Here is a 56,526-nt window from a genome sequence, read left to right as displayed (position 1 = left end):
GATGCACGTGTCGCGACGATTCCGCTGTCGGCGTTTTATACCGACGGCACGGATTCCGGTTTGATCCGCCTGAGTTTCTCGAAGGACGACGCGACCTTGGTTGAAGGCGCGCGGCGTTTGTGCGAAATCTGATTCGCGCGCTGCATGCTGCGTGATAACAATATCGAAGGAAAAGGGACCCGTTATGAAGTTGCTCAAACCACTATTGGTGCTGACTTGCGCGTTGGCGTCGATTGCTGCTTCGTCAGCCGCGATTGCCGCGGACACCTCGCCGCTGCGTTTCGGGCTTGAGGCACAGTACCCGCCGTTCGAATCGAAAGGGCCGAACGGTGAGTTGCAAGGTCTCGACATCGACGTCGGCAATGCCGTGTGCGTTGCTGCGCATATGACGTGCAAATGGGTCGAAACCTCGTTCGACGGTTTGATTCCCGCGCTGCAAGGCCGCAAGTTCGACGCGATCAATTCTGCGATGAACGCCACCGAGCAGCGCCGTCAGGCGATCGATTTCACCACCGTGGTGTATCGCGTGCCGACTCAGTTGATCGCGAAGCGCGACAGCGGTTTGCTGCCGACGCCGGCGTCGTTGAAGGGCAAACGCGTCGGCGTGTTACAGGCGTCGATTCAGGAGACCTTTGCGAAGGCGCATTGGGAACCGGTGGGTGTCACTGTCGTGGCGTATCAGGATCAGAACCAGGCTTATACGGATCTCGTGGCGGGGCGCCTCGATGCGACGCTGGTTCTTGCGCCGGCCGGCCAGACAGGATTTCTGTCGAAGCCTACCGGCAAGGACTACGCGTTCGTCGGGCAACCGGTACGTGATGACAAGATTCTCGGCAGCGGCATCGCGTACGGGATTCGTAAAGGCGACACCGCGTTGCGTGACCAGCTGAATGCGGCGATCGCCAAAGTGCAGGCCGACGGGACTGTCAAGACGCTGGCGGCCAAGTACCTCGGCAATATCGACGTCTCGTCGAAGTAACTGACTGACCGTGCGCGGCGGATGCCGTGTTGTGATCGACGCCGCGAAATTCGTTTTCGGCGTCGATCATGCGACGCTCAACGGTATCGGGCGGTGGGGCGGGGTGTATTGGGGGAAATTGCTTTCAGTGGAGCGTGTCCGCAGCGCCGCAGCACTTCTTGAACTTCTTGCCGCTACCGCAAGGACACGGGTCGTTGCGGCCCACCTTGGGTTCGGTGCGCTGGATCGCGGCGAGCTTCTGCTCATGGACGGCCTGGCGGTGGGGAAGCCAGTAACGATAGATCGCGGCGATGCTGGCGGGAATCTGTTTGGTGAGGGCATCTCGCTGGCTTGCCGTGGCGACCAACTGCAGCTCTTCCGGCGTCAGCCCCTCGGAGCCCATCAGATGTAGCGGATTTAGCCAGGCCCGGTCCTGCTCGCTATCGAACAACGCTTGCCAATCTGCCCGAACCAGCGCGAGGCTCTGCATAAAACCGAAAGCCCACGCTTCGCCATCGATGTATTCGTGTTCACTGTCGTCGACCCGGCTGAAGCCAAACACCGGTTCGAACGCATCGGGATCATCTTCCAGGCAGGTAATGATGCCGTTCATGTTCCGCAAGATGAGCCCGAGAATGTGTTGGGCCTGATCCATCGTCTCGAACGCGGGCGCGTCATTCTCGCTGGGACCCCATACGCCGGGCAGCCAGTAACTGGGCGGCACGGTAGTCGGCCCGATGGCCAGCGCGGTCAGATAGCCGTCGAGTCCCTCGATCGTCAGTGTCTCTTCCGAGGTCATGTCGGAAACCAGAAACTCGTCGAGTTCGTCGAACTCCTGTTCGGAGAGCGGCGTAGCCAGATCGGCGGGGTTGAGTTTTGATTTGGACATGGCGAGGCTCCGGCGCTTCGAATCTTGGGTTCCGATGGGATGTCGGGGGACATACGGAGTCGGCTTGCTCACACGACGGCACCGGCGCCGCAAAGCAAAAAGCCCAGTCGCAAGGACCGGGCTTTTTGTTGAATCTTTGGTGGGGCGTGACAGATTCGAACTGTCGACCTACGGATTAAGAGTCCGCTGCTCTACCAGCTGAGCTAACGCCCCAAACAGAAGCGAAATTATGCAGTAACTTTCCGAGATTGCCAACCCCCTTTAGCAGATTTCTTAAAAAAATCTGGGAAGGGCGGCGATCCGGTACCCGCGCGGCCGGCCGTCAGGCGCCGGAAAGGCGCGCACTTCATCGTCCCGGTATCATGTCGCGGAAACCTTGCCGCACGAAGCGTCGCGCGGCTTTCGACCGGGGACCACCATGGATGACAAAGAGATTATCGAGTTGCTCGACCGCATCCTCGCGCCCTGGGTACGCGCGCTCACGCTGACCCCTGTCAAGGTCGACGAAGAGAGTGCGACGTTGCGCCTGCCGTTTTCTGGCGGCCTGCGTCATTCAGGCGGCGTGATCTGCGGGCAGGTCTTCATGGCGGCCGCCGACACGGCGATGATCGTCGCGATTTCGGCCGCGCTCGGCGGCTTCAAGCCGATGAGCACCGTCTCGCTCAACATCAGTTTCATGCGCGCGGTTCGCAATGGCGACGTGCTGATCACTGCGCGCGTGCTGCGCATGGGCCGTAATCTCGTGTTCGGCGAGGTCGAATTATTCGACGAAGCCGGCAACATGGCGGTCCACGCCACCACCACCTACGCGCTGCTCGACTGAAAACTGAATCGGGCCCGCAAGCGGCAATAGAGGGAAAAGCCAAGATGTTCGATCAGGTCGTATTCGCCGGTGGCGGCAATCGCTGCTGGTGGCAGGCGGGATTCTGGGACGTGGCGCAGCCGGAGCTGGATATCCGTCCGCGCGTCATCGCTGGCATTTCAGCCGGCGCCGCCACCGCGTGCATGCTCTATACGCGCGATTCCGACTGGGTCATGCGCTATTACGAAGACGCGCTGCGCCACAACACCCGCAACGCCTACTGGGGCAATCTGCTGCGTGGCGAATCGGTGTTTCCGCATTACCGGATCTACCGGCAGGCGTTGCTCGACATCTACCGCGACAAGTTCGCGACGCTTGCCGACGCACCCGAAATCCGCATCGGCGTGTCGCATCTGCCGCGTTGGCTCGGCGCGCGCAGCGCCGTTGCCGCGGGTCTGATCGCGTACAACATCGAGAAATACGTGCGCAAGACGCTGCATCCCACGCTCGGTCAGACGCTCGGCTTTCATCCGGAATTCGTGCGGGCGCAGGATTGCGCGACGGTCGAGGATCTCGCCGATCTGATCCTGCAATCGTCGAGTACGCCGCCGTTCACGCCGGTTTTGCGGCGCAATGGCCGCCCGGTGCTCGACGGCGGCATGGTCGACAACGTGCCGGTCGGCGCGCTCGACGCCGACGCGCCCGGCAACGTGCTGGTAATGGTCACGCGTCTTTATCCACGGCCGCAGATGTTCGTCGTGCCGCATGGTGTGCAGCAACGGCTCTACGTGCAGCCGTCGCGCAAGGTGCCGATTTCGAGTTGGGATTACACGAGCCCGTCGCAGATGGTGCATGCGTACAACCTCGGCCGCGCCGACGGCGAGGCCTTTCTCGAACGCATGCCCGATCTGCTGGAAGCCGGCGCGCGCGAAGCGCGTTGAGGCGAGCGACGGCGGCGCGGTTTCGAGGCAGCCGCCCCTCAGGCCACGCGCCAATGAGACTGGCGTGCAGATTAAAGCCTGAAACCGCTGTGAGGGTTGGCTCAGGCGTTTAACGCAGAAAATTGCGCCAGCAAATCATGCTGGAGATAAATTAACGCCGGCGCCCGCCCTGCAACGCTTCCGGATTCGTCACGCTGGCCGTATCGCCGGCGTCGAAAGCCAGAATGTTCTGGAATGCCGCGGCGAAATACAACTCGTAGCTCTCGCGTTCTACGTAGCCGATGTGCGGCGTGCAGATCACATTTTCCATGCGCAGCAGGCTGTAGCCCTGCAGAATCGGCTCGCTTTCATAGACGTCGATTGCGACCATCCCCGGACGGTTGTGCGACAACGCGTTCACCAGCGCGTTTTCGTCGAGCAGTTCGGCCCGGCTCGTATTCACGAGCAAGGCCGTGGGTTTCATCCGCATCAGGTCTTCCTGCTTGACGATGCCGCGCGTGTCGTCATGCAGGCGCAGGTGCAACGACAACACATCGCTCTGCTCGAACAGCGCTTCGCGGCTTTCGGCCACGCCATATCCGTCCGCTCGGGCCGCTTCGCGCGAATGCTCGCGACCCCAGATCAGCACGTTCATGCCGAACGCCTTGCCGTATCCGGCAAGCAAGCGGCCGATCTTGCCGTAACCCCAAATGCCCAGCGTCTGACCGCGCAACACCTGCCCCAAACCGAAGTTCGGCGGCAGCGCCGACGTCTTCAAACCGGACTGCTGCCAGGCCCCTTGCTTAAGGTTTGCTACGTATTGCGGAATCCGCCGTTGAGCCGCCATGATGAGAGCCCACGTCAGTTCGGCCGGTGCGATCGGCGAGCCGCTGCCCTCCAGCACGGCAATGCCGCGCTCGGTACAGGCTGCCAGATCGATATGGCTGGAGACTTTGCCAGTTTGACTGATCATGCGCAAACGCGGCAACTTGTCGAGTAGTTGCGAGCTGATGCGGGTGCGTTCGCGAATCAGGACAAGTGCGTCGACTTCGGAAAGACGGCTCGCCAGTTGGCCGAGGCCGCGGACCGTGTTGTTGAAAACCTTGACCTCATGGTCGGCCAGCAATTGAAAGCAGTCGAGCTTGCGGACGGCGTCCTGGTAATCGTCGAGGATGGCAATCTTCATGGTATGTGTCTTGCGGCGCACCATAGCGGTGCGGAACGGAGTGTTATGCTGACTGTCCCACCATGTGACCCAGGTCACATGCCGGTCTGGCTGAATGCCTTACTGTAGAAGCTGCCGCATAGAACGGCAGCGCCACGGCAAGGCCGATTGACATCGTTTTTAACAGTTTGTTGCACGTTGAGGCAAGTCGCTTTACAGACGGTTGCAGAAGGCCGTCGGCGGAAACCTCCGCGCAACACGCTGTGTGGCCCATGATGACCTGCACAATTGCGCGTCGGCTGGCAGGAATGTCGTCGCGATGAATTGAACGCCTCTCGCATGCAGCGTCGCTGGGCTTGTACCGTTTTTCTATTGCTTTCAAAACGGAGACAGGTCGATGAATCATCCCTCATTCGAAGGACAGCCCACTATCGAGGCGTCCGCAGGGGCGCCCGAGTGGGTCAAGCACCGAAAACTGATCGACTGGGTCCAGCGCGTTGCCGCCCTGACCAAGCCCGCTCGAATCGTCTGGTGCGACGGTTCACAGGAAGAGTACGACCGCCTGTGCGCCCAGATGGTCGAAGCCGGCACCCTCAAGAAACTCAATCCCGCCAAACGTCCCAATTCCTATCTGGCATGGTCCGATCCGTCGGACGTGGCGCGCGTCGAAGACCGTACGTTTATCTGCTCGCAGCGCCGGGAAGATGCGGGACCCACCAACAACTGGATCGAACCGGCTGAGATGCGCTCGACGCTCGACGGTCTGTTCGACGGCGCGATGCGCGGCCGCACCCTGTACGTGGTGCCGTTCTCGATGGGGCCGCTTGGTTCGCCGATCGCGCATATCGGTGTCGAATTGAGCGACAGCCCGTACGTGGTGACCAATATGCGCATCATGACGCGCATGGGCCGCAAGGTGTACGAGGTGCTGGGCGAAGACGGCGAGTTCGTGCCGTGCGTGCATTCGGTCGGCGCGCCGCTCGCGGCGGGCGCGAAAGACGTGCCGTGGCCGTGCAACGACACCAAATACATCGTCCATTTCCCCGAATCGCGCGAAATCTGGAGCTTTGGCTCGGGCTATGGCGGCAATGCGCTGCTCGGCAAGAAGTGCTTTGCGCTGCGCATCGCCTCCACGATGGGCCGTGCCGAAGGCTGGCTCGCCGAACACATGCTGATTCTCGGCGTGACATCGCCGGAAGGGCGCAAGCATCACGTCGCAGCGGCGTTTCCGTCGGCCTGTGGCAAGACCAACTTCGCGATGCTGATTCCGCCGCAAGGTCTGAACGGCTGGAAAATCTCCACCATCGGCGATGATATTGCATGGATCAAGCCGGGTAAGGACGGCCGTCTGTACGCGATCAATCCAGAGGCCGGTTATTTCGGCGTCGCGCCGGGCACGAGCGAAAAGACCAACTTCAACGCCATGGCGACGCTGAAGGAAAATGTCATCTTCACGAACGTCGCCCTGACTGACGACGGCGACGTCTGGTGGGAAGGCATGACCGACGTGCCGCCCGCGCACCTGATCGACTGGCAGGGCAAGGACTGGACGCCGGAGAGTGCGAAGGAGAGCGGACGCAAGGCCGCGCACCCGAACGCGCGCTTCACGGCGCCGGCTTCGCAATGTCCGTCGATCGACGCGGATTGGGAGAATCCGGCCGGCGTCGCAATCGACGCCTTCATTTTCGGAGGCCGCCGTTCGACCACCGTGCCGCTCGTCACGGAAGCGCGCAACTGGGTCGAAGGCGTCTACATGGCGGCCACCATGGGCTCGGAAACAACCGCAGCGGCGGCGGGGCAGCAGGGCGTGGTGCGCCGCGACCCGTTCGCAATGCTGCCGTTCTGCGGATACAACATGAGTGATTACTTCGGGCACTGGCTGAAAACCGGTGAGCGTCTCGAGAAACTGAACGCGAAGTTGCCGAAGATCTTCTGCGTCAACTGGTTCCGCAAGGGCGCGGACGGCAAGTTCGTCTGGCCGGGCTTCGGCGAGAACATGCGTGTGTTGAGCTGGATGGTCGGGCGCGTCGAAGGCAAGGCGCAAGGTGAAGAGCACGCGTTCGGCGTGTCGCCGCACTATGAAGACATCGACTGGAGCGGTCTGGATTTCAGCCGCGAGCAATTCCAGCAGGTGATTTCGGTCGACGACGCAGCATGGCGTTCCGAACTCGCACTCCATGCCGAGCTGTTTGACACATTGCAGCAAGGTCTGCCGCCGGCTTTGACCGAGGCAAAACGCGCGCTTGAAGGGAAACTCGCAGCCTGATCAGGTGAGTATTCACTTCGCATGGAAGCCGCCTTCGGGCGGCTTTTCTTTGCCGGTCGGACCCCGTATCGTGATTTTTTCTGATTTCACAATGCCGGGATGACCTTTGCGTCTGTTCGAACAAAAAAGACAGTGCAAGCTGCGATGCAGCAAATTGTTGCTCTTGTCGGAACAATCGAGGTTCGTACCCCACACAAGGGAACACAGTCGCACAAATATCGACAATATTTCGTCTTTCGCGGGCAACTTCTGCACGATTTCGCGAGTCGTAGGAGAATTCCAAGTTCGCTTCACTGGTTTTCACTAATTGTCAGGAAGCTGTAACACGGCAGGAGTTGTCCTATGGATCATTTGCAGTCGATGCGAGTTTTCGTCAAAGTGGCGGATCTCGGCAGTTTTGCCCGCGCTGCGAGCGCGATGGATATTTCCAACGCAGTTGCCACCCGTCACGTTGCCGATCTCGAAGGCCGTCTTGGTACGCGGCTGCTCAATCGCACAACCCGCAGCTTGTCTTTGACCGAATCCGGTCAGGTTTATCTCGAGCGCGCGCGCCAGATTCTCGACGAACTGGAAGACGTCGAGCAGATGGTGGTCGCGCGGAATCACGAACCCGTCGGCACGCTGCGAATCGTCGCACCGGTCGTGTTCGGGTTGCATAACCTTGCGCCCGTGCTGCAGACGTACGCGGAGCGCTATCCGAAAGTCATTCCCGATGTCACGCTGGTCGACCGTCAGGTCGATCTGGTCGAAGAAGGTTTCGACGTGGGCGTGGTGGTCACACGGCAGATGCGCAGCGCGAGCATTGTTACGCGGCGTTTGACCACGGGTTGCATGACCGTGTGTGCGACCCCGGCGTATCTGGAAAAACATGGCACGCCCACGCGCCCCGAGCATCTGCTCGAGCACCCGTGCCTGAGCTTGCCGTCCGAGTATTGGGGCGATGAGCGGGTGTTCACGGGTTCGGAAGGTGAAGTGCGGGTGCGGCCGGTCAACGTCATCGTGGCGAACAACACGGAAATGCTGCGGCAGTTCGCGTTGCTCGGCATGGGCATCGCGATTCTGCCGAGCTATCTGATCGGCCGTGACATGACGCGCGGCAGGCTCGTGCGTTTGCTTGGCGATTTCCGTTTGCCGCAGGTCGAGATCAACATCGCGTATCCGAGCCGCCGCCACTTGCCGGCAAAGGTGCGTACGTTCATCGATCATCTGGTCGAGCATTTCAGCCAGACGCCGAACAGTCTGCTCGGCGAGCAATGGATCAAGGACGGCCTTGGCAGGTCCGCCACGTCTGCCGCGCTCGATTCCGCGGATCAGCTGCCGCCGGAAGCATTCGACGGCGCCGAGCCGCTGTCACGGCTTCTGGATAGCGAGTTATCTCCGCTGCCGAAGACTTTAGCGAAGACGGCGAATCGGCCGCGGTCCACCGTGCTGTCGCCGCTGTAACGATTCGGGCGATGGCGCCGGCTGTGCGTTTGATGTGAGCGCAGTAGTCGGGCCGGCAAATAAAAAGGCGCAGTCACGAAAGTGACTGCGCCTTTTTTATAGGCAAGTTCAAAGCCGGCCGGAAGCTGAATGCGCTTCCGGTCACCTACTGAGATTACGAACCAGTCTTGCGCGCGGCCGTTTTCTTGGCAGGTGCTTTCTTGGCCGCGGCGGTCTTTGCTGCAGCCGTCTTGGTCGCGGGTGCTTTCTTCGCCGCTGTCTTCTTGGCGGCGGCCGCAGCCTTCACTGCGACCGGTGCGTCTTCTTCGTCCGACTCCGGCGCTCCCTTGGCAGCCGCTTTGGCCGCCGCGGTCTTCGCTGCTGTCTTGGCCGACGGCTCTTTCTTCTCGAATTCGAAGCCGATCTTGCCGTCGTTCTGCTTGACGAGGAACGCCTTGAAGTTGCGGCCGGTGCGCGACGATTTGAAGTTCGTCAGCAGGTCGGTGCGTCCTTCTTCGAGCAACTTCGCCATCTGCTCACGCGCGATTTCCTGCTGCAGAATCACCTTGCCCGAGCGGAAGTCGCAAGTCTTCGGATTCGCAACCGAGTTCTCGCAGACGTAGCTCATGCCGTGCTCGAACACGCGACCCTTGCACTTCGGGCACGCGCCGACCGCTTGCTGATCGGAGAAGTCAGGCGGTTCGCCATCTTCGCCGCCCGAATCCTGACCGAAGTCGAATTCGAGCTTGTAATTCTTGATCTCGTCGTCGAGCGAAAGCTTCAGGATCGCGGAGAACGGACGCCCCATCTTGCTGCGGAAACCCGACAGCGGCCCGATCGTCTTGTTCTGCAACAACTCTTCAACTTCCGGGATTTCGAACTGACGGCCGCCCGGAATCTTCGAGATCGAGAACTCGCACTTCGAACAGGCAAAGCGCCGGTAGTTTTCCTTCACCTGACCGCCGCAATTCGGACACGGTGTCTGCAACGTCGCGTAATCACCCGGGATCGTGTCGGAATCGTACTCTTTCGCGCGCTTGACGATGGTTTGCGTCATGCGGGCGATTTCCTGCATGAACGCGTCGCGCGGCAGGTTGCCACGCTCCATCTGCGAGAGCTTGTATTCCCACTCGCCGGTCAATTCCGGTGCGGTCAGTTCCTTCACGCCGAGACCGCGCAACAGCGTCATCAGCTGGAATGCTTTGGCGGTTGGAATCAGATCGCGGCCTTCGCGGATCAGATACTTTTCGCCGAGCAGCCCTTCGATGATGGCGGCGCGTGTAGCCGGCGTGCCCAGCCCCTTGGCCGCCATGGCTTCGCGCAATTCGTCGTCTTCGACCAGCTTGCCCGCGCCTTCCATGGCCGACAGCAAGGTTGCTTCGTTGTAGCGTGCGGGCGGCTTCGTCACCAGTTGCTGGGCGGCGATCTTGTCTGTCTTGACCTTCTCGTCCTTCTGGACCGGCACGAGGTTCGCATCTTCGCCGCTGATTTCGCGGCCATAGACCTGCAGCCAACCCGGTTCGACCAGCACCTTGCCTTCAGTCTTGAAGTGATGACCGACTACTTCCGTGATCCGCGTCGTCACTCTGTATTCGGCGGCAGGGAAGAACACCGACAGGAAGCGCTTCACGACCAGGTCGTAGAGCTTCTGTTCCGGCTCGGACAGATTCTTCGGCGCTTGCGCCGTCGGGATGATTGCGAAGTGGTCGCTGATCTTCGAGTTGTCGAAGATGCGTTTGTTCGGTTTCACCCAGCCCTTGTCGAGCACCTGCTTGGCATACGGGAGATAGTTGTTGCTCTCCTTGAGCATGCCGAGCGTTTCCTTGACCGTATCCATATAGTCTTCCGGCAACGCGCGCGCGTCGGTCCGGGGATAGGTCAGCACCTTGTGCTTTTCGTACAGCGCCTGGGCGAGGCCGAGCGTGTTCTTGGCCGAGAAGCCGAAGCGGCCGTTAGCCTCGCGCTGCAAGCTGGTCAGGTCGAACAGCGCCGGCGACAGTTGCGTGGACGGCTTCGATTCTTCCGTTACCGTACCGAGCTGGCCACGGCAGGCCGCAACGATCGTCTCAGCGGCGGGCAGTGCCCACAGGCGCGAATCGCGCTTTTCGGGATCGAATTCGTCGCGCTTGAATTTCGGATCGAACCAGCGGCCTTCGTAGAAACCGGCCGCGCAGACGAAATCCGCCTTCACTTCCCAATAATCGCGCGGCACAAAGCGGCGAATCTTCTCCTCGCGCTCGACGACGATCGACAGCGTCGGCGTCTGCACCCGCCCGACCGTGGTCAGGAAGAAGCCGCCGCCCTTGCTGTTGAATGCGGTCATGGCGCGCGTGCCGTTGATGCCGACCAGCCAGTCCGCTTCCGAGCGGCAGCGCGCCGCATCGGCGAGCGGCTGCATTTCTTCGTCGCTGCGCAGACGGGCAAAGCCGTCGCGGATCGAGCCGGCTGTCATCGACTGAAGCCACAGGCGCTGTACCGGTTGCTTGGCTTTCGCGTGCTGCGCGATCAGGCGGAAAATCAGCTCGCCCTCGCGCCCCGCGTCACATGCGTTGATCAGGCGATCGATGTCTTTACGCTTGAGCAGCTTGGTCAGCACCTTTAGGCGCGATTCGCTCTTGGCGATCGGATTCAGATCGAAATGCGGCGGAATGACGGGCAAGTTGGCGAAACTCCACTTGCCGCGTTTGACTTCATAGTCTTCGGGCGCGGCGATTTCCAGCAAGTGGCCGACTGCCGAGGAAAGGACGTAGTCGTCGCTTTCGTAGTATTCGTCATGCTTGGTAAAACCGCCCAAAGCGCGCGCGATGTCGTTCGCGACGGAAGGCTTTTCGGCGATGATCAGTGCTTTGGACATGACTCGATGTGAGGTTGGTAGATCCGGGTTGATGGCCTTGAGTGCGCTTAAATAGCGCGACCCTCGTTTGCGACCTTTGCGACCCAATAACGACCGCTTTATAGCACACGGCGCAAGCGCGGCGTGTCAAGTGCCATAAAAAGCGCGCCATGATAATTGCGCGCTCAGTGACTGAGCAAGCTGTGGAAACCGCGTTGTGTGCCGCTCGCAACGCCCGTCCCACAAGCCTCAGAGGCTTGCGGCCAGATTCACGCGACGGCCAGCGCACGCCGCAGTTTAGGCGCGCCGCTGATACCGGGCACCGCCGTCAAGTCAGACAACATCCGCTCCACAATCGCCGCCTGTGGCAAAACCGTGCCAAAAAAACGTGTCGTTACTGAGTCTTCGATCAGGATGGTCGGGAAATTCTCGACATCCAGATCGTCGATGCGGTCCGCATGGGTTTCGATGTCGATCCACGCGAAACAGATCTCCGGATGCTTATCCGCCAGCCGGTCGAACGCCTCCCGGTACTCACGACAGGTTCCGCACCACTCCGCGCACAGGCAGGCCACGAACAGCGTGTCGGGTTCGTTGACGCGCTCGGCGATCCGGTCTTGGTCGGTGTCGAGATTCAGCGCGGGCATGGTGGTTCCTTGCGTACTTTTGTCAGGTGCTTTGGCGCGAATGTAGCATGGCCGATCCCGAATGGTGGTCAACCCTGGTCAAGACGGGGTCAGCCGTGGGTGGCTCGCGTGAAGCGGCCGCCGGGCAGCGCGGTCACCTGGCCGGCGAGTTCGAGCTGCAGCAGCGTGTTTTGTAATGCCGCGTCCCCCATCTCGGTACGGGTGGCAAGAATTTCAAGCGTGGCGGGGGCGTGACCGAGCGCGTCGAGGAGTTGCAGCGCTTCGGCACTCATGCCTGGCGGGGCAGCGGCTGATGCCGACGCCGCTATCAATTCGGGTTGAATCGCGGCCGATGCCGGCACGGCTGCCGAATCCCGCTGATGCACCGCCGACGCCACCCTGATATTTCGTGCGCCCGCGCCGTCCCAAAGCATCGCCTGCTTGCTGGCGGTTTTCGCGACCACGGGCCTCGAGAAGCCCAGTTCCTCCAGCACCTCATCGGGCGTTTCCACCAGCTTGGCGCCCTGCTTGATGATTCGATGACAACCGCGCGAGAGCGGCGCGTGGATCGAGCCGGGCAAGGCGAAGATATCGCGCCCCATTTCATTGGCGAGCCGGGCTGTGATCAGCGAGCCCGAACGCATGGCGGCTTCGACGATTACCACCCCGCTGACGAGGCCGGCGATCAAGCGATTACGTTGCGGGAAATTGGCGGCGCGCGCAGGCGTGCCGAGCGGCCATTCCGACAGGATCGCGCCTTGCGTCGCAATCTGCCGCGCCAGTGCATGATGTGCGGCCGGATAGACGAGGTCCGCGCCGGTGCCGATCACGGCCACCGTGCCGCCGACGCCCTCCAACCCTCCCCGATGCGCAGCGCCGTCGATGCCCAGCGCCAGCCCTGACACTATCGTGACGCCGGCCTGGGAAAGCTCACGCGCGAAGCGCTCCGCGTCTTCAGCGCCTTGCGGTGTTGCGCTGCGGCTGCCCACCAGGGCAACCGCAGGCGAATGCAACAGATTCAGCCGACCCTTTATATATAGTAGCGGCGGCGGATCGGGCATGGTCAGTAGTGCGGGCGGGTAGGCGGGATCGTCGAGCGTCACCACGTGGTTGCCGGGCAGCTCGCGCCATGCGATCACCGTGTCGAGTTGCGCATCGAAGTCAGGGTTGGGCGGCGCCAGCGCAGCGCGTGCCGCGGCCTCGCCAGCGACCTCGGCAAGTGCCTCCGGCGATTGATTGAAGATCGCTTCCGGCAGTCCAAAAGCGCTCAGCAGCAGGCGCAGCGCAGCGGGTTTCAACCCCGGCGCGAGCGAAAGCCGCAGCCATGCTGCAAGTTCAATCTCGGTTGCGGGCAAGGTATGCATTGATAGTCCATCCTCTTACAGGGCCAGCGGGCAGGCGGGCGCCATGCTAAAATTTTCATCATCCGAAATAACTGCAGCGCCGCGCCCACCCGCGCGGGTCCGTCGTTTAGCGCACGTGGCGCGTTGAATCGAACCGGTTCGACACCATCTATCGTCTGCGTAATGCGATGCGCCCACAACCTAGCCGAATGGCCAACGCTAGCCTTCCACCGGTCAGCGGCGCCTATAAAACACACTCAAGATCATGGCTTTACTGAACATCCTCAATTACCCGGACAAGCGGCTGCACAAGATTGCGAAGCCGGTCGAAGTGGTCAACGACCGCATCCGCCGGCTCGTCGCCGACATGGCCGAAACGATGTACGCCGCGCCCGGCGTCGGCCTCGCGGCCACCCAGGTGGACGTGCATGAACGTGTGATCGTGATCGACGTGTCGGAAACGCACGACGAACTGCTCGCCTTCATCAACCCGGAAATCATCTGGTCGAGCGACGAGAAGAAGCTCTCCGAAGAAGGCTGCCTCTCGGTGCCGGGCATTTACGACAACGTCGAGCGCGCTGAAAAAGTGCGCGTGCGGGCGCTGAACGAGAAGGGCGAAACCTTTGAGCTGGATTGCGAAGGGTTGCTGGCCGTGTGCGTCCAGCACGAAATGGATCACCTGATGGGCCGAGTGTTCGTCGAGTACCTGTCGTCGCTCAAGCAAACGCGCATCAAGAGCAAGATGAAGAAGCTCGCCCACGCGATGTAATGCGCGTCCACCTCGTCTACCGCACCCGTTCATGAGTCATTCGTTGCGCGTCATCTTTGCCGGTACGCCGGAGTTTGCCGCGGCCGCGCTGGCCGCGATCCACAGCGCCGGTTTTCCGGTGCCGCTCGTGCTGACCCAGCCCGACCGGCCCGCCGGACGCGGGATGAAGTTGCAGGCGAGTCCGGTGAAGCGCTACGCCCAGGAACATGGGCTGACCGTGGCGCAGCCGCCTTCGTTGCGGCGCGCCGGCAAATATCCGGCCGAGGCCGCCGCCGCGATCGATCAATTGCGCGCCACGCCGCACGACGTGATGGTAGTGGCCGCGTATGGTCTGATCCTGCCGCAGGAAGTGCTTGATATTCCGCCGCTGGGCTGCATCAACATTCACGCTTCGTTGTTGCCGCGTTGGCGCGGCGCCGCGCCGATCCACCGCGCAATCGAGGCGGGCGACGCGGAAACCGGCATCACGCTGATGCAGATGGACGTCGGCCTCGACACGGGCGCGATGATTTCCGAAGCACGCACGCCGATTGCCGCTGGCGACACGACGGCCACCTTGCACGACCGCCTCGCACAAGACGGCGCGAAGCTGATTGTCGAAGCGCTGATCGAACTCGAACGCAGCGGCAAGCTGCCCGCAACGCCGCAGCCCGCGGACGGCGTGACTTACGCGGAAAAGATCGGCAAGCACGAGGCTGCGCTCGACTGGCGTAAGCCGGCCGCGGTCCTCGCGCGTCAGGTGCGCGCGTTCGATCCGTTCCCCGGCGGCGTGGGCACGCTGGAAGACGGCACGTCGATCAAGATCTGGGCGGCCGTCCCGGTCGAGGCGCAAGACAGCAAAGCGCCCGGCACGATCGCCGACGTCGCTCCGGAGGGCGTCGTCGTGGCCTGTGGTGAAGGTGCTTTGCGTCTCACACAATTGCAAAAACCCGGCGGCAAGCGCTTGCCGGTGCGCGAATTCCTGGCCGGCGCCACGCTGGCCCCGGGTCTGCGTTTCAAGCTTCCCGAAGCAGAATAACCGCCTTGCGCAGACCTTGAACATCGTCCGTTCGGCCGATGCTCAAGAGTCCCGCTGCAAGCTTGCAGCGCGTTAGAATCCTCTATGCAATGGCCCGTGTTTAGAGGATCTCCATGTTTGGCATTACCCATTTCGAGTTTTTCGTCGTCGCCGTCTTTCTGCTGAACGTGACGCCCGGCCCCGACACGGCTTACATCGTCGGGCGCAGCGTGGCGCAAGGGCGTGGCGCAGGGCTGATGTCCGCGCTCGGCATCTCCGCCGGTTGCTGCGTCCACTCGCTTGCCTGTGCATTTGGCTTGACGGCGCTGCTGGCGGCTTCGGCTACCGCGTTCACCGTCATCAAGTTCGTCGGCGCTATTTATCTGATCTATCTCGGCGTGCGCCTCATTTTCGCCAAGCCGGCTGCCGACCAGGCGGCGGGTGAAGCGCGCGGGACCGGTGCGCCGAAATCGCTGCGCCAGTTGTTCCTGCAAGGCTTCTGGACCAATGTGCTGAACCCCAAGGTCGTGCTGTTCTTCGTGTCGTTCTTTCCGCAATTCGTCACAACGGGCAGCGACCATAAGGCATTGGCGTTCCTCACGCTCGGCGGGGTGTTCGTCGTGATGAGCATGATCTGGAACAGTTTTGTCGCGTGGATTGCCGGCAGTGTCACCCAACGCTTCTCCGGCAAGCCGTTGGTGAAGCGGTGGCTGGATCGCGGCGTCGGCAGCGCATTCGTCGGCTTGGGCATCAAGCTCGCCACTGCATCAAGATGATTGAATTTTCCTTGCGCGCCCATATCTAACATTTCGCTTACAATCAGCCGCCGCGATCATGCGGCGCAGATATGAACCCGCGCTAGGGCAAGGAGTTGCAGACATGTTCAATTGGGTCAAAACCGCGATGTTGATGGCCGCGATCACGGCCCTTTTCATCGTGATCGGCGGGATGATCGGCGGGTCGCGCGGCATGACGATCGCGCTCGTGATCGCCCTAGGGATGAATTTCTTTTCGTACTGGTTCTCGGACAAGATGGTCCTGCGCATGTACAACGCGCAGGAAGTCGACGAAAACAGTGCGCCGCAGTTCTATCGCATGGTGCGCGAACTCGCCACCCGCGCCAATCTGCCGATGCCGCGCGTCTACCTGATCAACGAAGACGCGCCGAACGCGTTCGCCACTGGCCGCAATCCGGAGCATGCGGCCGTCGCCGCCACCACCGGCATCCTGCGCGTGTTGTCCGAGCGCGAAATGCGTGGCGTGATGGCGCACGAACTGGCGCATGTGAAGCACCGCGACATCCTGATCTCCACCGTTTCAGCGACCATGGCAGGCGCCATTTCCGCCTTGGCGAACTTCGCGATGTTCTTCGGCAGCCGTGACGAAAACGGTCGTCCGACGAACCCGATTGCGGGCATTGCGGTCGCGTTGCTGGCGCCGATCGCCGGCGCGCTGATTCAGATGGCGATTTCGCGCGCGCGTGAATTCGAGGCAGACCGCGGCGGCGCGCAGATTTCCGGCGATCCGCAAGCGCTCGCTTCGGCGCTCGACAAGATCCATCGTTATGCGAGCGGCATTCCGTTCCCCGCAGCCGAGCAGCATCCGGCCACCGCGCAGATGATGATCATGAATCCGCTGTCGGGCGGCGGCATCGCGAATCTGTTTTCGACGCACCCGGCTACCGAGGAACGCGTCGCGCGTTTGATGGAAATGGCGCGCACCGGGCGCTTCGAGTAACGGGCCACTGACGTGGCTTGATGAGAGGCGAGTCTGCGGGCTCGCCTTTTTGCTTAAGCGACCGGAATCGTGGGCTTGCAGCGGCACGACCGGATGCGGCCAACGCGGAGCGCTTTCGCTCCGGGCGTAGCATCGCTTGCCCTCCGCTACGGGTCCTTGCCCAATTGTTCGAGCTCCGACTGGCGCGGCTACGCCTGCGGGTTGCCGTCCGCTCTCAGCGGTCCTCATCCCGCGCCACGCTACAATGTGTGCTGTTTGAGTCGTGCGCACCGCGCGGCCTGCCTTTGCCTCTTTCATGACTCCAAAGCCTTCTTCGCGTTCTGCTGCACCACCGGCGCGTCCGCGCGAATCCCGCTTGTCGATGTTGCATCTCGCGCCCGAATCGCTCGGTTTCGCGCTCGACTGCGCGGGCCAGGCCGTCGGCGCCGTGCGCCTCGGCGCAGCCTTGCCGGCCGCGCTGCAAGCCGTATTCGTCTCCGCGCCGGAAGGGAGTGCCGCCGCTGCGCGCGGCGCAGTGCAGGACATCGCATACCGCACCATGCGGCGCCTGGCGACGGTCGAATGGCTGATCGCGAAGCTGGTGAAGAAAGCACCGCCGCCGCACGTCGGTCATGTGCTCGCCTGCGCGCTCGCGTTGCTCGTCGACGATGAAGCGAATGCCGCCTATGCGCCGTTCACCGTGGTCGATCAGGCGGTGGGCGCCATTGCCGCGCGTCGTGAATTCGCGTTCACAAAGGGTCTCGTCAATGCAGTGCTGCGCAATTTCCTGCGCGAGCGTGAGGCGTTGCTGAGCGCGGCGCAAGGCGACGAAGTCGCGCGCTGGAACTACCCGGCGTGGTGGATCGATGCGGTCAGAGCCGCATGGCCCGACGCATGGCAAGCAGTGCTCGCGGCCGGTAACACACAAGGCCCGCTGACGCTGCGCGTGAACGCGCGCCGCTCGACGGTCGATGCCTATCTGCAAGTGCTGCAAGACCATCACATTCCCGCGAGCCGGGCCGGCGAATACGCCGTCAAGCTCGCTACGCCGATGCCGGTCGACCGGATTCCCGGTTTCAGCGACGGCGTTGTGTCCGTGCAGGACGCCGGCGCGCAACTCGCCGCGCAACTGCTCGGCGTGCGTGACGGCATGCGCGTGCTCGACGCGTGCGCGGCGCCCGGCGGAAAAACCGGCCATCTGCTCGAACTTGCCAACCTGCAGCTCGTGGCACTCGAAAGCGATGCATCGCGCGCGCGTCGCATTAGTGAAAACTTGCAGCGGCTCAAGCTCGAAGCAGAAGTGCGTATCGGCGACGCGGGTGCACCGGCAAAATGGCACGACGACATCGACCAGCCATTCGACCGCATTCTGGCCGACGTGCCGTGTTCGGCCTCGGGCATCGTGCGGCGTCATCCCGACATTCGCTGGCTGCGTCGCGCGTCGGATATTCCCGCGCTGGTCACCGAGCAGCGCCGCATTCTCGGCGCACTATGGCCGCTCGTGAAGCCAGGCGGCGAGTTGCTCTACGTTACGTGTTCGATCTTCCCCGAAGAAGGCGAGTTGCAGGCGCAGTGGTTTGGAAACAAGCATCAGGATGCGGTACGATTGGACGCGCCGGGGCAGCTTCTACCCTCAGCTGCCCGCGCGCCCGCCGGCACATCGGCCGGGTCCCATGCCGGACATGACGCTGAAGATAGCGCCGGCTCGAACTCAGACCACGACGGATTTTTCTACGCGCGCTTTCAGAAACGGTGACCATCAAACGCTTCTTCCCGCTTCGGCTCGCTGCCGTGCTCTGGATCGTGCTGGCCGTATGGCTCGCTGTACCGGGCGCGGCGTATGCCGATTCGATCGCGGTGCAGCGCGCCTCGCTGCAATCGGACAACACCGGCTGGAGTCTCGACGCGCGTTTCGACTTCGACCTGAACAGCAATCTCGAAGATGCCGTCAACAAAGGCATTCCGCTGTATTTCACAACAGACTTCGAACTGAGCCGGCCGCGCTGGTACTGGTTCGACGAGCAGCCGGTGAGCGTATCGCAGAGCATTCGCCTGTCGTTCCAGCCGCTTACGCGTGAGTACCGTGTGTCGAGCGTCTCGTCGGGTGGGCTGCAGCTCGGCTTCTCGACGTTGAAGGATGCGCTCGCGGTGATCAAGCACATCACGTCGTGGCATGTGATCGAGCGCAATCAGGTGCATGTCGGGGAGACTTACAACGCGTCGGTGCGCATGCAACTCGACATCGCGCTGATGCCCAAGCCGTTCCAGATCGACGCGGTGAACAACCGCGACTGGAGTCTCGCGTCCGAGTGGAAGCGCTTTACCTTTACGGTGACCGAACGTGCTAAATAGCGTGCGCCAAGCCACCAGTGTCAGCAGCATCGTCGTGCGCGTGCTGGTGTCCACGGTCGCCGTGACGGCCGTGTTGCTGCTCGTGCTGCTTGCAGCGGCGAGCGCGAATACCGAATTCTTCGACCGCTATTACCAGTGGCTGTATGCGGCCAATCTCGTGGTCGCGATGATCTTTTTGCTGGTGGTGGCGACGCTCGTCATCATCATCATCGCGCGGCTCAAGAAAGGTAAGTTCGGCACGCGGCTATTGGCGAAACTCGCGTTCTTCATGGCGCTCGTCGGCGTGGTGCCGGGTGGCATCATTTACGTCGTCTCGTATCAGTTCGTGTCGCGCAGTATTGAATCGTGGTTCGACGTGAACGTCGAAACCGCGTTGACCTCGGGCCTGAATCTCGGCCGCGGCATGCTCGACGCGTCGCTGTCCGATCTGCAGACCAAAGGGCGTCTGATGTCCGAGCAGCTGGCGAGCGCGGATGCCGCAGGCACCACGCTTACGCTTCTGCGCTTGCGCGACCAGTTCGGCGTGCAGGACGCGACGATCGTCGAACCCACGCGCAGCATGTCGGGCGCGACACCGGACATGCACGTGGTCGCGCAGGCGTCCGGCAATTACGCGACGCTCGTGTCGAACGACTTGCCCACGCCGTTGATGATCGATCAGGCGCGCGGCCGCGGTTATGCGGCGATCGAAGGGGAAGTCGACGGCGATCCGAACGCGCATGGTGGCAAGGGCGCGTTGCGGCTGCGCGTCGTACAGCGCATTCCCGATTCGAACGCGTCGCTGCTGCAGCCCACCGAACGCTTCCTGCAGCTCACGCAGCCGGTGTCGCCAACCCTCGCGCGTAACGCCGACGCGGTGCAGCGCGCCTATCGCGAGTATCAGGAGAAGGCGCTGGGCCGCACCGGCTTGCGCAAGATGTACATTGGCACGCTGACGCTCGCCCTGTTCCTCGCCACCTTCATCGCGATGATGCTGGCGCTCGCGCTCGGCAATCAGCTGGCGCGGCCGTTGTTCCTGCTCGCGCAGGGCACCAAGGAAGTGACCGAGGGCGACTACACGCCGAAACGCGAAATCAAATCGCGTGACGAACTGGGCTTCCTCACGCAGTCGTTCAACGCAATGACGCGGCAGCTCTCCGAAGCGCGCGCGGCGGTCGAGAACAACCGCATCGCGCTCGAGCATTCGAAGGCCTATCTGGAAAGCATTCTTGCGAATCTGACCGCGGGCGTGTTCGTGTTCGACCGGCAGTTCCGTCTCACTACCGCGAACCGCGGCGCCGAGCGGATTTTCCGTCAGCAGTTCCAGGAGGTGCAGGGTTCGGCGCTCGAGCAGATCGGCGTGCTGAGCGAATTTGGCGGCATGGTGCGCAAGGCCTTTGCCGATCGCGAAGCCGCCAGCGGCGACGGTCACGACGACCGCGGCCACTGGCAGCAGCAGTTCTCGGTGCAGGTGCCGGGCGAAACCGAGCCGCTTACACTGCTCGTGCGCGGCGCGCGTCTTGTGTCCGCCGCAGATCGCGATGCCGAAGATATGCAGACTTCCGGTTACGTCGTCGTGTTCGACGATATTTCGGACGTGATCTCCGCGCAGCGGTCGATCGCGTGGGGTGAAGTGGCGCGGCGTCTCGCGCATGAGATCAAGAATCCGCTCACGCCGATTCAGCTTTCCGCCGAGCGTTTGCAGATGAAGCTCGCTGACAAGCTGTCGCCGTCGGATGCCGATGTGCTGAAGCGCGGCGCGACCACCATCGTCAATCAGGTCGCGGCGATGAAGCAGATGGTCGACAATTTCCGCGACTATGCGCGCACGCCCCCGGCGGTGCTCGCGCATCTGCAACTGAACGAACTGGTCAGCGAAGTGCTCACGCTGTACGGTATCGAAGAAGGCAAAGGCGCGATTCAGGTGGAGCTCGCGGACTTGCCGGCGATTCGTGGCGATGCGACGCAATTGCGCCAGGTGATTCACAACCTGCTGCAAAATGCGCAGGATGCCGTAGCCGACGTCGAACAACCGCGTGTGTTGCTCGAGACGAGGACAGTAGAATACGGAGACCCCGACGCGGAAGGCAAAGTCCACGTCGCGGTGCGTCTGACAGTGTCGGATAACGGACCGGGCTTCCCCGCGCGTATCCTCACACGTGCATTCGAACCTTACGTGACGACCAAGGCCAAAGGTACGGGTCTGGGTCTTGCGATGGTCAAGAAGATCGTCGACGAACACGGCGCGCGCATCGACATTCGCAACCGCATGAAAGCGGGCGATGTGATCGAAGGTGCGCAGATATCGATCCTCTTCCTTCAACTGGCAGACGATACTGCGGCGCCTGGAGCAGGGCCGCGGTCGGCGCATGGTAATGCGTCGCAGGGAACGACAAAAGCAACAGTGCAGACAAGGGCAGCGTAAATGGCAACCATCCTGGTGGTAGATGATGAAATGGGCATCCGGGAATTGCTCTCGGAGATCCTGAGCGACGAGGGGCATGTCGTGGAGGCCGCGGAAAACGCGCAGGAAGCGCGCGAGTTCCGTTTGCGCCAGGCGCCGGACCTGGTGCTGCTCGACATCTGGATGCCCGATACCGACGGCGTGACCTTGCTCAAGGAATGGGCTGCGCAAGGGCAACTGACCATGCCGGTGATCATGATGTCCGGACACGCAACCATCGACACGGCGGTTGAAGCGACCAAGATCGGCGCGCTCAATTTCCTCGAGAAGCCGATTGCATTGCAGAAGCTGCTGAAGGCAGTCGAGCAAGGCCTCGCCCGCGGCAATGCAGCCGGTGCGCCGGGCGGCGCGGTTGCCAAGCCGGCGCTGCCGGTCAGCACTTCGGCCGTGGCATCGGCGGCTGCGCTGCCGATGCTGTCGTCCGATGGCATGGGCAGCGGCGCGTTGGCTGCGCAAACGGCGTCGATCTCGTTCGACATCCCCTTGCGCGATGCGCGCGATGCGTTTGAGCGCGCTTACTTCGAATACCACCTCGCGCGTGAGAATGGCAGCATGACGCGCGTCGCGGAAAAGACCGGACTGGAGCGCACGCACTTGTATCGCAAGCTCAAGCAACTCGGTGTCGATCTCGGCAAGAACAAAGGAGAATGAACGGCCCGCGTAATGCATGCAGGTGCGTGCAGTTTCAAGCGCGGCAGATTTTTTCGAGAGGGGGCTTGCCGAGCAGCTGACCCTTTGATATCATTTCGTTCTTCGTTGGCCCGGTAGCTCAGTTGGTAGAGCAGCGGATTGAAAATCCGCGTGTCGATGGTTCGATTCCGTCCCAGGCCACCAGGATTCAGCCCCAGGAAATCGCAAGATTCCTGGGGCTTTTCCTTTTTTGTCGCGGTTCTCCCGGTTCTGATAGGCATTCGTGGCGGCATGGCGTGCTTGCCGCTGCGGCGGGCGCGCTCGGCGGCATAGGGCGTCGCGTGATAAAATCGCGCCAGTTCAAAGACTTGCATGCGAGCGTGCTGTCGACGTTTCACTGGCGCGCCATCGCACCAAACGCGTCTTTTCGTACCTTGAAGCTCGGTCTTTTGTGCACGCTGCCGCAATACGGCAAGGCCGCGACAGGTGCCGAATCCTTCGCCCGACGATTAACGGTATAAGCGCCCAGCGACTCTGCATGCGGAAGGCGCGGCCTATACTGCTTGGGGCCGGCAGCAGTGCCGGCACGCGTCGCGCCGCGTTGCTTGCATGGCGCACATCGCGCAGCGCGACGTGGCACTCATCATTCACGGAGTTTCACGGTGATCCGCAAAGACGCTAAACGGAGCGCTCTGGTGCTGTTTTCCGGCGGCCAGGATTCCGCCACATGCCTCGCATGGGCCCTCGAACGATATGAAACGGTCGAGACGCTGGGCTTCGATTATGGCCAGCGGCACCGGGTCGAACTCGAATGCCGCGAAGGGTTTCGTAACGCCGTGGCGCGGGCATTTCCGGCTTGGGCCGACCGCCTCGGCGAAGATCACATGATCGATCTGTCGGTGCTCGGTTCGATCAGCGATACCGCGATGACGCGCGAAATCGAGATTCATGCCACGGCGAACGGTTTGCCGAACACGTTCGTGCCGGGCCGCAATCTGATGTTCATGACGATCGCGGCGGCCATCGCTTACCGGCGCGGTTTGCAGGTGCTGGTCGGCGGCATGTGCGAGACGGACTTCTCGGGCTATCCCGATTGCCGCGACGACACAATGAAGGCATTGCAGGTCGCGTTGAACCTCGGCATGGACACGCGCTTCCTGCTCGAAACGCCGCTGATGTGGCTCGACAAGGCCGACACGTGGCGTCTCGCACACGAGCTGGGCGGTGACGAACTGGTCGAACTGGTGCGCGTCGAAACGCACACCTGCTATGTTGGCGAGCGCGCCGAACTGCACGCATGGGGCTTCGGCTGTGGCGAATGCCCGGCGTGCCGCTTGCGCAAGCGCGGCTACGAAGCGTATCTGGCCGGTGAGAAGGTGACCGAGCCGGTCTGACGGAAGGCTCATCCAAGCTTGACGACGCTGGCGCACCGTGCCAACGGCGCGCAGCGCAGGCAATTATTTTCAGGAACACAAGGCAGACAGCAGCATGACTTACGCGGTCAAGGAAATCTTCTACACATTGCAGGGCGAGGGCGCGAATGCCGGGCGGCCGGCCGTGTTCTGCCGGTTCGCCGGCTGCAATCTGTGGTCGGGCCGCGAAGAAGATCGTGCGGATGCGGTATGCCGTTTCTGCGATACCGACTTCGTCGGGACTGACGGTGAGAACGGCGGCAAGTACCGTACGCCTGAAGAGCTGGTGCAGATGATCGCGTCGCAATGGCCGGAAGGCGAGGGCCAACGCTTCGTGGTCTGCACGGGCGGCGAACCGATGCTGCAGATCGATCAGCCGTTGGTCGACGCATTGCATGCCGCCGGCTTCGAAATCGCCATTGAAACCAACGGCTCGCTGCCGGTGCTCGAGACGATCGACTGGATCTGCGTGAGCCCGAAGGCCGACGCGCCGCTCGTCGTCACCAAGGGCAACGAACTGAAGGTCGTGATTCCGCAGGACAACCAGCGGTTGTCCGACTATGCGAAGCTCGACTTCGAGTATTTCCTCGTCCAGCCCATGGACGGTCCGTCGCGCGATCTCAACACGAAGCTCGCGATCGACTGGTGCAAACGCCATCCGCAATGGCGCCTGTCGATGCAGACCCACAAGTATCTGAACATTCCCTGATTCGCCGTGCTGACGATTACACGAAAACTCGAATTCGACGCGGGCCACCGCATCCCCGATCACCGCAGCCAGTGCCGTAATCTGCACGGCCATCGCTATGTGCTCGAAATCACGCTGCAAGGCGATCTGGTCGACACCGAAGGCGCGCCGGATCGCGGCATGGTGATGGACTTCGCCGACGTGAAGTCGCTCGCGGTCGAGCATCTGGTCGACAAGTGGGACCATGCGTTTCTCGTCTATGAAGGCGATACGCAGGTGCGCGGTTTTCTGGAAACCATGGCGGGGCACAAGACGGTCGTGCTCGACCGCATTCCGACCGTTGAAAATCTCGCCGCCGTCGCGTTCGGCATCCTCGCGAACGTCTATGACGCGCATTACGGCGTGAATCTGCGTTTGCACAAGGTGCGTCTGTTCGAGACGCCGAACTGCTGGGCCGACGTGGTCCGCGATTAAACCCGGGGCCGTACGAGTCGAACTCACGGCCCAACCCCCGCGTTATTGTCACGGTATGATCGCTCCGATAACCACACGGAGCGAGACATGCCGGTCACCGCATTGCGTCGCAGCAGGCTTACAGGCCATCATGGCCCAGGCGTGGGCCGCTTCCGCCACGCCAGCATCCTCAGCCGCGTTTCAGGCGATGTGTCCCATCGCCCGGGAGTGCGGCCATGAGCACCTTCACGAATCCTCTCAAGCAACGGCTGAAAGAAGCCGATCCGTTGTTCGGCCTATGGCTTTCGCTCGGCAGCGATTCTGCCGCCGAGGCGCTGGCGCACGCCGGCTTCGACTGGCTGCTGATCGACATGGAGCATGCGCCGAACGATAGCGGTGACGTCACGTCGCAATTACGTGCGATTGCCGCCGCGCATCTGCCGAGCGAGCCGGTCGTGCGCGTGCCCGCGAGCGAGGCGTGGCTCGTCAAGCGTGTTCTGGACGCTGGCGCTCGCACGCTGATGTTCCCTAATATCGAAACCGCGGAAGAGGCGGCGCACGCCGTACGTCTGACGCAATATCCGACCGCCGAGGCGCTCGACGGTCAGCGCGGTGTCGCCGGCGTGGTGCGGGCGGCTTCGTACGGCATGCGGCGCGACTACGTGCAGACCGCCAACGCGCAGATCGCGACCATCGTGCAGATCGAGTCGGCGCGAGGCTTGCAGGAGGTGGAGAAGATTGCGGCGACGCCGGGTGTCGATTGCCTGTTTGTCGGGCCGGCCGATCTGGCCGCGAGCCTTGGCCACCTGGGCGATTCGAAGCATGCCGACGTGCAGGCGGCGATGGCGCGCATCGTCAGCGCCGCCGACAAGGCCGGTATCGCCGCAGGCATTTTTTCTATGGATGTCGCGAGTGCAAAGCAGCATCGCGATACCGGTTTTCGTTTTATCGCCCTGGCCGCCGACGTCATGTGGATGTTGCGCGCGACCCGCCAGGCGTTGCAGGAGGTGAGGACATGAAGGGGATGGTGCAGTGCGTCGCGGTGCGTCTTGCGGTTGCCGCGGCGTTGATGGCGAGTGTGACGGCGTATGCGCAGGACAACCGCGTCGCGAAGTCGAACGATCCGGAGACGCAAACCGCGGTTGCTGATTACAACGCCGGCAATCTGGGCGCGGCGCTTGCCGAATTCCGCAAAGCGGCGGAACGTGGCAGCCGGCTCGCCGAGTTCAACTACGCGATGATGTTGCTCAACGGTGAAGGCACCACAGCCAATGTCGACGAAGGCAAGAAGTGGCTGCGCAAAGCCGCCGACGCCAACATGTCGCATGCGCAATATGTGTACGGCAAGATGTACGACGACGGCGAGTTCGTCGGGCGTGATCCGGTCGAAGCACACCGGTGGTTCCTGAAGGCCGCGCAACAGGGGCACGTGCAGGCGGAGCTTGCGCTGGCTAACCAGTTTCTCGATGGCCGCGGCACGACTCGTGACAATCAGCAGGCGTTCGTCTGGTACAAGAAGGCGGCGCAAGGCGGCGACATGACCGCGCAGTACGTGACCGGCTCGTTCTACGAACGGGGTGGCGATGGCGTGGACAAGAACCTGAACGTGGCGCGCGCCTACTACGCGGCGGCGGCGGCACAGGGCGATCCGGCGGCGAAACTCAAGTATCAGCAACTGAGCGCGCAGTTGCGGGATCAGAAGGAAGTGAAGCCGCAGTAAATGTGACTGCGGCAAGTGAAACAGCGGTAAACGGGATTGCAGTAAATGAGATCGCAATAGCAAAAAAGAGGGGCGCTCCTGACTGACGGTGCGCCCCTTTTCTTTATCGGGCCCGCTGTGGTTTGCTTCGAGGAGGTTGCCGTATTCGGCTCTGCAGTCCGCGCCTTGATGAGCCCAAACGCCCTCCGCGCCGCCCCGCTCTAACTCTGCATCAACCGCTTTTGCCGCGCGACGCTCATGATGAGGCCGATCGCGACCCCCAGCGTAGTCAGCGCCGTGCCGCCGTAGCTCATGAACGGCAACGGTACGCCCACCACCGGCAAGATCCCGCTCACCATGCCGATGTTGACGAACGCATAGGTGAAGAACGCCATCGTCAGCGATCCGGCCAGCAGCCGCCCAAACAGTGTCGCCCCATTGGCCGCGATAAACAAACCACGCGCGATCAGCAGCATATAAAGCGTGAGCAGCACGATGCCGCCCGCCAGCCCGAACTCCTCGGAAAACACCGCGAAGATGAAGTCGGTGTGCTTCTCGGGGATGAATTCCAGATGCGCCTGCGTACCCTTCAGCCAGCCCTTGCCGAGCGGGCCGCCCGAGCCGATCGCAATCACCGCCTGGATGGTGTGGAAACCCTTGCCGAGCGGATCGGAAGTCGGATCCAGCAGCGTACAGATGCGGTGCTTCTGATAATCGTGCATCAGCGGCCACTGCACTTCCGGCTGACAGATCTTGTCCTGGAATGCCGCGATCGAGCCGACAGCAATCACGCCGGCAATCAGCACCGGCACGATCAGCTTGAAACTCAGTCCCGCGAAGTAAATCACGAAGAAACCGGCCGCAAAGACCAGCACCGCAGTGCCCAGGTCAGGCTGCTTGGCGATCAGGCCGACCGGCACGATCAGGATCAGGAAGCCGACCAGAAAGTCGTACCAACGCATCACGCCTTCGCGGCGCTGGTAGTACCAGGCGAGCATCAGCGGGGTGGCGATCTTCAGAATCTCCGACGGCTGGATCACCACGCCGACGTTGATCCAGCGCTTCGCGCCTTTGCGCGTGAGGCCGAACAGCGCCACGGCTACCAGTAACGCGATCCCGAATGTATAGAGCGGGACCGCGAAGCGCATCAGCGTGGTGGGTGGCACATTGGCCAGCGCCCACATCAGGACGAACGTCAGCATGATGTTGCGCAACTGGTCTTCTACCCGGCCGGGCATGTCCAGCGTCGCGCTGTAGAGCGTGATGATGCCGACGCACAGCAGCAAAAACACGATCAGGGCGAGCGGACGATCGAAACCCACGAACATCCGCTTGATGCGGTCGAGCCAGGCGCGCTTGTCGAATTGCATGCCTTTCTCCTTACTCGTCGATGCCGCCGGAAACCGGCTGGCGTGGCGACGTAGGCTGAATGCTGTCATCCCGTGACGGCGCGGCAGCGGTCGGTACCGGCTCGCTGCTCGGACGGGGTTTGTGCGGGACGCCGGATTTACGCGGCGCCGGAGTCTTTGCGGCAGCGGACGCGGATGCAGCGACGGCCGCCGACGCGCCGGACGCCGAAGCAGCCGCTGTCGCTGTTGAGGCCGAGATCGAGGTCGCAGCCGCAGGCGCCGAAGCACCAGCCGAAGCCGAAGCAGCCGCCGCTGCGGAAGCTGCCGCGGCGGCCGATGCAGCACCCGGCATCGGCAGTGCCGTGAAGCCTGCCGCGACCTTGACCGGCTGCGCAGCGTCCTGCGGCGTCGGTGCGCTACCCACCTCAGGCGCGGACGCATCCTGCGTCGCCGAGGCCGCCGCCGCGACAGCCGCCGCTTCAGCGCCCGGTTTGTTCTTGCCGACCAGGTAGTAATCGAGCACCCGCCGCGCGATCGGACCGGCCGCTTCCGCACCCCAGCCGCCATTTTCGACGATCAGCGCGAGCGCGATCTTCGGTTGCTCGGCCGGCGCGAACGCGATGAACAGCGCGTGGTCGCGCAGATGCTCGGCGATCGCGTGGCCCTTGTAGTTCGCGCCTTGCAGCGAGTAGACCTGCGCTGTACCAGTCTTGCCGGCGGCCAGATAGGGCGCGCCGATGAATAGCTTCGACGCCGTACCGTTGGTCACGACGCCTTCCATCGCGCGCTTGATGATGTCGATATCCGATTGCTTCACCGCGATCTTGTCGCTCGGATCGCGCACGACCGGGCGCGTGTCTTTCGTAATCGGATTTTCGATGTCGCGCACGAGGTGCGGCTTCATCACCACACCGTTATTGGCGAGCGTGGCTGTAGCGTGAGCGAGCTGCAGAATAGTGAACGAGTTATAGCCCTGGCCGATGCCCAGACTGATCGTTTCGCCTTCATACCAACGCTGCTGCTCGGGTTTGCGGTACGCCTTGCGCTTCCATTCCGTCGACGGCAGGATGCCGCGCGCTTCGCCCGAAATGTCGATGCCGGTGATCTGGCCGAAACCCCACGGCTTCATGAAACCGGCGATCGCGTTGACGCCGAGATCGTGCGCGAGCATGTAGAAATACGTGTCGTTCGACACCACGATCGCGCGGTTCATGTCAACCCAGCCCTGGCCCGAGCGCACGTCGTTGCGGAACGTATGGCCGCCGAAGGTGTACGAACCCGGATCCTGGAAGCCCCAGCCCGGCGTGCGCTTATGCAGCGTCAGCGCGGCGAGCGCCATGAACGGCTTGTAGGTCGAGCCCGGCGGATAGGTGCCGTGCAGCGGGCGGTTCAGGAGCGGATGGTCGGGCGAGTTGTTGAGCTCGTCCCAAGTCTGCTGATCGATGCCGTCGACAAACGAATTCGGATCGAAACTTGGCGCCGACACGAACGCGAGCACGTCGCCGGTTGCCGGTTCGATCGCGACCAGTGCCCCACGGCGGCCGGCGAAGGCCTGCTCGGCGACCTGCTGCAAACCGATGTCGATCGACAGTTCGAGGTTATTGCCCGGCGTGGCCTGGGTGCGCGACAACGTGCGCACAGGCCGGCCACCCGCGGTGACTTCGACTTCCTCAAAACCGGTCTGGCCGTGCAGTTCCGTCTCGTAGCTCTGTTCGACGCCGATCTTGCCGATGTAGTCGGTGCCCTTGTAGTTGTTGGCGTCGAGGCGTGGATCGTAGTGGTCCGGATCGCTGTCGTTCTGATCGCTGGCGTCGTCGATGCGGTCCTGATCGCGCTGCGAAATCCGGCCGATGTAACCGATTACGTGCGCCGCGGTGGGCCCAAGCGGGTATTGACGGAACAGGCGCGCGCGCACTTCCACGCCCGGAAAGCGGAAGCGCTGCGCGGTGAAGCGCGCGACTTCGTCATCGGTGAGGCGGGTGCGGATCGGCAGGCTCTCGAAGTTCTTCGAGTCTTCCTGCAGCTTCTTGAAGCGGCGCCGGTCGCGTGCGTCGATCGAGACCACGGTGGCCAGGTTGTCGATCACGTTTTCGAGCGTGTCGTTCAGCTTCGAGGGGGTGATTTCGAGCGTATACGCCGAATAGTTCTTGGCCAGCACCACCCCATTACGGTCGGTGATGATCCCCCGGTTCGGCACGATCGGCGCGACCGAGATGCGGTTTTCGTCGGCTTGGAGCGAGTACTTGCTGTAGTGCCAGACCTGCAGGACGAGGAAACGGAAGCCGATCAGCCCGAAGCAGACGAACACGAACACGCCCGCCGCCGCGACGCGCAGGCGGAACTTCGAGAGCTGTTGCTGAGTGTCCTTGAATTCGGTCATGCGATTCTGCAAAAGGCCGTGTGACGGCCATCATGAGTGTGCGCCCAAACCGGCCGGAACCGGGAGGCATGAACAGCGATGCGCGTCGAGCGGGCCGGCTAACCGGGTTCCAACGGAACGGCGGCGGGCTCGATGCGTGATTAAATTGGCCGCGTATCGTCCGGATCGGCCGGGCGGCGCTGCGGCATCAGCAGCAGCACGCTGGCGACCGGCCACAACGCGGCTTCGACGAAGCCGTCGATCAGGTAACCCCAGCCCGGAAACGCCGCGCCCGTCAGCAGACGGATCACGAACGGCACCAGTTGCGCGACGACCAGCAGCGGCATGACCGCGAAAGTCTGCACGCCGAGCGACATCCACAGCACCCGGCGATGGATCGTAATCGCGCCATACGACAACAACGTATACGCCAGCGCGTGCTCGCCGAGCAGGCTGGCGTTGTGCACGTCCATCAGCAAGCCGAGAAAGAACGCGATGCCCATGCCGACTTTGCGCGGCTGATGCACGTTCCAGAACAGCAGCACGAGCGCCACGAAGTCCGGCACGCCGGCGAGGCGCCCCCACGGCATCAGGTTCAGCAGGAACGCCGCAGCGAGGCTGAAGGCGATGAAGTACGGATTGACCGGCTGCAGGATGTATTGCGGACGGTTCATGGCTGGGCCCCCGGCGTGGCTTGCGGCTTCACGCTCTTGTCGGCGACCGGCTTCTTTTCGGTGGCGGTTTTCTTCTCCGCCGCCGTGGCTTTGGGCGCCGGCTTTTCAGCGGGCTTGGCGGGCGTTTTCTCAGCGGGTTTGGCTGCCGGTTTTTCTGCAGGCTTCGCAGGGGATTTATCCGCTGCGGCCTTGCTGTCCGCGGGCTTGCCGGCCTTCTTCGCTTTCGCGTCCTTGGCGGTCGTGGCCGCGTCGGGCTCTTCAGCAGGGCGCGGCGGCACGTTGTTCAGATAGTGCAGCACCAGTAGCTGACGCGCGCCGCGCACGGGCGCAACCGGCAAGCAGATCACGCGCGCGAACGCCGTATCGGCCTGTTTGTCGACCCGTACGACCTTGGCGACCGGCAGCCCCGGCGGATAAACGCCGTCGAGTCCGCTGGTGACGAGTTCGTCGCCGGTTTGCACGTCGGCGCTGATCGGCACGAAGCGCAGATCGAGCGTATCGCCCTTCGGCGTGCCGTAAATCACGCTGCGCAAGCCGGTGCGCACAATCTGCACAGGCACCGCCTGGTCCTTGTCGGTAAGCAGCGTCACTTCGGCTTGCAACGGGAACACACGCGTCACCTGACCGATCACGCCGTCTTCGTTGACGACCGGCGAACCATCCTGGACGCCTTGCTGCGCACCGCGGCCGATCACGACCTTCTGCGTGAACGGATCGCGCGTGTCGTACTGGATTTCAGCGGGCAGCGATTGGGTGGTCGAACGCTGCGAGAGTTGCAGCAGCGCGCGCAAATGGGTGTTTTCAGCGGCCAGTTCAGAGGCGGTATTGGCTTGTTGCGAGAGCTGCAGATCTTTGGTGCGCAGCTTGTCGTTCTCGCTGCGCAAGGTGGCGCTGGTCACGGCCAGATCGGCCGCGCCCATGAAGACGTCGCGCGGCACGAGGGCGGCGCGTTGCAACGGATAAAGACCCGCGCCGAGCACGCCACGCACGATTTCGAGCGTTTTGAAGCGTGCGTCGGAGATCAGCAGGGCGAGCGCCAGCACGACGAAAAACACCAGTCGTGCGAGGGCGGACGGGCCTTGCTTGAACAGGGGCGGCGGACTGTATTCCATGGTCGGCGCCGGGGGCGTGAGCGGTTGGGTGAGACGGCGGCGCGCGGGAGACGCGCGTTCAGCGCGCGGAGGCTGGCAGGTCCAGCCAACGGCAAACCGGCCCGCAAGGGGCCGTTTGCCTGATCCGCGCTACTGACATGGAGGCGGGCTCGCTTACTCGTACGAGAAGATGCTGCCCAGCTTGTCCATGCGTTCGAGCGCCATGCCCGAGCCGCGCACAACGCAGGTCAGCGGGTCTTCGGCGACGAGCACCGGCAGGCCGGTTTCTTCGGCGAGCAGGCGGTCCAGATCGCGCAGCAGTGCGCCACCGCCGGTGAGCATCATGCCGCGCTCGGCGATGTCGGCGCCCAGTTCCGGCGGCGTTTGTTCGAGCGCGATCTTCACCGACGACACGATCTGGTTCAGCGGATCGGTGAGGGCTTCGAGAATTTCGTTGCTGGAGATCGTGAAGCTGCGCGGAATGCCTTCCGACAGATTGCGGCCCTTCACTTCCATTTCCTTGACTTCGGAACCCGGGAACGCGGAGCCGATTTCTTTCTTGATGGCCTCGGCGGTTTGCTCGCCGATCAGCATGCCGTAGTTGCGGCGGATGTAGTTGACGATGGCTTCGTCGAACTTGTCGCCGCCTACGCGGACCGAGCCCTTGTACACGATGCCGCCGAGCGAGATCACGCCGACTTCGGTCGTGCCGCCACCAATGTCGACGACCATCGAGCCGGTGGCTTCCGACACCGGCAGGCCTGCGCCGATTGCCGCGGCCATGGGTTCTTCAATGAGGTAAACCTGCGAAGCGCCCGCACCGTGCGCGGCTTCTTTAATGGCGCGGCGCTCGACCTGGGTCGAACCGCACGGCACGCAGATGATGATGCGCGGCGACGGCGAAAACATGCGCGATTCGTGAGCAGTTTTGATGAACTGCTTGATCATCTGTTCGGTGACGGTGAAGTCGGCGATCACGCCGTCTTTCATCGGGCGGATCGCCTCGATGTTGCCCGGCACCTTGCCAAGCATCTGCTTGGCTTCCTTGCCGACTGCCTGAATGGTTTTCTTACCGTTGGGACCGCCTTCCTGGCGGATCGAGACCACCGACGGTTCGTCAAGAACGATACCTTTGCCACGCATGTAAATGAGCGTGTTGGCAGTGCCGAGGTCAATCGCCAGATCGTTGGAGAAGTAGCTGCGCAGAAAACCGAACATTCAAAATCCTGTCTCGCTTGGGGCCGGCCCTCGCAACGGTTGCGCAGGGCGGCAGCGGAAAAAATAACAGCTTCAACCGGGCGGAAGCGGCGCCACAGGAACTTGAAGCTGCGAGGGAGTCTACCGGAGGCCGGTGCAAGGCCAAGCCAGAAAAATCCGAACTATCTTTGGGAATTGTTCAGAAAGGCCTTGGTAAGTCGGTCCGGGTTTGGGTCGAACGCGTAATGATACCTTATAATTTTGGATGTTTTGAAGGAAACGGACGGCACTTTTTGCCTCCGCTGGCCCCTTTTTCGAGGTCTTCCTCCAGTGTCGTAACCCGCTGTCGCAGCATCGTTTTTCCCGCGCTGCGGCGGTCCACCACATTTTCCGGTGACTGCATGGCTCTGACCCTGACCGATGTTAAACGCATCGCGCACCTCGCGCGGCTCGAACTGGCTGAAGCCGAAGCCGAGCACACGCTTGCCCAGCTCAATGATTTCTTCGGCCTCGTCGAGCAAATGCAGGCGGTCGATACCACCGGCATCGCCCCGCTGGCCCATCCGATCGAACAGATCGAAGACGTCGCGCTGCGTCTGCGTAACGACGCGGTGACCGAAGCGGTCGACCGTGAAGCCTTCCAGCGCCCGGCGCCGGCCGTGCAAGACGGTCTGTACCTCGTGCCGAAGGTGATCGAGTAAGTGATCGACCAAGACTCGCGAATCAAGCCCAGGATAAAACGCAATGCATGAAAAAAGCTTGACCGAACTGCGTGCCGCACTAGCGGCCAAGGAATGCTCCGCAGTCGAACTGGCGCAGCTCTATCTGAAGCGGATCGACGCGGCCAATAGCCTGAACGCCTTCATTCAGGTCGACGCCGACCTGACGCTCGCGCAGGCGAAAGCGGCCGACGCGCTGCTTCACACCGGCCACGCCGGCCCGCTGGTCGGCCTGCCGATCGCGCACAAAGACGTGTTCGTCACTCAGGGCTGGCGCTCCACGGCCGGCTCGAAGATGCTGTCGAACTACGAAAGCCCGTTCGACGCGACGGTGGTCGCGCGTCTGCAGAACGCCGGCATGGTGTGCGTGGGCAAGACCAATATGGATGAGTTCGCGATGGGCTCGTCCAACGAGAATTCGTACTTTGGTCCCGTGCAGAATCCGTGGGATCGTAAGGCTGTGCCGGGCGGTTCATCGGGCGGTTCGGCGGCGGCGGTGGCGGCGCGTCTCGCACCTGCTGCCACCGGCACGGATACCGGCGGCTCGATTCGTCAGCCGGCGTCGTTCTCGGGCATCACCGGTATCAAGCCGACGTACGGCCGCGTGTCGCGCTACGGCATGATCGCGTTCGCGTCCTCGCTGGATCAGGGCGGACCAATGGCTCAAACCGCCGCGGATTGCGCCACGCTGCTCAACGCCATGGCCGGTTTCGACGAGCGCGATTCGACCAGCCTCACGCGCGAAGATGAAGACTTCACGCGCTACATCGGCAAGACGTGGAAAGAAGACGGCGCGGACAAGCCGCTCGCCGGCCTGCGCATCGGCCTGCCGAAAGAGTATTTCGGCGCCGGCCTGGCTGATGACGTGCGCGCTTCGATCGACGCAGCCTTGAAGCAATACGAAGCGCTCGGCGCGACACTGGTGGAAGTCTCGCTGCCGAAAACCGAGCTGTCGATTCCGGTGTACTACGTGATCGCGCCGGCGGAAGCGTCGTCGAACCTGTCGCGTTTCGACGGTGTGCGCTTCGGCCATCGCGCCGCGGAATACCGCGATCTGCTCGACATGTACAAGAAGTCGCGTGCCGAAGGCTTCGGTCCGGAAGTGAAGCGCCGCATTCTGGTGGGCGCTTACGTGCTGTCGCATGGCTATTACGACGCGTATTACCTGCAGGCGCAGAAAATCCGCCGCATCATCGCGCAGGACTTCCAGGAAGCGTTCAAGCAGTGCGACGTGATCATGGGACCGGTCGCGCCGTCGGTGGCGTGGGACCTCGGCGCGAAGGGCGACGATCCGGTGCAGATGTATCTGGCCGACATCTATACGCTCTCGGTGAGCCTCGCCGGTTTGCCGGGCATGAGCGTGCCGTGCGGCTTCGGCGCGGGCGCGAATGCGCAGCGTCCGGTGGGTCTGCAGATCATCGGCAACTATTTCAATGAAGCCCGGATGCTGCAAGTGGCCGACGCGTTCCAGCGCGCGACCGATTGGCACCGCAAAGCGCCGGCAGGAGTGTGAGCACCATGACCAAGCAATGGGAAGTCGTGATCGGTCTGGAGACCCACGCGCAACTGTCGACCCAATCGAAGATTTTCTCGGGCGCCGCGACGCAATTCGGCGCTGCGCCGAACACGCAGGCGTGTCCCGTCGATCTGGCATTGCCGGGCACGCTGCCAGTCATGAATCGCGGCGCCGTTGAGCGTGCGATCCAGTTCGGCCTCGCGATCGGTTCGACGATCGCGCCGCGCAGCATCTTCGCGCGCAAGAACTACTTTTACCCCGATCTGCCGAAGGGCTATCAGATCAGCCAGTACGAAATCCCCGTCGTGCAGGGCGGCCAGGTGACGATTCAGGTCCCGGCGAACGAAAAGGCGGGTAAGGAAGCGTACGAGAAGGTCGTCAACCTGACCCGCGCTCACCTCGAAGAAGACGCAGGCAAATCGCTGCACGAAGACTTCGCGGGCATGACCGGCATCGACCTGAATCGCGCCGGCACGCCGCTGCTCGAAATCGTCACCGAGCCGGAAATGCGCAGCGCGGCCGAAGCGGTTGCGTATGCCAAGACGCTGCATACGCTGGTCACCTGGCTTGGCATCTGCGACGGCAACATGCAGGAAGGCTCGTTCCGTTGCGACGCGAACGTGTCGGTGCGCCCGGTCGGTCAGGCGGAATTCGGCACGCGTGCCGAGATCAAGAACCTGAACTCGTTTCGCTTCCTCGAAGAAGCGATCCAGTACGAAGTGCGCCGTCAGATCGAATTGATCGAAGACGGCGGCACGGTGGTGCAGGAAACGCGTCTGTACGATCCGGACAAGCGCGAAACGCGTTCCATGCGCAGCAAGGAAGACGCGCACGATTACCGCTATTTCCCCGATCCCGATCTGATGCCGCTGGTGATCGACGCGGCGTGGGTGGAGCGCGTGAAGAGCGAGATGCCGGAACTGCCGGTCGCGATTCAGCAGCGCTTTGTCACGCAATACGGCCTGACGCCGTACGACGCGAACGTATTGACGTCGAGCAAGGCCATGGCTGCGTACTACGAAGCGGTTGTGCTCAAGGTCGGTCCGTCGAACGCGAAGGTTGCGGCCAACTGGTTGATGGGCGAAGTGTCGTCGCAACTGAATCGCGAAGGCCTGGATATCGCCGATAGCCCGGTTTCGTCCGCGCAACTCTCGTTGTTGCTGCAACGTATCGCCGACGGCACGATCTCGAACAAGATCGCCAAGGAAATTTTCCTCGCAATCTGGGAAGAGAAAGCCACCGACGAAGCCGCTGCCGATCGCATCATCGAAGCGAAGGGTTTGAAGCAGATTTCGGATACCGGCGCGCTGGAAGCGATCATCGACGAAGTGCTCGCCGCGAACCCGAAGTCGGTTGAGGAGTTCCGCGCTGGCAAGGAAAAGGCGTTCAACGCACTGATCGGTCAGACGATGAAAGCGACCAAGGGCAAGGCCAATCCGGCACAGGTGAACGAACTGCTGAAGAAGAAGCTGTCCTGAGTTGACACTGGATTGACGCTAAGTTAACGCTGAGCTCAACCTTATTTGAAGAACCACGGCTGACGTGCGGGCTTGGGTTATCACGGGCTGTTGCCGGAAACGAAAGTGGGGCAACGGCCCGTTTCATTTTGCGGGCCCACTTTATGTACCGCTGAACGCAGACCACGGAGTGTGAATGGCGAAGCAACCCGAACTCGACGATTTCCGCGTACCGTATTTCGACGACGGCAAGAAGAGCAGCAAATTTTCGCTCGACGCTTTTGATCCGGCCGCGAAACCTTTTTCGACCGGTTCGAAAGATTCCGACCGGGCGCGATTGTCGGAGATCGGTGCGAAGCTCGACTCCCTGCAGGAGCGCCTGCACGCTCAGCGAAAACGTCGCGTGTTGCTGGTGCTGCAGGGCATGGACACGAGCGGCAAGGACGGCACGATCCGCGCGGTGTTTCATGAAGTCGATCCGCTCGGTTTGCGCATCGTGCCGTTCAAGGCGCCCACGCCCGTCGAACTGGCGCATGATTTTCTCTGGCGCGTGCATGCACAGGCGCCCGCCGCCGGCGAGCTGACCATCTTCAACCGCAGTCATTACGAAGATTTGCTGGTGCCGACCGTGCTTGGCGATCTGGATGCCGAAGCATTCGAGCGACGCTGCTGCCATATTCGCCAGTTCGAAGAACTGCTCGCCTACAGCGGAACCGCCATCATCAAATGCATGCTGCACATTTCGAAAGATGAGCAGCGCGCGCGTCTGCAAGCGCGGATCGACGACCCGAGCAAGCACTGGAAATTCGACGTTTCCGATCTCGAAGCCCGCAAGCAGTGGGACAAATATCAGGCGGCGTACCGCGACGCACTGGCTGTGACGTCGACCGACTACGCGCCGTGGTACGTGATTCCGGCCGATTCGAAGACCCATCGCAATGTGATGGTCGCCGAGTTGTTGCTACACACGTTCGAAGCGCTGAAGCTCGAATATCCGCCTGCCAAAGAATCGCTGAAGGGCGTCAAGGTCGAATGACCTTTCTGCTTTTTGCCCTTTGCTCCAACGACGAATCGAACATAAAAGGAACGACATGTTGCGTGTGATTACCGCCAACCTGAACGGCATCCGCTCAGCGGCGAAAAAGGGTTTTTTTGAATGGTTCGGCGAACAGAAAGCCGACGTGCTGTGCGTGCAGGAAATCAAATGCTCGCAAGACGACATGACGCCCGAATTCATGGCGCCGCACGATTACACCGGTTATTTTCAGCATGCGGTGAAGAAGGGCTATAGCGGCGCGGGCGTGTACACGCGTCACGAACCGGACGAAGTCATTATCGGCTTCGGCAGCGAGGAGTTCGATCCGGAAGGGCGCTATGTCGAACTGCGCTTCGGCAAGCTCTCGGTGATTTCGGTGTACGTGCCGTCGGGATCGAGCGGTGAAGACCGCCAGCAGGCCAAGTTCCGGTTCATGGACGAGTTCATGCCGCATCTCGCGGAACTGGCCCAGGAGCGCGAAGTGATCGTGTGCGGCGACGTGAACATCGTCCACAAAGAGATCGACATCAAGAACTGGAAGAGCAACCAGAAGAATTCAGGCTGCCTGCCGGAAGAGCGTGAATGGCTCACCAAGCTGTTTGACGAAGTGGGTTACGTCGACGTCTTCCGCACGCTCGATCAGCGGCCCGAGCAGTACACGTGGTGGAGCAATCGCGGTCAGGCGTATGCGAAGAACGTAGGGTGGCGGATCGATTATCAGATCGCAACGCCGGGCATCGCCAGCAAGGCGAAACGCACCGATGTGTTTCGCGATATCAAGTTCAGCGACCATGCACCGCTGACGGTCGACTACGACCACAAGCTTAAGAAGTAAGCACGGGGCTTGAGTTTCAGCGGAACCGGGTGAGCGTAGACGAGGCCGCAAGCCGCAAGCCGCAAGCCGCAAGCCGCAAGCCGCAAGCCGCAAGCGTTGCGCCCGCGCGCCTCACTCGCCGCTGATCGGTTTGCGGCGCGGGCGGCCCATGCCGGCATAGTCCGGCAGCGCATCGACGCTCTTGCCGATCGCCTTCGCATAGAGTGGCAGCATATCCGGCAAACGCTTGATGATGTCCTGCCGCCGCGCCGGCGTGTACGGGTGCACGTAGATATAGCCCTGCTCGCGATTGCTGCGCGTCGCCGTAGCCAACTTGTCCCATAAGGTGACCGCCGCGCGCGGATCAAAACCGGCACGCGAAGCGATATCGCTGCCGATCACATCGGCCTCGGTTTCGTCGGTGCTTTCGTATTTCATCTCCAGCAATCGTGAACCGATGCCGAGCGGCGCCGCGCCCAGATCGGCGAGCCCGAAAAGCTGCGGGATCGTGCCGGACGAGTCGAGCTGGCTCGACTGCAGTTCGCCGAGCCGCTCGCGCGCGTGCTCGCGCAGCGCGTGTGCGATCTCGTGACCGATCAGCATGCCGAGCTCGTTATCGTTCAGACGCACGCGGTCGAGCAGACCGCTATACACGACGATCTTGCCGCCCGGCAGGCAATACATGCGGATATCGGGCGAGCGCACCACCGCCACATCCCACTTCCAGTTCCTGGCCCGCTCGTTCCATTTCAGCGAGTAGGGGATCATTTTGTCGACGATGGAGCGCACCCGCGTGACGTGGGCGTCGGTATCGCCGTACAGGCGGTTCGCGTGTTCTGCGCCGTAGGTGATCTGGCTGAACTCTTCGGCAGCTTGCGCCTCGAGCATGGGCGACGGGATCAGGTTGCGAAACACGAGGTAGCCGCCATAGCGCAACTGTGTGTTCGGCGCACTGTAAGACGGGGGCGTGGGCGTGTTGGCGGCAGCGGGCGTTGACGTTGCGGCAGGCGCTTTTGCAGCCGCAGCCGGCGTCGAGGTAGGGGCAGGCGTTTTCGCCGTTACTGGTGCAGGTGGCGGCTGCGTTGAAGCGGGCGGCGTGGCGGCCGCAGGTGCGCTGCCGGCAGTCGTGCCGCTGGTCGCGCCAGCCGCCGCCGATGTCGCGTTTTCGGGGCTCGCCGACGACGGTGCCGACTTTGCAGCCGGAGCCGTAGCCGGAGCGGACGTGGGTGTGGTCTGCGCCGCTCCACTCGAGCCGACCGCAGGCATCGCTGTCGCATAGGCGCTCAACGGCGTCGCCAACGTCAGACTCGTGCAACCGAGCGCCAATGCTGCGCGCAGCAGCATGCGGTCGGCCTTGAACGAGGAAACCCCGAAGGCATCCGAAACCGGGCGCGCCACGCGCTTTGACTGAAGCATCGTCACGACCGGGTTCTCCAGGGCGCGATGCGCAGCAGAAGCAGCATGCCGGGCAACCCGAGCGCGGTGCACACGATGAAATAGTCGAACCAGCCGATCCGCGCGACCACATAACCGCTTGCCGCCGACGCCAACGTGCGCGGCACCGAAGCGAGGCTCGTGAAAAGCGCGAACTGCGTAGCGGTGTAACGCGGATCGGTAGTACTGGCGATGTAAGCAGTGAAGGCCGCCATCGTCAGACCGGTGGCGAAAGTTTCCAGCCCATAGACCAGCGCCAGCGCGACTGAGCGCGGGTCGAGCTGCACGGTCCAGTCGACGCCGACCAGCGCGAGCAGCTTCGACGTACCCTGGCTCAGCCAGACAGCGATGTCGTAAATCACGGTGAGACCAGGCGATGCCGGGCCGAGGTGCGCAAGCCATGCAAAGCCGAGCGTCGACACCATCTGCAGGACGCCGAAGATCCAGAGCCCGCGGCCGATGCCGACCTTCATCAGCCAGATCCCGCCGACGATCCCGCCCGCCAGACTCGCGCCAAACGCCGTGGTCTTGGCGATCACGCCGATCTGCGTGCGCGAGAAGCCGATGTCGAGAAAGAACGACGTGGACAGCGTGGTCGCCATCGTGTCGCCGAGCTTGTAAAGGAAGATGAAGCCGAGTACGAACAGCGCGCCGCGCCAACCGTCGCGGTGAATGAATTCGCTGAACGGCTGCACGATCGCTTCACGCAGATTCTTCGGCGGTGTGCCGTGCACCTCAGGCTCGCGCACCACCAGCGTCATGACCATGCCGGGCAGCATGAATGCGGCGGTGACGATGAAAACAGTGGTCCAGGGCAGATGGTCTGACAGAATCAGCGCCAGCGAACCCGGCACCAGCGCGGCAATCTTGTACGCGTTCACATGCACCGCATTGCCGAGACCCTGTTGCGTGTCGCTCAGCAATTCACGCCGATAGGCGTCGATCACGATATCCTGGCTCGCGCCGAAAAACGCGACCAGCGCTGTCAAAGCCGCCACGGTCCAGATCGAATCCTTCGGCGAGACGAAGCCGAGTGTGGCAATCGCGCCCGCCACCAGAATCTGCGTGACCAGCATCCAGCCGCGCCGTCTGCCCGGACGCCAGCCCGGAAAGCGCGGCACGTAGCGGTCCATCAGCGGCGCCCAGACGAATTTCCAGGTGTACGGAAACTGGATCAGCGCAAAAAGGCCGATTTCCTTCAGATTGACGCCTTCGGAGCGTAACCAGGCCTGCACCAGATAGACGAGCGTAAACAGCGGCAATCCCGACGTAAAGCCGAGAAAGACGCAGATCAGCATGCGCGTATTCAGGAACGCGCGCCAGCCGGGGTGTTCTTCGTGAGCGGTAAGTGCAGGCGCCTCGTGCGGCGGGTTCGACATGTGGATAAGTGGCGTTAGCTTTTCTTGACGCGATAGACCGCAAGACTACCACGCCAGTTCACGCCCCATCGCACCACCTGGCCTTCGTGCAGCACCACGCGGTCGAGAATCTCGATACCGACTTCCGGCGCCAGCGCCTCGAAATCCTTGATCGTCAGCACCCGCACGTTCGGCGTGTTGTGCCACTGGAAAGGCAGCGACTTCGACACCGGCATACGGCCTTGCAGCACGGACAGCCGATGCGCCCAGTAGCCGAAATTCGGGAACGAAACAATGCACTCCTTGCCCACCCGCACCGTCTCGCGCAGGATCGCGGCGGTTTGATGGATGGTTTGCAGCGTCTGCGACAGAACCGCGAAATCGAAGCTGCCGTCTTCGAACAGGCGCAGGCCGTCTTCCAGATTCTGCTGGATTACGTTGACGCCGTTTTGCGTCGAGGCCAGCACGCCGGCGTCGTTGATTTCGATGCCGTAGCCCTGCACGTCCAGTTCTTCGGTCAGGAGCGACAGCAGCGAACCGTCGCCGCAACCCAGATCGAGCACAGTGGCGCGCGGTTCGACCCAGCGGGCGATCGCGCGGAAGTCCGGGCGCAGCGCCAGGTAATCGAGTGCTCGCTGGTTCATGCGTTCACCTCGTTTGCAATACGTTCGTAGTAGGCGCGCATCAGGTTGTGATAGCGCGCGTCGTCGAGCAGGAAGGCGTCGTGGCCGTGCGGCGCGTCGATTTCCGCATAGGTCACCGTGCGTTTGTGGTCGAGCAGCGCCTTGACCAGTTCGCGCGAGCGGGCCGGCGCGAAACGCCAGTCGGTCGAGAAACTGGCGATCAGGTACTTCGCCGTGGTGTGCGCGACGGCGGCGGTCAGATCGCCGTCGAAGGCTTTGGCCGGGTCGAAATAATCGAGCGCGCGGGTGATCAGCAGGTACGTGTTCGCGTCGAAGTAGTCGGCGAATTTGTCGCCCTGGTAGCGCAGATACGATTCCACTTCGAATTCGACGTCGAAGTTGAAGTTGTACGCGTCCACCGCGCCCTCTGCGCGGCGCAACGAGCGGCCGAATTTCTCCGCCATATCGTCGTCCGACAGATAGGTGATGTGGCCGATCATGCGCGCGACGCGCAAGCCGCGTTTCGGCTTCACGTTGTGCGCGTAGTAATTGCCGCCGTGGAAGTCGGGGTCCGACAGGATCGCCGAGCGCGCCACCTCGTTGAATGCAATGTTTTGCGCGGACAGCTTCGGCGTGGACGCGACCACGATGCAGTGGCCTACGCGCTCCGGATACATCATGCTCCACGCGAGCGCCTGCATGCCGCCGAGGCTGCCGCCCATCACCGCGGCGAAACGCGTGATGCCGAACTCATCGGCCACGCGCGCCTGCGCGTTCACCCAGTCTTCAACCGTGACCACTGGAAAGGTCGCGCCGTACGGATTGCCCGTAGCCGGGTCGATGCTCATCGGCCCGGTCGAGCCGAAGCAGGAACCGAGGTTGTTCACGCCGATCACGAAGAACTTGTTGGTGTCGAGCGGTTTGCCCGGGCCGACCATGTTGTCCCACCAACCGACGTCTTTCGGATTGTCCGCGTACACGCCCGCTACGTGGTGCGACGCGTTGAGCGCATGGCACACCAGCACGGCATTGCTGCGTGCGGCGTTGAGCGTGCCGTAGGTCTCGACCATCAGGTCGTAACCGGCCAGCGAGCTACCGTTCTGCATGAGCAGCGGCTCGGTGAAATGCATTTTTTGGGGAGCGACGATACCGATCGATTCCATTCATTCCGCCATTTAACAAATACAGGGCGGCTAGATTGGCGTCGGCGAGGCACGGAGGAGAAACGATGTGCGCGGCTGACGACCTCTTTAGCCGCATTTATAGTGAACCGCAGGATCGTATGTTCCCGGCAGTTCGCGCGCCCGCAATCGAGTCAGCAAATCGGCGCGTGATAGTACGTGTACAAGGTGTTCAGGGTGCTCTGGACAGCGGCCTCAGGCGTAGTGAGTTGCCGAAGTCAGGCGCAAAGTATAGCGGAAAATTTCATGCGGCAGCGTCGCGGGCGCGGCCGTATGGTTGTGCCTGCCGCGCGGACTACTGGAGAATCAGCAGCAGTTGTGCGTCGGCGTGTTCGGCGGGCGGCCGCGCAAAACCGCTGCGCACATATCGATGCCAGCGGCCGATGATGTAGCTCAGCAGCAGACTCGCGCGGATCGCGGGATCGTAGCCGGCGGGCAGCGGCGCGGCGTGCACATTGGCGTTCAGGCTTGCGTTTTCACCCGCGCTTGCGTTTGCGTTTGCCTCAAGCTGGGCAAGCCGCAAACACTGCTTCAAGGATGCCTCGACCCGCTCCAGCATCTGATTGACCCGCTCGGTCAGCCGTTCGTGCTCGCCAACCAGCGCCTCGCAAGTCAGCACGCGGGTCATGCCGGGATTCTTCGCGGGGAAGTTGAGCAGCATCAGCGCGATCGCACGGGCTTGCAGCACGCCGCTGCTTTCCTTGTCGGCGATCTGGTTGATCAGGCCGAAGATGGTCTGCTCGATGAACTCGATGAGCCCTTCGAACATTTGCGCCTTGCTGGCGAAATGACGGTACAGCGCGGCTTCCGAGACGCCGAGCCGGGCGGCGAGCGCCGCCGTGGTGATCTTCTCGCTCTTCGGCGCTTCCAGCATCGCGGCAAGCGTCTGCAGGATGTGCACGCGGCGCTCGCCCGGCTTCAGGCGCGGCGCACGTGGGGCGCCCGACGGGGCGGGTTCGTGTTCGGCTACGGCTTCGTCAGGCTTGTCGATCGGCTGCATGGCTGTCGCCCCGTCTGCTATCTCTTCAAACGAACCGAGCGGCTGCCCAGTCGTAGCGATTTTAACGAACGAATGCACCGATCGACATAGTGCGGCCGACCAGTGCCCGGCAGACGCGTCGGCACGCCGTCCGCGTGCGGTTTGCGCGGCAGATGGCCGGTGATCCACACGGTGCGGATGCCGAGCCGCCGGTAGTTCTTCAGATGCGAGCGCGTGTCTTCCACGAGGATCACGTCCTTGAGCGGGACGTGCGCGTCGCGCATTGCCCGGCGCAACATCGAATGATCGGGTTTGGCGCGCCAGTAACGGCGATCGCGCATATGTTCGATCGCAATCACCTGTTCGAACAGACGCTCGATGCGTAACTCCGCGAGCACCGCGCGCGCATAGGCCTCGGGTGCGTTGGTCAGCACGATCTTGCGACCGGGCAGTGCCGCGACGAGCCGCGCCACACCGCGCTCGTGACGGATCATCGAGCCGAGATCGGGGAAGGTGTGGACGACTTTCAGGAAGTCGTGCGGATCGAGCGGATGATGGCGCGTCAGACCGAGTAGTGCTGCGCCGTAGCGTTGCGTGTAGCCGGTGCGCAGACGGTTGGCTTCATCGATGTCGACTTGCAATGCGTCGATGATGTACTGCGTCATGCCCTGATTGATCGCCGGAAAGATCGCATGCGAGGCGTGATGCAGCGTGTTGTCGAGATCGAACAGCCAGACCGGACTGCCGCCTGCAATGTGCGGACGACGGCGTCGGGAAGTGGGGGTGCGCATGATGGAGTCGCCGTTCAGGCGCGGGCAGTCGCTTCACGCAGCAAACGCGGACGACGCTTCGCGATGCGGAAGGCGATAAAAGAGGGAAGAGCGTTTTTGCGCCGGAGGGCGGCGCGTTGCGTACTGCTTGATGCAGCGGCAGCGCAACTGCACGGCACACACGGCACGCCAGGCTGGCGTACCGCGTGTGCCGGGTTTGAGGCAGGAATCAATGCGAGCGGATCATCGTGCCGAACGGCTGTTCGGTGAGAATTTCAAGCAGCACCGAGTGCTCGATGCGGCCGTCGATGATGTGTACCGAACGCACGCCGCTCTTCGCCGCATCCAGCGCCGACGAGATTTTCGGCAGCATACCGCCGGAGATCGTGCCGTCCGCGAACAGGCCGTCGATTTCACGCGCCGACAGATCGGTCAGCAGGTTGCCTTCCTTATCCATCACGCCTGGAATGTTGGTCATGATGACGAGCTTTTCGGCGTTCAGTACGACCGCCAGTTTGCCCGCTACCAGATCCGCATTAATGTTGTATGACAGACCGTCTTCGCCGAAGCCGATCGGCGAGATCACCGGAATGAACGCGTCGTCCTGCAGCGCTTTCACGACCGCGGGATTGATCGCCTCGACTTCGCCCACCTGGCCGATATCCACGTACTGGCCCGGATTGTCGCGATCCGGCATCTGCATCTTGCGTGCGTGGATCAGTCCGCCGTCTTTGCCCGTCAGACCGACCGCGTGGCCGCCGAAATGGTTGATCAGCGTGACGATGTCCTGCTGCACTTCGCCGCCGAGCACCCATTCGACGACTTCCATCGTCTCTTCGTCGGTGACGCGCATGCCCTGAATGAACGTGCCTTGCTTGCCGATCTTCTTCAGCGCCTGGTCGATTTGCGGACCGCCGCCGTGCACGATGACCGGGTTGATACCGACCAGTTTCAGCAGAATCACGTCGCGCGCGAAGCCTTGCTTGAGTCGCTCCTCGGTCATGGCGTTGCCGCCGTATTTGATGACCACGGTCTTACCGTGATATTGGCGAATGTAAGGCAGCGCCTCGGCCAGGATTTCAGCCTTCAGGGTGGGCGCGATCTGCGAAAGGTCAGGGATCTCGGACATGGCGGCAGGCTCAGGCACGGAACAGTTAAAACAGGGCGAATTGTACAGGACTGGCGCGCTGCAACAGGGTTTTCGATAGCGACGCCAGTGGCGGGTGGGGCAGGCTTTGCGCACTGCGCAATGTACGGGCGAAAGCAGCGACGGACAGTCAAGCTTACCGCCGTTCAGATGTGCCTGTGAATTGGCCGAATGGCCGACTCACGGCGGCGCGCCAGTCGTGGCATTATTTCCTGATCCAGGCTGTAGCGAGATCATCCGGCCCCTCATGAAACCCTCAGCTTCCCGCTCCGAAGGCAGCGCGCTTTGCCCGCGCTGCGGGCATGCGTTCGATTGCGCCATGCACGGGGTGCCGTTCGACTGCTGGTGCCGTGAAATGCCGGCTATGCCAGCCGACCGGCTCGATCCGTCAGGGCGCTGCCTGTGTCCTGAATGTCTTGCAGCGGAGATTGCGCGAGCCGTGCGACCGGTGCCGGGAGCCAGTTCACTTTAAGCGTGACAGGGCTTTGATGGCCGCGTTGCCGCTCTATCTCGATTTATGCAGCGTGGTGCCGGGCTGCAAGTGCGCTCAGATCACGTGTAACGGCCTCCAACGCGGGATCCCATTGACCGAACTGCGGCTGCCGGTAGAGCGTTGCGCTCGGATACCACGGGCTATCGGGCCGGTCGAGCAGCCAGACCCAGTGCGGATTGGCGTCGAGCAACACCCATGTGCGCTGCCCGAGCGCGCCGCTCAGATGCGAGACGGACGTGCATACCGTGATAACGAGATCGAGCGCGCTGACAAACGCGGCTGTGTCGTCGAAGTTGGCGAATTCGGCGGTGTAATCCGACATCGGCAGGCCGGCAAGCTGGGCCGCTGCGACGTCTGCCTCGGCATCCGGTTGCAGCGAATAGAACGCCACGTCATGCATACCGCCGAAATGTTCCGCGTAGCGTTGCCAACCCACCCGCCGGAATGGATTTCGCTGATGACCGATGCTCCCGGTCCATGCCAGTCCGACCTTGAGCCTCGTTTCGCCGGCAAGCCTTCGTTCCCATGACGCACTGGCTGTGGCGTCGGCATGCAGATACGGCATCGCAGCGGGGATCGTTTCTTCGCGCGTATTGAATAGCAAAGGCAGGCTGAGTAACGGAATTTCGTAGTCGAACGGCGGCAAAGTCTCGACACCGCCACCGGCCGAATAGCCGTCCACATGATTGCCGAGGCTGCGAGCGAGTAGCGCCCCCATCTGCGGAAATGAATTCCAGACGAGACGGCCGCCCTCGCGATGAACGCGCTCGGCCAGCAGCGGGATATAGCGGCTGAACTGCAAGACGTCACCCATGCCCTGTTCGCCCCACACCAGCAGTGTCTTGCGGGCGAGCGATTCACCTTGCCAGGTCGGTGCCGGCATCGCGGGGCGGTTACCACCCAATTCAAGTGAGCCATCCCAGCGCGCTTCGTGGGCTTGCCAGCCGTGCGCGTAATCGCCGCGCACGAGTTGCAGCATGCCGAGATTCGAGCGCATGGTCGCGTCGGTGGGCGCCAATGCGCAGGCGGTTCTTCCGGCGTGCTCCGCTTCGTCCCAGCGTTGCGCTTCACGCAGCGCCAGCGCATAGTTGTTATGCGCCAGATGACTATGCGGCGCGCATTGCACGGCTTTTGCGCCCGCTTCGAGCGCACGCGGCAGATTCAAATTGACGCGGTTTGCATGGGTGAGATTTGTCCACGCGTCGCCGTTATCGGGGGCGTCATGTACGGCGCTTTCCAGTAGGGCGAGTTGCTCGTTGAGGTCGCCGCCGGTAAGCGTGAGGGCGCTGGCGAGATTGTTGTGCAGTTGCGGCAGTTTTGGATCGATGGCGAGTGCGCGGCGATAAGGTGCGATTGCCTCGCTATGCCGGTTTGCCATCTGCAGCGCGTAGCCGAGACGGAAGTGTGCAAGCGCGCGGTGGGGATCGAGTTGGGCAATAATGGCGGCGAGTTCGACCGCGTCATGGTGACGATGTTGCTCGAGCAGCGTGGCGATGAGCGAATCGATCGATGTGTCGTCGAGTAGATGGCGTTGCGCAGCGGCGTCGAGCCAGTTCGCCTCCGCTTCGGCGGTGCCGTTTTGCCGGGCTGCGGCAGCCTGTCGCAGGAAAGTCAGGAAAGCTGACGAGGCAGCGGTGTCGCTATCAGAGATGGGTAGCATGGATGAGTTTGGGTGGCGCGAGAACCGATGTCGGGCAACCGGCTCGCGCAACGTTGTCGCAAAATTCCATGTTACTGACGCAAGGCCGTGAGGTAAGTCAGACTAGTCCGAACAGTTAAACTAAAGTCATGCATCGTATAACCAATACCGGCCGGGTCAACCTCGGTCATCTGTTCTGGCTGCGCAGCCTCGCCATCATTGGCCAACTGATGACGATTGCGTTCGTGCAGATTTTCTTCGGCGTGCATCTGCCGTTGCCAGCCATGTTGCTCGTGATCGCGCTCGAAGTGATCTTCAACGGACTCACGTGGTGGCGCGTCTCGCAACAGCGGCCCGAGTCCAATCTCGAACTGTTCGGCCAGATCTGGGTCGATCTGGGTGCTTTGTCGGCGCTGCTGTTCCTCTCCGGCGGCACCACCAACCCATTCGTTTCGTTGTACCTGCCCTCGCTCGCGATTGCTGCAGCCGTATTGCCATGGCATCTGATGGCATGGCTTGCCGCGTTTGCCGTGGCCTGCTATGCCGTGCTCGGTTTCGATTCAGTGCCGCTGAATCTCGATAATCCGGCGAACCTTTTCGACTACTTTCGCGCCGGCATGTGGGTGAACTTCATGGTCAGCGTCGGCCTGATTGCATGGTTCGTCGCACGCATGTCACGTGCTCTGCGACTACGTGACGCAGCGCTCGCAGAGGCGCAGCAGCGCTTGCTTCAGGACGAACGCGCCGTCGCGCTCGGCGTGCAGGCTGCCACTGTCGCGCACGAAATCGGCACGCCGCTGTCTACAATTGCAATGTTGTCCGAAGAATTGCGCGACGCCGCGCGAACCGACAAAGGGCTCGCGCCATACAGCGCCGATCTGGAGTTGCTCGAACAGCAAATGGCGCTGTGTACATCGGCGCTTGCGCGACTGCGCAGCCGGGCATCGACAATGACCAACCGGCAAACGGTCAGCGAATGGCTCGAGTCGTTTTGTGAGCAATGGCGCTTGCGTCATCCGCATGTGAAATTCGAGCGGATCGACGCGCCGCCTGAGGGCGTCAGTCTGGACGATACGGTTGCCGTCAGTCAGATCCTGACGATTCTGCTCGACAACGCCGCGCGGGCGAGTCGCGATCACGTCACGCTGTCGTGCACGCTCACTGCTCGCGGCGACCAGGTCGCATTCGAAGTATGCGACGCAGGCCCGGGTATCCCGGCCGCGTTGCGCGGGTCGCTCGGCACGATGCCGGTCGACAGTACGCAGGGTGGACACGGCGTGGGCCTGTATCTGGCATTTTCGGCGGCGGCACGTCTGAAGGGATCGATCGAGTTGGCCGACGTCAGCGAGATCAAGCCGCGTGGCACGCGCGCAGTGTTGAGACTGCCGCTTGCGGCGCGCAAATTATCAGGTGCGGGCCGTCAAGGCACTACGCCATCCAATACGGAGAAACAGGCATGAGCGATATGAATTTTCTGGTGATCGACGACGATGAGGTGTTCTCCGGCATCCTCGCCCGTGGTTTGACGCGGCGCGGTTATACAGTGGCCGAAGCGCACAACGCGGATGAGGCGATCAAGTTGGCGAACCAGCAGAAGTTCAGCCAGATCACGGTAGATCTGCATCTGGGCAACGACTCCGGTCTTACGCTCGTCGCCCCCCTGCGTGATTTGCAGCCTGATGCGCGCATGCTGGTGTTGACCGGTTATGCCAGCATCGCGACTGCGGTGCAGGCAGTTAAAGACGGTGCGGATAACTATCTGGCCAAGCCCGCCAACGTGGAGACGATCTTGTCGGCGCTGCAAAGCGAAGCGAGCGCGCTGCAAGCGGAAGAGGCGATTGAGCATCCCACGCCGCTGTCGGTTGCGCGCCTGGAGTGGGAGCATATCCAACGTGTGCTCGCGGAGCATGGCGGTAATATTTCGGCGACCGCGCGCGCGTTGAACATGCATCGTCGAACACTGCAGCGGAAGTTGGCGAAGCGGCCGGTCAAGCAGTAAGCGCCGGAGGCCGGCTCGCCTTTGCGGGACGGAAAACAAAACGGGCTGTCTTTCACAAGACAGCCCGTTTTTTACGCGTCACACATGATCGGCTGTGTGTGGCGCGCAGCTTTAACACGCGGCGTCAGTATCGACATCGACGCCAGCATCAGCCACCGAGGTCTACATCAGCCTTACAGCACGTAGCGCGACAGATCCTCGTCTTCCGCCACTTCGTTCAGCGCGCGATCCACATACGCAGCGTCGATCTGCACCGTCTTGCCCGAGTGGTTACCAGCTGCGAACGAGACATCTTCGAGCAGTTTTTCGATCACCGTGTACAGGCGGCGTGCGCCGATATTTTCGGTCTTCTCGTTGACCGAATACGCGATTTCGGCCATACGGCGAATACCGTCGTCGGCGAATTCGAGGTGCACGTCTTCGGTGGCCAGCAATGCCTGGTATTGCTTGACGAGGCTCGCGTCCGTCGACACCAGGATCGATTCGAAATCGCCCACCGACAGCGAATCCAGTTCGACACGAATCGGGAAGCGGCCTTGCAGTTCCGGAATCAGATCGCTCGGCTTGGCCAGATGAAACGCGCCACTCGCGATAAACAGAATGTGGTCTGTCTTCACCATGCCGTACTTGGTGTTGATCGTGGTGCCTTCGACGAGCGGCAGCAGATCGCGCTGCACGCCCTGACGCGACACTTCACCACCGCCCGCTTCATTGCGCGACGCGATCTTGTCGATTTCGTCCAGGAACACGATACCGTTCTGCTCGACGTTCTGCACCGCCTTGGTTTTCACCTCTTCGTCGTTGAGCATCTTGCTGGCTTCTTCGTCGGTGAGGACCTTTAGCGCTTCCTTCACCTTCAGCTTGCGGCGCGTTTTCTTGCCCCCGCCGATGTTCGCGAACATCGAACGGATCTGCTCGGTCATGTCTTCCATGCCCGGCGGCCCCATGATGTCCATGCCCACTTGCGGCTGTTCGACGTCGAGTTCGATTTCCTTGTCGTCGAGCAGACCTTCGCGCAGACGCTTGCGGAAGGTCTGGCGCGTGGTGCTGCCTTCGTCCGCCGTATCCGCTGCGCTCGAACTCGCGCCGAAACCAACTGGGCGCGCGCTCGGCAACAGGATGTCGAGGATACGGTCTTCGGCCTGATCTTCAGCTTTGGTCCGCACCTTGCGCATTTCCGTCTCGCGCGTCTGCTTGACCGAGATTTCGATCAGGTCGCGTACGATGCTGTCGACGTCGCGGCCGACGTAACCGACTTCGGTGAATTTGGTGGCTTCGATCTTGATGAACGGTGCGTCGGCCAGTTTCGCCAGACGCCGCGCGATTTCGGTTTTACCGACGCCGGTCGGTCCGATCATCAGAATGTTCTTCGGCGTGATTTCCTGGCGCAGCGGATCTTCAACCTGCTGACGGCGCCAGCGGTTGCGCAGCGCCACGGCAACCGCTTTCTTCGCGCGGCCTTGGCCGATGATGTGCTTGTCGAGTTCCGAGACGATCTCGGCAGGGGTCATGGTGCTCATCGTGGGTCCTTACTCGATCGTCTCGATGACGCGGTTATGGTTCGTATAGATGCACATGTCGCCGGCAATCTCCAGAGACTTCTCCACGATCTCGCGCGGCGACAGCTCGGTGTTGTCGACGAGTGCCTTCGCAGCAGCTTGCGCATAAGCGCCGCCCGAACCGATCGCGCAAATACCGCCTTCCGGATCGAGCACGTCGCCGTTACCGGTAATGACGAGGGTGGTGGTGGCGTCCGCGGCGATCAGCATGGCTTCGAGGCGGCGCAGCATGCGGTCGGTGCGCCAGTCTTTGGCGAGTTCGACGGCGGCGCGGGTCAGATTGCCCTGATGTTTTTCCAGCTTCGCTTCGAAGCGGTCGAGCAGCGAGAAGGCGTCGGCCGTGCCGCCGGCGAAGCCGACCATCACCTTGCCGTTGTAGATGCGCCGGACTTTTTTCGCGCCGCCTTTCATGACGATGTTGCCCAGCGTCACCTGGCCGTCGCCGCCAAGCGCGACCTTGTCGCCGCGGCGCACGGAAACGATCGTCGTGCCGTGAAATTGCTCCATATGCGTTCCTCTTTGCAAAACGGGTAGGACGCGGCGGCACAAGGTAATGCACCACCGCATGAATCCTGGAAGCGGACGGCGCGCAGGGCTGAAACGATCAACCGGCCGGCGCGCGCTCGTGCAACGCATGTCCGACTTATTTTAGGGCGTGCGCGGTCATATCAAGAGCCGGCAAACGGCATAAGACAAAAACACGGGATTCGGAGCGGAGGACTGTGCGGAAGGGCGCACAAAAGAAAAAAGGCGCACAGATCACCGTGCGCCTCTCGACGAAGCCGCTTAAAAGGGCGCGGAGCCGAAGCCGCGCCGCAGGCGTTCAATCGCCGAACAGCTTCTGGCGCAGTTCGCGGCGTTCCTGCGCTTCGAGCGACAGGGTTGCCGTGGGCCGGGCGAGCAGACGCGGAATGCCGATCGGCTCACCGGTTTCTTCGCACCAGCCGTAATCGCCCGAATCGATGCGTGCGATCGATTGCTGCACTTTCTTCAGCAGCTTGCGCTCGCGGTCGCGCGTGCGCAGTTCCAGCGCATGCTCTTCCTCGATCGTTGCGCGGTCGGCCGGGTCCGGCACGATTACAGTTTCGCGCAGGTTTTCGGTCGTTTGGCCGGCATTGCGGAGAATGTCCGCCTGCAGCTGTTCGAGCTTGTTCTTGAAGAAAGCGAGCTGATCCTCATTCATGTAATCCTTGTCGCTCATCTTCAGGATTTCGGCTTCAGTCAAGAGTCGTTTCGTCGTCATCTGGCTTGCTTCTTCAATGTGAGGCAAAACTCTTACATAGTGCCCGCACTTTCGTATTGCCCGCAAAGGCGCACGGGGACGCTGATCGCTGGGCGGGCACGGACGATGGACTGTCGGTGACGCCGAAGCGCCTTGCGCCCACGCGCCGGGCGTCGCTACGCCAATGCGGGGCCGAACTCCTCTGGAAACTGTTTCTCAAATGCTCCTGAGGCATTGCTTGCCGGCAGCGCGCTTTTCGAGCTGTGCCAGCCGGCATTGTCGGCGTGATTTCCGGATAAGATTTTCCGGCGCCGTTTCAGGCCCGGCGCGGAATACGCGCTGACCGGGCAATTCGTTGTCATTCTCCAGTGGGCACGTATTGTAACTGAATCACAATCCAGCACCGCAACTGGTGAAAATCCCCGGCGGCGCACTGATATCCCGAAAATATAACGCGCACACGGTCAAAAAGCGATGGTCGTGCACGCTTTAATACAGCAGGGTTTTCACGTGTTTTTCACACAGCCGACATTTCAGCAGGCTTTCGGGGCGCTTCTGCTTCCCGCATTCTGCAGACAATTGCCGCCGGTGCCCCCTTGGACACATGCTCGTGATTAGCGCGCTCCAGCATTCCTCGTGCCGCGCCGTTTGCCCGGCACGGCACGAGCCGGCATTTGCGACGATCTGTGACGCTTACGCCAGACAGGCGTCCAGACCGTCGGTGATCAGGTCCTGCGGCAGTTCGATACCAATGAACACCATCTTGTTGGTTTTCTTCTCGATCGGCTGCCACTTCGCGGCCAGATCGCTGCCCATCATCTGGTGCACGCCCTGGAATACGACCTTCCGGTCGACGCCCTTCATATACAGCACGCCCTTATAGCGCAGCAGGCGCTCGCCGTAGATCTGCAGAATGCCGCCGAGGAAGTCCTCGAGCTTGTTCGGGTCGAACGGACGGTCACTGCGGTAGACGAACGATTTGATCTTGTCGTCATGGTGCGCGTGATGGTGATGCGCGTGGTCGTGGCCTTCGTGGTCGCACTTGCCGTGGTCGTGATCGCAGTTTTCGTGATCGTGATCGGCATGGGTGTGGCCGTGCTCGTCATGCGCGTGAGCATGGCTGTGCGCATGTTCGTCTTCAGCGAGGAAATCCGGGTCGATTTCGAGCTTCGAATTGAGGTTGAAGCCGCGCAGGTCGAAGATTTCCTTGATGTCCGCCTCGCCGAAGTTGACGAGCTTGATCGCCGCCCGCGGGTTCATGTGCAGCAGGCGATGGCGCAGATCGTCCACGTGCTTTTCGTCGACCGTGTCGGACTTGGTGATGAACAGGCGATCAGCGAAGCCGACCTGGCGTTGCACTACTTCATGCTCGTCCAGTTGATGGTTGGCGTGCTTCGCGTCGACCAGCGTGATGATCGCGTCGAGCAGGAATTCGTTGGCAATCTGGTCGTCCATGAAGAACGTCTGCGCGACCGGGCCGGGATTGGCGAGACCGGTGGTTTCGATCACGACACGGTCGAAATCCAGTTCGCCGGACTGCTTCTTCGCCGCCAGATCGCCCAGCACGCGTGAGAGGTCGCCACGGATCGTGCAGCAGATGCAGCCGTTGCTCATCTGGATGATCTGCTCGCTCGTGTCCTGCACGAGGATTTCGTTGTCGATGTTTTCTTCGCCGAACTCGTTCTCGATCACGGCGATCTTCATACCGTGCTTTTCGTTCAGGATGCGCTTGAGCAGGGTGGTTTTGCCGCTGCCGAGAAAGCCGGTCAGGATGGTGACGGGAATCATGTTGGTCGCCTTTACGTGAGTCTGTGCGTAATCGAATCTAAATCGCGAATCAAAAGCGCGAATCTGCTGCGAATGTGTCTGCAAATCCGGTTTGCCGGGTGCGGCAGCCTGACGGCGCGGGGCCCGATCTAGCCGGATATTGAAACATATCTGTCAAGCCGGCGCTGGCGGCGGGGGCGAACCCCTCCGCGGCACGCGGGAAATAGCCCCGAAGTTATGGGCGATCAGGCAATTTGCAACAGCAGGCCTTTCAGATATTCGCCTTCCGGGAAGGCGGTGAGCAACGGATGGTCGACCCCGGCGCCGAGGCGCTTGAGAATTCGCGCATCGACGCGCGCATCGGCCGCCGCGCCGGACACGATCTTCTGGAACAGTTCGGAGTCGATCGCACCGGAGCACGAATAGGTAAACAGCAGGCCGCCCGGGCGCAGCAGCTTCAGGCCGGTCAGGTTGATGTCCTTATAGGCGCGCGAGGCGCGGTCCACGTGTTCACGCGACGGCGCGAATTTCGGCGGATCGAGCACGATCAGGTCGAAGCGTTCGCCTTCCTCGTACAGGCGGCGCAAGGTTTTGAACGCGTCGGCGTCGAGCCAGGTGGCGCGCTCGGCGTCGAAGCCGTTGGCTGCCACATTGTGTTGCGCGATCGCGAGCGCGTCGCCCGACGAATCGATCGACACCACACGCTTCGCCCCGCCTTTCAATGCCGCCAGCGAAAAGCCGCCGGTGTAGCAGAAGCAGTTCAGTACCTCGCGATTTTTTGCCAGTTCCTGCACCAGCAGGCGGTTATCGCGCTGGTCGACGTAGAAGCCGGTTTTGTGGCCGTTGCGCACGTCGACGTGATAGCGCACGCCATTTTCGCTCGCGATCAGCGCTTCCGACGGCGCTTCGCCTGCCAGCACGCCGGTGATCTGCTCGAGCCCTTCTTTCTGGCGAATCGACACGTCCGAACGTTCGTAGACGTTCGGGCAGCCGGTCGCGTCGGTCAGCGCGGCGACGATCGCCTCCTTCCAGGCTTCGACCCCGGTTGCCATGAACTGGCACACCAGCTGGCTGCGCTGGCCTTCGTCCTCCGCGACGTAGTGATCGACGATCAGGCCTGGCAAGCCGTCCGCTTCGCCGAAAATCAGCCGCACGGCGCCGGTGTTGTGCACCATCGTTTGACGATGCGTGAGCGCGCGCTGTACGCGGCGCTTGAAGAACGCATGATCGATCGGCTCGGTTTCGTCGAAGCTCCACACGCGGGCGCGAATCTGCGAATGCGGGCTGTAGGCCGCGCGGGCGAGGAAGCGGCCGTCGTGCGCGCGCACCAGCACCGTTGCGCCGGGAGCGGGATTGCCGTCGACGCGATCGATCGCGTTGGCATAAACCCATGGGTGACGGCGCAGCAGCGATTTTTCTTTCGACGGTTTGAGCGTAACGGTATTCATCAAAGTGTCTGCAGGAACAGTAGGCCGCGCGGATAAAGCGCACGGCGGATGAAGCAAAGGTGGAGACCGCAAGCCGCAAAAAGCAAAACAAACAGCAAAGAGCGGAATCAGTCGCGTTTTTTGGCGCGTGGATGCGCCTGATCGTAGACGTGCGCGAGATGCTGGAAATCGAGCGCGGTGTAGACCTGCGTGGCGGTAATGCTGGCGTGCCCGAGCAGTTCCTGCACGGCCCGCAGATCGCCGCTCGACTGCAGCACGTGCGTGGCGAACGAATGCCGCAGCACGTGCGGATGCACATTGGCGGGAATGCCG

The 56,526-nt window shown here is 62.1% G+C and carries 52 protein-coding genes and 2 tRNA genes (2 of these 54 running past the window's edge); 29 read left to right on the top strand and 25 right to left on the bottom strand.

All coding sequences use genetic code 11. The features are described 5' to 3' along the window. Both PQQ95_RS00505 and PQQ95_RS00500 read left to right on the top strand, forming a co-directional pair. Positions 1-132, top strand: partial view of a pyridoxal phosphate-dependent aminotransferase gene (locus PQQ95_RS00505; protein ID WP_408433617.1) — the end only. The gene continues 1,023 nt to the left of window position 1, outside the view; only the last 132 of its 1,155 coding nucleotides appear in the window; the start codon falls outside the window, past its left edge; the stop codon is at positions 130-132. Positions 133-184: 52 nt separating this feature from the next. Continuing rightward, the gene (locus PQQ95_RS00500) at positions 185-979 is read left to right on the top strand and encodes an ABC transporter substrate-binding protein (RefSeq protein ID WP_408433614.1); all 795 of its coding nucleotides are present in this window, start codon (positions 185-187) and stop codon (positions 977-979) included. A gap of 124 nt (positions 980-1,103) precedes the next feature. On the opposite strand, the gene PQQ95_RS00495 is transcribed toward PQQ95_RS00500, so the two are convergent. Together PQQ95_RS00495 and PQQ95_RS00490 are read right to left on the bottom strand one after the other, a co-directional pair. Next, entirely contained in the window at positions 1,104-1,847 is a 744-nt protein-coding gene (locus tag PQQ95_RS00495) for a UPF0149 family protein (protein ID WP_408433612.1), read from the bottom strand. Positions 1,848-1,984: 137 nt separating this feature from the next. After that, a tRNA-Lys gene (locus PQQ95_RS00490) sits at positions 1,985-2,060 on the bottom strand. 205 nt (positions 2,061-2,265) lie between these two features. On the opposite strand from PQQ95_RS00490, the gene PQQ95_RS00485 reads away from it, so the two are divergent. Together PQQ95_RS00485 and PQQ95_RS00480 are read left to right on the top strand one after the other, a co-directional pair. Beyond that, the gene (locus tag PQQ95_RS00485; protein ID WP_097390878.1) at positions 2,266-2,670 is read left to right on the top strand and encodes a PaaI family thioesterase; all 405 of its coding nucleotides are present in this window, start codon (positions 2,266-2,268) and stop codon (positions 2,668-2,670) included. 44 nt (positions 2,671-2,714) lie between these two features. Further along, a complete protein-coding gene (locus tag PQQ95_RS00480) occupies positions 2,715-3,590 on the top strand; it encodes a patatin-like phospholipase family protein (protein ID WP_408433609.1) in 876 nt (291 codons plus the stop codon). Between the two features lie 151 nt (positions 3,591-3,741). Here the strand turns inward: PQQ95_RS00480 and PQQ95_RS00475 are convergent, their stop codons facing one another. Beyond that, positions 3,742-4,755 (bottom strand): D-2-hydroxyacid dehydrogenase family protein, encoded by a 1,014-nt coding sequence (locus tag PQQ95_RS00475; protein WP_408433607.1) that lies wholly within the window; start codon positions 4,753-4,755, stop codon positions 3,742-3,744. 376 nt (positions 4,756-5,131) lie between these two features. Here PQQ95_RS00475 and PQQ95_RS00470 point away from each other — a divergent pair, with 376 nt between their 5' ends. Both PQQ95_RS00470 and gvmR read left to right on the top strand, forming a co-directional pair. Next, positions 5,132-7,000, top strand: coding sequence for a phosphoenolpyruvate carboxykinase (GTP) (locus PQQ95_RS00470; RefSeq protein ID WP_408433605.1), 1,869 nt, complete (start codon positions 5,132-5,134; stop codon positions 6,998-7,000). A 342-nt stretch (positions 7,001-7,342) separates the two neighbouring features. Then, positions 7,343-8,443 (top strand): transcriptional regulator GvmR, encoded by a 1,101-nt coding sequence (gene gvmR / locus PQQ95_RS00465; protein ID WP_408433602.1) that lies wholly within the window; start codon positions 7,343-7,345, stop codon positions 8,441-8,443. 154 nt (positions 8,444-8,597) lie between these two features. Here gvmR and PQQ95_RS00460 read toward each other — a convergent pair whose 3' ends face one another. The 3 genes from PQQ95_RS00460 to dprA form a co-directional block, all read right to left on the bottom strand. Further along, the gene (locus PQQ95_RS00460) at positions 8,598-11,276 is read right to left on the bottom strand and encodes a DNA topoisomerase III (RefSeq protein WP_408433599.1); all 2,679 of its coding nucleotides are present in this window, start codon (positions 11,274-11,276) and stop codon (positions 8,598-8,600) included. 248 nt (positions 11,277-11,524) lie between these two features. Further along, positions 11,525-11,902, bottom strand: coding sequence for a thioredoxin family protein (locus PQQ95_RS00455; RefSeq protein ID WP_408433597.1), 378 nt, complete (start codon positions 11,900-11,902; stop codon positions 11,525-11,527). A gap of 89 nt (positions 11,903-11,991) precedes the next feature. After that, positions 11,992-13,245, bottom strand: a complete 1,254-nt coding sequence (dprA, locus tag PQQ95_RS00450) for a DNA-processing protein DprA (RefSeq protein ID WP_408433595.1) — start codon at positions 13,243-13,245, stop codon at positions 11,992-11,994. A gap of 244 nt (positions 13,246-13,489) precedes the next feature. Between dprA and def the strand changes: the two genes are divergently transcribed. From def to PQQ95_RS00375, 15 genes are all read left to right on the top strand, one after another. Beyond that, positions 13,490-13,993, top strand: a complete 504-nt coding sequence (gene def, locus PQQ95_RS00445) for a peptide deformylase (RefSeq protein ID WP_408198955.1) — start codon at positions 13,490-13,492, stop codon at positions 13,991-13,993. Positions 13,994-14,024: 31 nt separating this feature from the next. Beyond that, positions 14,025-15,011 (top strand): methionyl-tRNA formyltransferase, encoded by a 987-nt coding sequence (gene fmt / locus PQQ95_RS00440; protein ID WP_408433592.1) that lies wholly within the window; start codon positions 14,025-14,027, stop codon positions 15,009-15,011. Positions 15,012-15,124: 113 nt separating this feature from the next. After that, positions 15,125-15,766, top strand: coding sequence for a LysE family translocator (locus PQQ95_RS00435; protein ID WP_408433589.1), 642 nt, complete (start codon positions 15,125-15,127; stop codon positions 15,764-15,766). A 103-nt stretch (positions 15,767-15,869) separates the two neighbouring features. Further along, the gene (gene htpX, locus PQQ95_RS00430) at positions 15,870-16,727 is read left to right on the top strand and encodes a zinc metalloprotease HtpX (RefSeq protein ID WP_211613133.1); all 858 of its coding nucleotides are present in this window, start codon (positions 15,870-15,872) and stop codon (positions 16,725-16,727) included. Positions 16,728-17,022: 295 nt separating this feature from the next. After that, positions 17,023-18,462 carry a 16S rRNA (cytosine(967)-C(5))-methyltransferase RsmB gene (gene rsmB, locus PQQ95_RS00425; protein ID WP_408433586.1) on the top strand — a complete coding sequence of 480 codons (1,440 nt, stop codon included), beginning with the start codon at positions 17,023-17,025 and terminating at the stop codon, positions 18,460-18,462. Continuing rightward, positions 18,459-19,058, top strand: coding sequence for a DUF4390 domain-containing protein (locus PQQ95_RS00420; RefSeq protein ID WP_408433583.1), 600 nt, complete (start codon positions 18,459-18,461; stop codon positions 19,056-19,058). The genes rsmB and PQQ95_RS00420 overlap by 4 nt, the downstream gene beginning before the upstream one ends. Further along, positions 19,048-21,462 carry a sensor histidine kinase gene (locus tag PQQ95_RS00415; RefSeq protein WP_408433581.1) on the top strand — a complete coding sequence of 805 codons (2,415 nt, stop codon included), beginning with the start codon at positions 19,048-19,050 and terminating at the stop codon, positions 21,460-21,462. The genes PQQ95_RS00420 and PQQ95_RS00415 overlap by 11 nt, the downstream gene beginning before the upstream one ends. Then, positions 21,463-22,152 (top strand): response regulator transcription factor EsaR, encoded by a 690-nt coding sequence (esaR, locus tag PQQ95_RS00410; RefSeq protein ID WP_408433578.1) that lies wholly within the window; start codon positions 21,463-21,465, stop codon positions 22,150-22,152. It abuts the gene before it with no gap. A gap of 107 nt (positions 22,153-22,259) precedes the next feature. Further along, positions 22,260-22,335 (top strand) — tRNA-Phe (locus PQQ95_RS00405). 92 nt (positions 22,336-22,427) lie between these two features. Next, positions 22,428-22,652: a hypothetical protein gene (locus tag PQQ95_RS00400; protein WP_408433576.1), complete on the top strand. Its 225-nt coding sequence runs from the start codon at positions 22,428-22,430 to the stop codon at positions 22,650-22,652. 141 nt (positions 22,653-22,793) lie between these two features. Beyond that, the gene (gene queC / locus PQQ95_RS00395) at positions 22,794-23,525 is read left to right on the top strand and encodes a 7-cyano-7-deazaguanine synthase QueC (RefSeq protein ID WP_211613138.1); all 732 of its coding nucleotides are present in this window, start codon (positions 22,794-22,796) and stop codon (positions 23,523-23,525) included. Positions 23,526-23,619: 94 nt separating this feature from the next. Continuing rightward, on the top strand, positions 23,620-24,252 hold the full coding sequence (gene queE / locus PQQ95_RS00390; protein ID WP_408433573.1) for a 7-carboxy-7-deazaguanine synthase: 633 nt from the start codon (positions 23,620-23,622) through the stop codon (positions 24,250-24,252). A 6-nt stretch (positions 24,253-24,258) separates the two neighbouring features. Then, positions 24,259-24,705 carry a 6-carboxytetrahydropterin synthase QueD gene (gene queD, locus PQQ95_RS00385; protein WP_408215274.1) on the top strand — a complete coding sequence of 149 codons (447 nt, stop codon included), beginning with the start codon at positions 24,259-24,261 and terminating at the stop codon, positions 24,703-24,705. Positions 24,706-24,920: 215 nt separating this feature from the next. Then, positions 24,921-25,703, top strand: coding sequence for an HpcH/HpaI aldolase family protein (locus tag PQQ95_RS00380; protein WP_408433569.1), 783 nt, complete (start codon positions 24,921-24,923; stop codon positions 25,701-25,703). Then, the gene (locus PQQ95_RS00375) at positions 25,700-26,404 is read left to right on the top strand and encodes a tetratricopeptide repeat protein (RefSeq protein ID WP_408433566.1); all 705 of its coding nucleotides are present in this window, start codon (positions 25,700-25,702) and stop codon (positions 26,402-26,404) included. The genes PQQ95_RS00380 and PQQ95_RS00375 overlap by 4 nt, the downstream gene beginning before the upstream one ends. 200 nt (positions 26,405-26,604) lie before the next feature. On the opposite strand, the gene rodA is transcribed toward PQQ95_RS00375, so the two are convergent. The 5 genes from rodA to PQQ95_RS00350 all read right to left on the bottom strand — a co-directional run bounded on the left by rodA (position 26,605) and on the right by PQQ95_RS00350 (position 33,074). Continuing rightward, positions 26,605-27,753, bottom strand: a complete 1,149-nt coding sequence (rodA, locus tag PQQ95_RS00370; protein WP_408433563.1) for a rod shape-determining protein RodA — start codon at positions 27,751-27,753, stop codon at positions 26,605-26,607. Positions 27,754-27,763: 10 nt separating this feature from the next. Further along, positions 27,764-30,112, bottom strand: a complete 2,349-nt coding sequence (mrdA, locus tag PQQ95_RS00365) for a penicillin-binding protein 2 (RefSeq protein ID WP_408433560.1) — start codon at positions 30,110-30,112, stop codon at positions 27,764-27,766. Positions 30,113-30,252: 140 nt separating this feature from the next. Further along, complete coding sequence (gene mreD, locus PQQ95_RS00360; RefSeq protein ID WP_063494468.1) at positions 30,253-30,765, bottom strand: rod shape-determining protein MreD; 513 nt, start codon at positions 30,763-30,765, stop codon at positions 30,253-30,255. Then, positions 30,762-31,877 (bottom strand): rod shape-determining protein MreC, encoded by a 1,116-nt coding sequence (gene mreC, locus PQQ95_RS00355; RefSeq protein ID WP_408433557.1) that lies wholly within the window; start codon positions 31,875-31,877, stop codon positions 30,762-30,764. Before mreC ends, mreD begins: the two co-directional genes overlap by 4 nt. 153 nt (positions 31,878-32,030) lie before the next feature. Continuing rightward, the gene (locus tag PQQ95_RS00350) at positions 32,031-33,074 is read right to left on the bottom strand and encodes a rod shape-determining protein (protein ID WP_004189550.1); all 1,044 of its coding nucleotides are present in this window, start codon (positions 33,072-33,074) and stop codon (positions 32,031-32,033) included. A gap of 380 nt (positions 33,075-33,454) precedes the next feature. Between PQQ95_RS00350 and gatC the strand changes: the two genes are divergently transcribed. From gatC to PQQ95_RS00325, 5 genes are all read left to right on the top strand, one after another. Continuing rightward, entirely contained in the window at positions 33,455-33,754 is a 300-nt protein-coding gene (gene gatC, locus PQQ95_RS00345; protein ID WP_408433554.1) for an Asp-tRNA(Asn)/Glu-tRNA(Gln) amidotransferase subunit GatC, read from the top strand. 43 nt (positions 33,755-33,797) lie between these two features. Then, the gene (gene gatA, locus PQQ95_RS00340) at positions 33,798-35,285 is read left to right on the top strand and encodes an Asp-tRNA(Asn)/Glu-tRNA(Gln) amidotransferase subunit GatA (protein ID WP_408433552.1); all 1,488 of its coding nucleotides are present in this window, start codon (positions 33,798-33,800) and stop codon (positions 35,283-35,285) included. A 5-nt stretch (positions 35,286-35,290) separates the two neighbouring features. Next, positions 35,291-36,766 (top strand): Asp-tRNA(Asn)/Glu-tRNA(Gln) amidotransferase subunit GatB, encoded by a 1,476-nt coding sequence (gene gatB / locus PQQ95_RS00335; RefSeq protein WP_408433549.1) that lies wholly within the window; start codon positions 35,291-35,293, stop codon positions 36,764-36,766. A 175-nt stretch (positions 36,767-36,941) separates the two neighbouring features. Further along, positions 36,942-37,781: a PPK2 family polyphosphate kinase gene (locus PQQ95_RS00330; RefSeq protein WP_408433546.1), complete on the top strand. Its 840-nt coding sequence runs from the start codon at positions 36,942-36,944 to the stop codon at positions 37,779-37,781. Positions 37,782-37,836: 55 nt separating this feature from the next. Beyond that, positions 37,837-38,616 carry an exodeoxyribonuclease III gene (locus PQQ95_RS00325; protein WP_408433543.1) on the top strand — a complete coding sequence of 260 codons (780 nt, stop codon included), beginning with the start codon at positions 37,837-37,839 and terminating at the stop codon, positions 38,614-38,616. 111 nt (positions 38,617-38,727) lie between these two features. On the opposite strand, the gene PQQ95_RS00320 is transcribed toward PQQ95_RS00325, so the two are convergent. The 7 genes from PQQ95_RS00320 to argB form a co-directional block, all read right to left on the bottom strand. Beyond that, complete coding sequence (locus tag PQQ95_RS00320) at positions 38,728-40,011, bottom strand: M48 family metallopeptidase (protein WP_408434520.1); 1,284 nt, start codon at positions 40,009-40,011, stop codon at positions 38,728-38,730. Positions 40,012-40,013: 2 nt separating this feature from the next. Continuing rightward, positions 40,014-41,408 carry an AmpG family muropeptide MFS transporter gene (locus PQQ95_RS00315; protein WP_408433540.1) on the bottom strand — a complete coding sequence of 465 codons (1,395 nt, stop codon included), beginning with the start codon at positions 41,406-41,408 and terminating at the stop codon, positions 40,014-40,016. A 14-nt stretch (positions 41,409-41,422) separates the two neighbouring features. Beyond that, on the bottom strand, positions 41,423-42,031 hold the full coding sequence (gene metW, locus PQQ95_RS00310) for a methionine biosynthesis protein MetW (RefSeq protein ID WP_054037137.1): 609 nt from the start codon (positions 42,029-42,031) through the stop codon (positions 41,423-41,425). Beyond that, positions 42,028-43,173, bottom strand: coding sequence for a homoserine O-succinyltransferase MetX (metX, locus tag PQQ95_RS00305; RefSeq protein WP_408433537.1), 1,146 nt, complete (start codon positions 43,171-43,173; stop codon positions 42,028-42,030). Before metX ends, metW begins: the two co-directional genes overlap by 4 nt. A 313-nt stretch (positions 43,174-43,486) precedes the next feature. Then, the gene (gene slmA, locus PQQ95_RS00300; protein ID WP_408433534.1) at positions 43,487-44,191 is read right to left on the bottom strand and encodes a nucleoid occlusion factor SlmA; all 705 of its coding nucleotides are present in this window, start codon (positions 44,189-44,191) and stop codon (positions 43,487-43,489) included. Positions 44,192-44,208: 17 nt separating this feature from the next. Then, the gene (locus PQQ95_RS00295) at positions 44,209-44,961 is read right to left on the bottom strand and encodes a pyrimidine 5'-nucleotidase (protein ID WP_408433531.1); all 753 of its coding nucleotides are present in this window, start codon (positions 44,959-44,961) and stop codon (positions 44,209-44,211) included. A 208-nt stretch (positions 44,962-45,169) separates the two neighbouring features. Next, positions 45,170-46,069, bottom strand: a complete 900-nt coding sequence (argB, locus tag PQQ95_RS00290) for an acetylglutamate kinase (protein ID WP_063494482.1) — start codon at positions 46,067-46,069, stop codon at positions 45,170-45,172. 265 nt (positions 46,070-46,334) lie between these two features. Here argB and PQQ95_RS00285 point away from each other — a divergent pair, with 265 nt between their 5' ends. Further along, positions 46,335-46,559 carry a cysteine-rich CWC family protein gene (locus PQQ95_RS00285; RefSeq protein ID WP_408433528.1) on the top strand — a complete coding sequence of 75 codons (225 nt, stop codon included), beginning with the start codon at positions 46,335-46,337 and terminating at the stop codon, positions 46,557-46,559. Positions 46,560-46,602: 43 nt separating this feature from the next. Here PQQ95_RS00285 and PQQ95_RS00280 read toward each other — a convergent pair whose 3' ends face one another. Further along, positions 46,603-48,240 (bottom strand): tetratricopeptide repeat protein, encoded by a 1,638-nt coding sequence (locus PQQ95_RS00280; protein ID WP_408433526.1) that lies wholly within the window; start codon positions 48,238-48,240, stop codon positions 46,603-46,605. 128 nt (positions 48,241-48,368) lie between these two features. Here PQQ95_RS00280 and PQQ95_RS00275 point away from each other — a divergent pair, with 128 nt between their 5' ends. Together PQQ95_RS00275 and PQQ95_RS00270 are read left to right on the top strand one after the other, a co-directional pair. Beyond that, on the top strand, positions 48,369-49,679 hold the full coding sequence (locus PQQ95_RS00275) for an ATP-binding protein (RefSeq protein WP_408433523.1): 1,311 nt from the start codon (positions 48,369-48,371) through the stop codon (positions 49,677-49,679). Beyond that, positions 49,676-50,218, top strand: a complete 543-nt coding sequence (locus PQQ95_RS00270) for a response regulator transcription factor (protein WP_028197735.1) — start codon at positions 49,676-49,678, stop codon at positions 50,216-50,218. Before PQQ95_RS00275 ends, PQQ95_RS00270 begins: the two co-directional genes overlap by 4 nt. A gap of 173 nt (positions 50,219-50,391) precedes the next feature. Here PQQ95_RS00270 and hslU read toward each other — a convergent pair whose 3' ends face one another. The 6 genes from hslU to xerC all read right to left on the bottom strand — a co-directional run. Next, positions 50,392-51,738 (bottom strand): ATP-dependent protease ATPase subunit HslU, encoded by a 1,347-nt coding sequence (gene hslU / locus PQQ95_RS00265; RefSeq protein ID WP_408433520.1) that lies wholly within the window; start codon positions 51,736-51,738, stop codon positions 50,392-50,394. Between the two features lie 9 nt (positions 51,739-51,747). Beyond that, positions 51,748-52,284, bottom strand: coding sequence for an ATP-dependent protease subunit HslV (gene hslV / locus PQQ95_RS00260; protein ID WP_028197737.1), 537 nt, complete (start codon positions 52,282-52,284; stop codon positions 51,748-51,750). A 316-nt stretch (positions 52,285-52,600) separates the two neighbouring features. Next, a complete protein-coding gene (dksA, locus tag PQQ95_RS00255) occupies positions 52,601-53,020 on the bottom strand; it encodes an RNA polymerase-binding protein DksA (protein ID WP_012431412.1) in 420 nt (139 codons plus the stop codon). A 672-nt stretch (positions 53,021-53,692) separates the two neighbouring features. Further along, positions 53,693-54,787 (bottom strand): CobW family GTP-binding protein, encoded by a 1,095-nt coding sequence (locus PQQ95_RS00250; RefSeq protein ID WP_408433517.1) that lies wholly within the window; start codon positions 54,785-54,787, stop codon positions 53,693-53,695. A 224-nt stretch (positions 54,788-55,011) separates the two neighbouring features. After that, on the bottom strand, positions 55,012-56,214 hold the full coding sequence (locus tag PQQ95_RS00245) for a class I SAM-dependent rRNA methyltransferase (RefSeq protein WP_408433514.1): 1,203 nt from the start codon (positions 56,212-56,214) through the stop codon (positions 55,012-55,014). Positions 56,215-56,321: 107 nt separating this feature from the next. Next, positions 56,322-56,526: the final stretch of a tyrosine recombinase XerC gene (gene xerC, locus PQQ95_RS00240; RefSeq protein WP_408433512.1), read on the bottom strand. 719 nt of this gene lie beyond the right edge of the window; the window shows 205 of its 924 coding nt (coding positions 720-924); its start codon lies beyond the right edge, outside the window; the stop codon is at positions 56,322-56,324.

It is taken from the genome of Paraburkholderia caffeinilytica, from assembly GCF_046030355.1.
In the GTDB taxonomy this organism is placed as follows: Bacteria; Pseudomonadota; Gammaproteobacteria; order Burkholderiales; family Burkholderiaceae; genus Paraburkholderia; species Paraburkholderia caffeinilytica_B.
The sequence above is the reverse complement of the archived record's forward strand: the minus strand, read 5'-3'. Positions and strand labels throughout refer to the sequence as shown.

Excerpts from the sequence above, each read along its gene's own strand:
- PQQ95_RS00485 (WP_097390878.1), top strand. The coding sequence starts at position 2,266 with ATGGATGACAAAGAGATTATCGAGTTGCTCGACCGCATCCTCGCGCCC.
- PQQ95_RS00295 (WP_408433531.1), bottom strand. The coding sequence starts at position 44,961 with ATGCGCACCCCCACTTCCCGACGCCGTCGTCCGCACATTGCAGGCGGC.
- dprA (WP_408433595.1), bottom strand. The coding sequence starts at position 13,245 with ATGCATACCTTGCCCGCAACCGAGATTGAACTTGCAGCATGGCTGCGG.
- PQQ95_RS00315 (WP_408433540.1), bottom strand. The coding sequence starts at position 41,408 with ATGTCGAACCCGCCGCACGAGGCGCCTGCACTTACCGCTCACGAAGAA.
- PQQ95_RS00280 (WP_408433526.1), bottom strand. The coding sequence starts at position 48,240 with ATGCTACCCATCTCTGATAGCGACACCGCTGCCTCGTCAGCTTTCCTG.
- slmA (WP_408433534.1), bottom strand. The coding sequence starts at position 44,191 with ATGCAGCCGATCGACAAGCCTGACGAAGCCGTAGCCGAACACGAACCC.
- PQQ95_RS00275 (WP_408433523.1), top strand. The coding sequence starts at position 48,369 with ATGCATCGTATAACCAATACCGGCCGGGTCAACCTCGGTCATCTGTTC.
- dksA (WP_012431412.1), bottom strand. The coding sequence starts at position 53,020 with ATGACGACGAAACGACTCTTGACTGAAGCCGAAATCCTGAAGATGAGC.
- PQQ95_RS00285 (WP_408433528.1), top strand. The coding sequence starts at position 46,335 with ATGAAACCCTCAGCTTCCCGCTCCGAAGGCAGCGCGCTTTGCCCGCGC.
- gatB (WP_408433549.1), top strand. The coding sequence starts at position 35,291 with ATGACCAAGCAATGGGAAGTCGTGATCGGTCTGGAGACCCACGCGCAA.
- gvmR (WP_408433602.1), top strand. The coding sequence starts at position 7,343 with ATGGATCATTTGCAGTCGATGCGAGTTTTCGTCAAAGTGGCGGATCTC.
- def (WP_408198955.1), top strand. The coding sequence starts at position 13,490 with ATGGCTTTACTGAACATCCTCAATTACCCGGACAAGCGGCTGCACAAG.
- PQQ95_RS00380 (WP_408433569.1), top strand. The coding sequence starts at position 24,921 with ATGAGCACCTTCACGAATCCTCTCAAGCAACGGCTGAAAGAAGCCGAT.
- hslU (WP_408433520.1), bottom strand. The coding sequence starts at position 51,738 with ATGAGCACCATGACCCCTGCCGAGATCGTCTCGGAACTCGACAAGCAC.
- gatC (WP_408433554.1), top strand. The coding sequence starts at position 33,455 with ATGGCTCTGACCCTGACCGATGTTAAACGCATCGCGCACCTCGCGCGG.
- mrdA (WP_408433560.1), bottom strand. The coding sequence starts at position 30,112 with ATGACCGAATTCAAGGACACTCAGCAACAGCTCTCGAAGTTCCGCCTG.
- gatA (WP_408433552.1), top strand. The coding sequence starts at position 33,798 with ATGCATGAAAAAAGCTTGACCGAACTGCGTGCCGCACTAGCGGCCAAG.
- metW (WP_054037137.1), bottom strand. The coding sequence starts at position 42,031 with ATGAACCAGCGAGCACTCGATTACCTGGCGCTGCGCCCGGACTTCCGC.
- PQQ95_RS00475 (WP_408433607.1), bottom strand. The coding sequence starts at position 4,755 with ATGAAGATTGCCATCCTCGACGATTACCAGGACGCCGTCCGCAAGCTC.
- argB (WP_063494482.1), bottom strand. The coding sequence starts at position 46,069 with ATGTCCGAGATCCCTGACCTTTCGCAGATCGCGCCCACCCTGAAGGCT.
- PQQ95_RS00250 (WP_408433517.1), bottom strand. The coding sequence starts at position 54,787 with ATGATTCCCGTCACCATCCTGACCGGCTTTCTCGGCAGCGGCAAAACC.
- PQQ95_RS00375 (WP_408433566.1), top strand. The coding sequence starts at position 25,700 with ATGAAGGGGATGGTGCAGTGCGTCGCGGTGCGTCTTGCGGTTGCCGCG.
- PQQ95_RS00350 (WP_004189550.1), bottom strand. The coding sequence starts at position 33,074 with ATGTTCGGTTTTCTGCGCAGCTACTTCTCCAACGATCTGGCGATTGAC.
- mreD (WP_063494468.1), bottom strand. The coding sequence starts at position 30,765 with ATGAACCGTCCGCAATACATCCTGCAGCCGGTCAATCCGTACTTCATC.
- PQQ95_RS00245 (WP_408433514.1), bottom strand. The coding sequence starts at position 56,214 with ATGAATACCGTTACGCTCAAACCGTCGAAAGAAAAATCGCTGCTGCGC.
- hslV (WP_028197737.1), bottom strand. The coding sequence starts at position 52,284 with ATGGAGCAATTTCACGGCACGACGATCGTTTCCGTGCGCCGCGGCGAC.
- htpX (WP_211613133.1), top strand. The coding sequence starts at position 15,870 with ATGTTCAATTGGGTCAAAACCGCGATGTTGATGGCCGCGATCACGGCC.
- PQQ95_RS00500 (WP_408433614.1), top strand. The coding sequence starts at position 185 with ATGAAGTTGCTCAAACCACTATTGGTGCTGACTTGCGCGTTGGCGTCG.
- rodA (WP_408433563.1), bottom strand. The coding sequence starts at position 27,753 with ATGCAATTCGACAAGCGCGCCTGGCTCGACCGCATCAAGCGGATGTTC.
- PQQ95_RS00330 (WP_408433546.1), top strand. The coding sequence starts at position 36,942 with ATGGCGAAGCAACCCGAACTCGACGATTTCCGCGTACCGTATTTCGAC.
- queE (WP_408433573.1), top strand. The coding sequence starts at position 23,620 with ATGACTTACGCGGTCAAGGAAATCTTCTACACATTGCAGGGCGAGGGC.
- rsmB (WP_408433586.1), top strand. The coding sequence starts at position 17,023 with ATGACTCCAAAGCCTTCTTCGCGTTCTGCTGCACCACCGGCGCGTCCG.
- fmt (WP_408433592.1), top strand. The coding sequence starts at position 14,025 with ATGAGTCATTCGTTGCGCGTCATCTTTGCCGGTACGCCGGAGTTTGCC.
- esaR (WP_408433578.1), top strand. The coding sequence starts at position 21,463 with ATGGCAACCATCCTGGTGGTAGATGATGAAATGGGCATCCGGGAATTG.
- PQQ95_RS00470 (WP_408433605.1), top strand. The coding sequence starts at position 5,132 with ATGAATCATCCCTCATTCGAAGGACAGCCCACTATCGAGGCGTCCGCA.
- metX (WP_408433537.1), bottom strand. The coding sequence starts at position 43,173 with ATGGAATCGATCGGTATCGTCGCTCCCCAAAAAATGCATTTCACCGAG.
- PQQ95_RS00480 (WP_408433609.1), top strand. The coding sequence starts at position 2,715 with ATGTTCGATCAGGTCGTATTCGCCGGTGGCGGCAATCGCTGCTGGTGG.
- PQQ95_RS00320 (WP_408434520.1), bottom strand. The coding sequence starts at position 40,011 with ATGCTTCAGTCAAAGCGCGTGGCGCGCCCGGTTTCGGATGCCTTCGGG.
- PQQ95_RS00495 (WP_408433612.1), bottom strand. The coding sequence starts at position 1,847 with ATGTCCAAATCAAAACTCAACCCCGCCGATCTGGCTACGCCGCTCTCC.
- PQQ95_RS00460 (WP_408433599.1), bottom strand. The coding sequence starts at position 11,276 with ATGTCCAAAGCACTGATCATCGCCGAAAAGCCTTCCGTCGCGAACGAC.
- PQQ95_RS00270 (WP_028197735.1), top strand. The coding sequence starts at position 49,676 with ATGAGCGATATGAATTTTCTGGTGATCGACGACGATGAGGTGTTCTCC.
- PQQ95_RS00435 (WP_408433589.1), top strand. The coding sequence starts at position 15,125 with ATGTTTGGCATTACCCATTTCGAGTTTTTCGTCGTCGCCGTCTTTCTG.
- PQQ95_RS00325 (WP_408433543.1), top strand. The coding sequence starts at position 37,837 with ATGTTGCGTGTGATTACCGCCAACCTGAACGGCATCCGCTCAGCGGCG.
- mreC (WP_408433557.1), bottom strand. The coding sequence starts at position 31,877 with ATGGAATACAGTCCGCCGCCCCTGTTCAAGCAAGGCCCGTCCGCCCTC.
- PQQ95_RS00455 (WP_408433597.1), bottom strand. The coding sequence starts at position 11,902 with ATGCCCGCGCTGAATCTCGACACCGACCAAGACCGGATCGCCGAGCGC.